The organism is Cryobacterium sp. M96 (assembly GCF_002929845.1).
Taxonomy (GTDB): domain Bacteria; phylum Actinomycetota; class Actinomycetes; order Actinomycetales; family Microbacteriaceae; genus Cryobacterium; species Cryobacterium sandaracinum.
This window is the reverse complement of record NZ_PJJS01000031.1, coordinates 1-47,888: the sequence shown is the minus strand read 5'-3', so window position 1 is coordinate 47,888 and position 47,888 is coordinate 1. Positions and strand designations below refer to the sequence as shown.

At 68.7% G+C, this 47,888-nt stretch carries 41 protein-coding genes and 1 tRNA gene; 25 read left to right on the top strand and 17 right to left on the bottom strand.

Features of this window, described 5'->3' with window-relative positions:
* Positions 1-1,447, top strand: a 1,447-nt coding sequence (locus CXY79_RS02505) for a Pls/PosA family non-ribosomal peptide synthetase (RefSeq protein WP_369827923.1), incomplete at its 5' end; no start/stop codon positions are given.
* Positions 1,448-1,455: 8 nt separating this feature from the next.
* Complete coding sequence (locus tag CXY79_RS02500; protein ID WP_104099583.1) at positions 1,456-2,874, top strand: M1 family metallopeptidase; 1,419 nt, start codon at positions 1,456-1,458, stop codon at positions 2,872-2,874.
* Between the two features lie 169 nt (positions 2,875-3,043).
* Here the strand turns inward: CXY79_RS02500 and CXY79_RS02495 are convergent, their stop codons facing one another.
* The gene (locus CXY79_RS02495) at positions 3,044-3,841 is read right to left on the bottom strand and encodes a 4'-phosphopantetheinyl transferase superfamily protein (RefSeq protein WP_158250206.1); all 798 of its coding nucleotides are present in this window, start codon (positions 3,839-3,841) and stop codon (positions 3,044-3,046) included.
* A gap of 123 nt (positions 3,842-3,964) precedes the next feature.
* On the opposite strand from CXY79_RS02495, the gene CXY79_RS02490 reads away from it, so the two are divergent.
* Positions 3,965-4,981 carry a magnesium and cobalt transport protein CorA gene (locus CXY79_RS02490; protein WP_104099581.1) on the top strand — a complete coding sequence of 339 codons (1,017 nt, stop codon included), beginning with the start codon at positions 3,965-3,967 and terminating at the stop codon, positions 4,979-4,981.
* On the opposite strand, the gene CXY79_RS02485 is transcribed toward CXY79_RS02490, so the two are convergent.
* A complete protein-coding gene (locus tag CXY79_RS02485; protein WP_104099580.1) occupies positions 4,959-5,978 on the bottom strand; it encodes an adenosine deaminase in 1,020 nt (339 codons plus the stop codon). The two genes, CXY79_RS02490 and CXY79_RS02485, sit on opposite strands and share 23 nt — an antisense overlap.
* A 133-nt stretch (positions 5,979-6,111) precedes the next feature.
* Between CXY79_RS02485 and CXY79_RS02480 the strand changes: the two genes are divergently transcribed.
* Positions 6,112-9,978, top strand: a complete 3,867-nt coding sequence (locus CXY79_RS02480) for an AAA family ATPase (protein WP_233191166.1) — start codon at positions 6,112-6,114, stop codon at positions 9,976-9,978.
* Complete coding sequence (locus CXY79_RS02475) at positions 9,971-10,252, top strand: hypothetical protein (protein WP_104099579.1); 282 nt, start codon at positions 9,971-9,973, stop codon at positions 10,250-10,252. The genes CXY79_RS02480 and CXY79_RS02475 overlap by 8 nt, the downstream gene beginning before the upstream one ends.
* A 452-nt stretch (positions 10,253-10,704) precedes the next feature.
* Here the strand turns inward: CXY79_RS02475 and mscL are convergent, their stop codons facing one another.
* From mscL to CXY79_RS02460, 3 genes are all read right to left on the bottom strand, one after another.
* Positions 10,705-11,142 carry a large conductance mechanosensitive channel protein MscL gene (mscL, locus tag CXY79_RS02470; RefSeq protein WP_104099578.1) on the bottom strand — a complete coding sequence of 146 codons (438 nt, stop codon included), beginning with the start codon at positions 11,140-11,142 and terminating at the stop codon, positions 10,705-10,707.
* Between the two features lie 86 nt (positions 11,143-11,228).
* Complete coding sequence (locus CXY79_RS02465; RefSeq protein WP_104099577.1) at positions 11,229-11,618, bottom strand: FmdB family zinc ribbon protein; 390 nt, start codon at positions 11,616-11,618, stop codon at positions 11,229-11,231.
* An 87-nt stretch (positions 11,619-11,705) separates the two neighbouring features.
* Positions 11,706-12,284 carry a 5-formyltetrahydrofolate cyclo-ligase gene (locus CXY79_RS02460; protein WP_104099576.1) on the bottom strand — a complete coding sequence of 193 codons (579 nt, stop codon included), beginning with the start codon at positions 12,282-12,284 and terminating at the stop codon, positions 11,706-11,708.
* 34 nt (positions 12,285-12,318) lie between these two features.
* Between CXY79_RS02460 and galU the strand changes: the two genes are divergently transcribed.
* From galU to CXY79_RS02440, 4 genes are all read left to right on the top strand, one after another.
* Positions 12,319-13,212 (top strand): UTP--glucose-1-phosphate uridylyltransferase GalU, encoded by an 894-nt coding sequence (gene galU / locus CXY79_RS02455; RefSeq protein ID WP_104099575.1) that lies wholly within the window; start codon positions 12,319-12,321, stop codon positions 13,210-13,212.
* A gap of 56 nt (positions 13,213-13,268) precedes the next feature.
* Positions 13,269-13,928, top strand: coding sequence for a GNAT family N-acetyltransferase (locus CXY79_RS02450; RefSeq protein ID WP_104099574.1), 660 nt, complete (start codon positions 13,269-13,271; stop codon positions 13,926-13,928).
* 72 nt (positions 13,929-14,000) lie between these two features.
* On the top strand, positions 14,001-15,023 hold the full coding sequence (locus CXY79_RS02445; protein ID WP_104099573.1) for a hypothetical protein: 1,023 nt from the start codon (positions 14,001-14,003) through the stop codon (positions 15,021-15,023).
* Between the two features lie 81 nt (positions 15,024-15,104).
* Positions 15,105-15,177: transfer RNA gene (locus tag CXY79_RS02440), tRNA-Ala, on the top strand.
* Positions 15,178-15,368: 191 nt separating this feature from the next.
* On the opposite strand, the gene CXY79_RS02435 is transcribed toward CXY79_RS02440, so the two are convergent.
* Both CXY79_RS02435 and CXY79_RS16685 read right to left on the bottom strand, forming a co-directional pair.
* Positions 15,369-16,286, bottom strand: coding sequence for a metal-dependent hydrolase (locus CXY79_RS02435; RefSeq protein ID WP_104099572.1), 918 nt, complete (start codon positions 16,284-16,286; stop codon positions 15,369-15,371).
* Positions 16,287-16,365: 79 nt separating this feature from the next.
* Positions 16,366-16,488, bottom strand: a complete 123-nt coding sequence (locus tag CXY79_RS16685) for a hypothetical protein (RefSeq protein ID WP_255408599.1) — start codon at positions 16,486-16,488, stop codon at positions 16,366-16,368.
* A 186-nt stretch (positions 16,489-16,674) separates the two neighbouring features.
* On the opposite strand from CXY79_RS16685, the gene CXY79_RS02430 reads away from it, so the two are divergent.
* A complete protein-coding gene (locus tag CXY79_RS02430) occupies positions 16,675-16,920 on the top strand; it encodes a hypothetical protein (protein WP_104099571.1) in 246 nt (81 codons plus the stop codon).
* Positions 16,921-16,947: 27 nt separating this feature from the next.
* Here CXY79_RS02430 and CXY79_RS02425 read toward each other — a convergent pair whose 3' ends face one another.
* Genes CXY79_RS02425 through CXY79_RS02415 form a run of 3 tightly spaced genes read right to left on the bottom strand, consistent with a single transcriptional unit; the run spans position 16,948 to position 20,359 of the window.
* Positions 16,948-18,294: a threonine/serine exporter ThrE family protein gene (locus CXY79_RS02425; RefSeq protein WP_104099570.1), complete on the bottom strand. Its 1,347-nt coding sequence runs from the start codon at positions 18,292-18,294 to the stop codon at positions 16,948-16,950.
* Complete coding sequence (locus tag CXY79_RS02420) at positions 18,287-19,453, bottom strand: acyl-CoA dehydrogenase family protein (RefSeq protein ID WP_233191164.1); 1,167 nt, start codon at positions 19,451-19,453, stop codon at positions 18,287-18,289. The genes CXY79_RS02425 and CXY79_RS02420 overlap by 8 nt, the downstream gene beginning before the upstream one ends.
* Before the next feature lie 9 nt (positions 19,454-19,462).
* Positions 19,463-20,359, bottom strand: a complete 897-nt coding sequence (locus tag CXY79_RS02415; RefSeq protein WP_104099568.1) for a DUF4349 domain-containing protein — start codon at positions 20,357-20,359, stop codon at positions 19,463-19,465.
* 137 nt (positions 20,360-20,496) lie between these two features.
* Here CXY79_RS02415 and CXY79_RS02410 point away from each other — a divergent pair, with 137 nt between their 5' ends.
* Together CXY79_RS02410 and CXY79_RS02405 are read left to right on the top strand one after the other, a co-directional pair.
* The gene (locus CXY79_RS02410) at positions 20,497-21,444 is read left to right on the top strand and encodes an alpha/beta fold hydrolase (protein WP_104099567.1); all 948 of its coding nucleotides are present in this window, start codon (positions 20,497-20,499) and stop codon (positions 21,442-21,444) included.
* The gene (locus CXY79_RS02405; RefSeq protein WP_104099566.1) at positions 21,399-22,394 is read left to right on the top strand and encodes an aldo/keto reductase; all 996 of its coding nucleotides are present in this window, start codon (positions 21,399-21,401) and stop codon (positions 22,392-22,394) included. The genes CXY79_RS02410 and CXY79_RS02405 overlap by 46 nt, the downstream gene beginning before the upstream one ends.
* Positions 22,395-22,669: 275 nt before the next feature.
* Here the strand turns inward: CXY79_RS02405 and CXY79_RS02400 are convergent, their stop codons facing one another.
* Together CXY79_RS02400 and CXY79_RS02395 are read right to left on the bottom strand one after the other, a co-directional pair.
* Positions 22,670-23,494 carry an aldo/keto reductase gene (locus CXY79_RS02400; protein WP_104099565.1) on the bottom strand — a complete coding sequence of 275 codons (825 nt, stop codon included), beginning with the start codon at positions 23,492-23,494 and terminating at the stop codon, positions 22,670-22,672.
* A 114-nt stretch (positions 23,495-23,608) separates the two neighbouring features.
* Positions 23,609-24,817 carry an MFS transporter gene (locus CXY79_RS02395; protein WP_104099564.1) on the bottom strand — a complete coding sequence of 403 codons (1,209 nt, stop codon included), beginning with the start codon at positions 24,815-24,817 and terminating at the stop codon, positions 23,609-23,611.
* 37 nt (positions 24,818-24,854) lie between these two features.
* On the opposite strand from CXY79_RS02395, the gene CXY79_RS02390 reads away from it, so the two are divergent.
* The 4 genes from CXY79_RS02390 (at position 24,855) to CXY79_RS02375 (ending at position 28,648) form a co-directional block, all read left to right on the top strand.
* Entirely contained in the window at positions 24,855-25,718 is an 864-nt protein-coding gene (locus CXY79_RS02390) for a sulfurtransferase (protein ID WP_104099563.1), read from the top strand.
* Between the two features lie 195 nt (positions 25,719-25,913).
* Entirely contained in the window at positions 25,914-26,813 is a 900-nt protein-coding gene (locus CXY79_RS02385; RefSeq protein ID WP_104099562.1) for an ABC transporter substrate-binding protein, read from the top strand.
* Between the two features lie 3 nt (positions 26,814-26,816).
* On the top strand, positions 26,817-27,851 hold the full coding sequence (locus CXY79_RS02380) for an amino acid ABC transporter permease (protein WP_104099561.1): 1,035 nt from the start codon (positions 26,817-26,819) through the stop codon (positions 27,849-27,851).
* On the top strand, positions 27,848-28,648 hold the full coding sequence (locus CXY79_RS02375; RefSeq protein WP_369827922.1) for an amino acid ABC transporter ATP-binding protein: 801 nt from the start codon (positions 27,848-27,850) through the stop codon (positions 28,646-28,648). The genes CXY79_RS02380 and CXY79_RS02375 overlap by 4 nt, the downstream gene beginning before the upstream one ends.
* Positions 28,649-28,787: 139 nt before the next feature.
* Here the strand turns inward: CXY79_RS02375 and CXY79_RS02370 are convergent, their stop codons facing one another.
* From CXY79_RS02370 to hrpA, 4 genes are all read right to left on the bottom strand, one after another.
* On the bottom strand, positions 28,788-29,798 hold the full coding sequence (locus CXY79_RS02370) for an aldo/keto reductase family protein (protein ID WP_104099560.1): 1,011 nt from the start codon (positions 29,796-29,798) through the stop codon (positions 28,788-28,790).
* A 248-nt stretch (positions 29,799-30,046) separates the two neighbouring features.
* On the bottom strand, positions 30,047-30,556 hold the full coding sequence (locus tag CXY79_RS02365; protein ID WP_104099559.1) for an HNH endonuclease signature motif containing protein: 510 nt from the start codon (positions 30,554-30,556) through the stop codon (positions 30,047-30,049).
* On the bottom strand, positions 30,553-31,149 hold the full coding sequence (locus tag CXY79_RS16335; protein WP_233191162.1) for a hypothetical protein: 597 nt from the start codon (positions 31,147-31,149) through the stop codon (positions 30,553-30,555). The genes CXY79_RS02365 and CXY79_RS16335 overlap by 4 nt, the downstream gene beginning before the upstream one ends.
* Positions 31,150-31,397: 248 nt before the next feature.
* On the bottom strand, positions 31,398-35,309 hold the full coding sequence (gene hrpA, locus CXY79_RS02355; RefSeq protein ID WP_104099557.1) for an ATP-dependent RNA helicase HrpA: 3,912 nt from the start codon (positions 35,307-35,309) through the stop codon (positions 31,398-31,400).
* Between the two features lie 120 nt (positions 35,310-35,429).
* On the opposite strand from hrpA, the gene CXY79_RS02350 reads away from it, so the two are divergent.
* The 6 genes from CXY79_RS02350 to CXY79_RS02325 all read left to right on the top strand — a co-directional run bounded on the left by CXY79_RS02350 (position 35,430) and on the right by CXY79_RS02325 (position 41,756).
* Positions 35,430-36,197 carry a metalloregulator ArsR/SmtB family transcription factor gene (locus tag CXY79_RS02350; protein ID WP_104099556.1) on the top strand — a complete coding sequence of 256 codons (768 nt, stop codon included), beginning with the start codon at positions 35,430-35,432 and terminating at the stop codon, positions 36,195-36,197.
* Between the two features lie 136 nt (positions 36,198-36,333).
* A complete protein-coding gene (pnuC, locus tag CXY79_RS02345; RefSeq protein WP_104099555.1) occupies positions 36,334-37,017 on the top strand; it encodes a nicotinamide riboside transporter PnuC in 684 nt (227 codons plus the stop codon).
* A gap of 81 nt (positions 37,018-37,098) precedes the next feature.
* Positions 37,099-39,102: a thioredoxin domain-containing protein gene (locus CXY79_RS02340; RefSeq protein WP_104099554.1), complete on the top strand. Its 2,004-nt coding sequence runs from the start codon at positions 37,099-37,101 to the stop codon at positions 39,100-39,102.
* A 52-nt stretch (positions 39,103-39,154) separates the two neighbouring features.
* The gene (locus CXY79_RS02335; RefSeq protein ID WP_104099553.1) at positions 39,155-39,529 is read left to right on the top strand and encodes a DUF488 domain-containing protein; all 375 of its coding nucleotides are present in this window, start codon (positions 39,155-39,157) and stop codon (positions 39,527-39,529) included.
* Positions 39,530-39,672: 143 nt separating this feature from the next.
* The gene (locus CXY79_RS16330; RefSeq protein WP_233191160.1) at positions 39,673-39,876 is read left to right on the top strand and encodes a DUF1761 domain-containing protein; all 204 of its coding nucleotides are present in this window, start codon (positions 39,673-39,675) and stop codon (positions 39,874-39,876) included.
* A 149-nt stretch (positions 39,877-40,025) separates the two neighbouring features.
* Positions 40,026-41,756: a stealth family protein gene (locus CXY79_RS02325; RefSeq protein ID WP_104099552.1), complete on the top strand. Its 1,731-nt coding sequence runs from the start codon at positions 40,026-40,028 to the stop codon at positions 41,754-41,756.
* Here the strand turns inward: CXY79_RS02325 and CXY79_RS02320 are convergent.
* Positions 41,686-42,624: a phosphodiesterase gene (locus CXY79_RS02320; protein WP_174720204.1), complete on the bottom strand. Its 939-nt coding sequence runs from the start codon at positions 42,622-42,624 to the stop codon at positions 41,686-41,688. The two genes, CXY79_RS02325 and CXY79_RS02320, sit on opposite strands and share 71 nt — an antisense overlap.
* Positions 42,625-42,907: 283 nt before the next feature.
* Here CXY79_RS02320 and CXY79_RS02315 point away from each other — a divergent pair, with 283 nt between their 5' ends.
* The 3 genes from CXY79_RS02315 to CXY79_RS02300 are packed head-to-tail and all read left to right on the top strand — an operon-like array spanning position 42,908 to position 47,308.
* On the top strand, positions 42,908-43,759 hold the full coding sequence (locus tag CXY79_RS02315; RefSeq protein WP_104099551.1) for a phosphatase PAP2 family protein: 852 nt from the start codon (positions 42,908-42,910) through the stop codon (positions 43,757-43,759).
* A gap of 55 nt (positions 43,760-43,814) precedes the next feature.
* Positions 43,815-45,068, top strand: a complete 1,254-nt coding sequence (locus CXY79_RS02310) for a type III polyketide synthase (protein WP_233191158.1) — start codon at positions 43,815-43,817, stop codon at positions 45,066-45,068.
* A gap of 20 nt (positions 45,069-45,088) precedes the next feature.
* Complete coding sequence (locus CXY79_RS02300) at positions 45,089-47,308, top strand: FAD-dependent monooxygenase (protein ID WP_369827921.1); 2,220 nt, start codon at positions 45,089-45,091, stop codon at positions 47,306-47,308.
* The last annotated feature ends 580 nt before the right edge of the window (positions 47,309-47,888 follow it).

Sequence of the window (47,888 nt, the reverse complement as noted above, 5' to 3'; positions counted from 1 at the left end):
GGGCGCCGCCCGCGGCTCGTGGCCGGCCGAGCGCCCGCCGCGCGGGACCCGCTGGCTGACCGCCTTCGCGACCGGGGCCATCGCCATGACGGCCCTGCCCGCGATCGCGGTGCTCGTCGGCGCGCTCATCGTCGGGGCGTCCATCGGCGACGCTGCGACTCTGGCCGACGCGGCCGGGCGGGCCGCCCTGGCCACCCCGCTCGCGGTCGTGGCAGCCGGGCTGGTCTACGCGCTGCTGGTGCTCGGCTCCGTTCGGCTGCTCGGTGTGGGCCTGCGGGAGGGGTACTACCCCGTGCGCAGCCGGATCGGCTGGCAGGTCTGGATGACCGAGCGAATCCTCGACGGCGCCCGAACGCTCCTGTTCCCGATCTACGCGAGCCTGCTCACCCCGATCTGGCTGCGCCTGCTCGGCGCTAAGGTGGGCGCCGGCGTGGAAGCCTCCACCGTGCTTCTCATCCCCGCCCTGACGACCATCGCCCCGGCCGCGTTTCTCGCCGACGACACCATGGTCGCCTGCTATGAACTCGGCGGCGGCTGGCTGCACATCGGGCCGGCCAAGATCGGCCGCCGGGCGTTCCTCGGCAACAGCGGCATGGCGGGCGCGGGCCGCACGGTGCCGCGCAACGGGCTCGTCGCGGTGCTCTCCTCCACGCCGCGCAAGGCGAAACGCGGGTCGTCCTGGCTGGGCAACCCGCCCGAACGGCTGCGCCGCACAGTGACGGATGTTGACGAGGCCCGCACCTTCCACCCACCGGCCCGGCTCGTCACCTGGCGGGCGCTGTGGGAGATGCTCCGGATCATCCCGGTCATCGTCACGGTCCTGATCGCCCTCGGCGTGCTCGTCGCCCTTGATGCGCTCTGGCTCACGATCGGCCTGGGGTGGACGATCGCGCTCTCGGGTCTGGTGCTGCTGGCCGCGGGAGCCGTCGCCGCCCTGGTGACCACGGCCGCGAAGTGGTTGCTGGTGGGCCGGATCGACGCTACGGAACATCCGCTCTGGTCGTCGTTCATCTGGCGCAACGAGGTGTCGGACAGCTTCGTCGAGATGGTCGCCCGACCCTGGTTCGCGGCGAAGGCGGCCGGCACGCCGGCGCTCGCCGTGTGGCTTCGCACTCTCGGCGCGCACATCGGGTACGGCGTGTGGTGCGAGACCTACTGGCTGCCGGAGGCGGACCTGGTGAGCATCAAAGACGGTGCGACCGTGAACCGGGGCTGCGTGGTGCAGACGCACCTGTTCCACGACCGCATCATGCAATTGGACCGGGTCACCCTGGCGGCGGGCGCCACGCTCGGGCCGCACAGCGTGATTCTGCCGGCGGCCGACATCGAGGAGGGCGCCACTGTGGGGCCTGCCTCGCTGGTGATGCGCGGGGAACGCGTGCCGGCCGGGTCGGTGTGGTCGGGCAACCCCATTTCGCCGTGGCGCAGTCTGCCATGGCAGACTTGACGCCCACCATGCCTCGCACCCCACCGCCCTCAGGCCCCGCTCAGAGCCCGGCCAAGCGCCTCACCCCGCTGCCGCCCAGATCCGCGCTCGGCCCGGCCGGCGTTCGAGGGGCCGCTCCCACCCACGGCGCCACCACCGCGGGCGACCCGTACCTGCCGGGCAACGGAAACGGCGGTTACCTCGCCCTGCACTACGACCTGAACCTCGACTACCGGGTGACCACCAACCAGTTGCGGGCCACAGCCACCGTGCAGGCCCGGGCATCGATGAGGCTGGACCGGTTCAGCCTCGACTTCGATGGTCTCACTGTGGACCGGGTCACCGTCGACGGGGTGCGGGCGTTGAAGGTGAGCCAGAGCGCGCGCAAGCTCACCATCACGGTGGTGGCGACGATCGAGGCTGGGGCTCTGTTCGAGGTGATCGTGCGGTATCGCGGCGCGCCGCATCCGTTGAAGAGCATCTGGGGCGAGGTCGGCTGGGAGGAACTCGACGACGGCGTGCTCGTGGCCGGCCAGCCGACCGGGTCGGCGTCGTGGTTCCCCTGCAACGACCACCCCAGCAACAAGGCCTCGTTCCGCATCCGGGTCAGCTGCGAGGACCCCTACACGGTCGTGGCGAACGGTACGCTGATCGCGCGCACGACGCGGTCTGGCCGCACCAGCTGGACCTACGAGGTGAAGGAGCCGATGGCTACTTACCTGGCCACGGTGCTGATCGGCCGTTACCGGCGCACCGACGCCACCGCCGCCCCGGTGGCCCAACGCATCTTCTTCCCGGCAAACCTCGCCCGCGAGGTGGCGGTGGACTTCGCCCGACTTCCGGAGATGATCTCCCTCTTCGCCGACCGCTTCGGTCCCTACCCGTTCGACGCCTACTCGGTCGTTGTCACCGACGACGAGCTGGAGATCCCGCTCGAGGCCCACGGCCTCGCCATTTTCGGTCGCAACCACGTCGACGGTGCGCACGGCAGCGACCGGCTGATCGCCCACGAACTGGCCCACCAGTGGTTCGGCAACAGCCTGACCGTCGTGCGGTGGCAGGACATCTGGCTGCACGAGGGGTTCGCCTGCTACGCCGAGTGGCTGTGGGCGGAGGCCGGCGGTGGACCAACGGCCGATGCGAGTGCCGCCGTGCACCGGACCGAGATCGAGGCCCTGCCGCGGGACATCGTCGTCGGCGAACCGGGGCCGCACGACATGTTCGACGACCGGGTCTACAAGCGCGGCGCCCTGGCCCTGCACGCGGTGCGCCGGTCGCTCGGCGACGACGCCTTCTTCGGCGCCGTGCGCGCCTACACGCGGGCGCGCCGTCACGGTTCCATCACTACCGAGGACCTTGTGGAGTTCCTTTCCGTGCACACCGATAGCGGTGAAATTCGCCGGATCGTCGACCGCTGGATCTATCGGAGCGCCCTGCCCAAGCTCTAGGCGAGGTTGGCTGGTCCAGCCGACCGACCCTCCCGCCTGGCGTCGAACCGATACGACGGAGATTCTCTCGAATGAGAGTCATTTTCCGGTTTTTGAGCCCCTTTCGGCCAGAATCTCCGTCGAATTCGTTCGGGGCGGAGTGCTGTACGGCGGTCTCGGACTCAACCGGCTAGGCCGGACCATTCAGGTGGTGACGGATGTCCGCATTCGACACGATATGCACGGTCGGTCCGTCCGCGGCGCGCCTGCCCTCGCCGAGAACGGCCACCGTGCCGACGAGCGCCGTGCCGACGAGCGCCGTGCCGACGAACGCCGTGCCCACGTACTCTGCACCCATGAGCGCCGCGCCCGGGTCGAAGTCGCGAAGCCCAATCGCGTCGACGTCAACGTCGACGTCGGCTCCGCGCCAGGCGTCGAGGCGCGGCGAGCCCCGGCCGCCGCCGCCCGGCAACGAGACGGTCAGGTTGCGCGGGTCCACTCGGAGCCCGTCGCCCGTGCACTTCAGCACCGCCTCCTTCGCGGTCCACAACCGGGCCCGCGCGCGCGCGGTTTCGGCGGCGCCCGCGGCGGCGCCCGCGGTGGGGGCCGACAGCCTGGCCAGGGCGGTGAGCTCCGCCTGCCCGAGCGCGACCGCATCGAACCCGGCCCGGGAGACGTCCGCGACGCTCTCGATGTCCACCCCGACCGGGCCGAGGAAGGTCAGGGCGAACGCGACGCACCCGACGGCGCGACTGAGGCTGACGTGCAGCGGGCGGGTCCCCGTCCCGGCCCCGGGCGACACCGCCACCAGCGGCCGGCCGTGGTCCCGGCCGCCGCAGTGCGGACAGTCTCGCTCGATGCGCACGAGGCGCGAATCAACGCCGAGCGCCCAGGCAGCCGCGGCCGCCAGGAACCGCCGGTCGTCGGCATCCGTGGACCCGCGGGGAGCGACGACGATGAAGACGTCGCCGGCTCGCTCAGGGTTCACGACCCCCAACCTATCTTCCCCGCGCGTGCCCGGTCAGTGCGTGTGCCCGGTCAGTGCGCGAGCCCGCTCAGCGGGCGGCCCGTCCGGTGCGACACTGGTAGCTGTTAGCTAAGGAGAGTGCGCGTGGCACTGATCGACAACGCTGTATATGTGAAGGGCCGCCGGGCCGCGAACCCGACGACGCTCGACGAGACCTATGAGGTGATGAAGGCCCACCAGGGCTTCGCCTGGATCGGGATGTACCGGCCCTCACCCGACGAGGTGCGCTCGGTCGCGGCCGAATTCAGCCTGCACCACCTCTCGGTCGAAGACGCGCTGAAGGGCCACCAGCGGGCGAAGCTGGAACGCTTCGACGACATCCTCTTCGTCGTGCTGCGTCCGGCCCGCTATCTCGACCAGGAAGAACGCGTCGAGTTCGGCGAGCTGCACGTTTTCGTGGGCCCGGACTTCGTGGCCACCATTCGCCACGCCGAGTCGCCCGACCTCGCGCAGGTGCGCGAGCGCATGGAGAAGACGCCGGAGCTGCTGGCCCTCGGGCCGGAGGCCGTGCTCTACGCCATCCTCGACCAGATCGTCGACGAGTATGGGCCGGTCGTCGCCGGGTTGGAGAACGACATCGACGAGATCGAGGACCAGCTCTTCGACGGCGATCAGGCCGTCGCCCGGCGCATCTACGACCTCTCCCGCGAGGTCATCGAGTTCCAGCGTGCGACGCAGCCGCTCGTGGGCATGCTGGAGTCGTTGCAGAAGGGCTTCACCACCTACAACGTCCCCGCGGAGCTCAGCCACCACCTGCGTGACGTGCTCGACCACACCCTTCGGGTTGTCGAGCGCGGCGATGCGTTCCGCCAACTCCTCGACAATGCCCTCACTGTGCACAGCACCCTTGTGACCCAGCGCCAGAACGAGGAGACCCGGCGGTTGTCCGAGACCAGCCTCGTCCAGAGCGAAGAGGTCAAGAAGATCTCGAGCTGGGCGGCCATCCTCTTCGCGCCCACGCTCGTGGGCACCATCTACGGCATGAACTTCACCCACATGCCCGAGCTCACCTGGGTGTTCGGCTACCCGTTCGCACTCGCCCTCATGCTCGCGATGGGCGTCGGCCTCTACGGCGTCTTCAAGAAGAACGGATGGCTGTAGCCGGCGCCGGCTGGGCAGCACGCCAGGCATCGACCTCGGCAGTCAGGGCCGCCTTCTCCCCGTTCGTCAGGAACGACGCCTCGATCCCGTTCCGGGCGAGCAGGGCCAGCCGGTCCGGTCCCAGGCCGAACTCCGCATCGACCGCGGCCAGGTTGTCGTCGATGTAGCCGCCGAAGTAGGCCGGGTCGTCGGAGTTGATGCAGGCGAGCAGCCCGCGGTCGAGCATCCGCACGATGGGGTGGTCGGCGAGGGTGTCGATCACGCGCAGTCGCACATTCGAGAACGGGCAGACCGTGAGCGGGATGCGGTCCCGCACAAGCCGGTCAAGCAGCACCTCGTCTTCCAGGCTGCGGATGCCGTGGTCGACGCGTTCCACCCCGAGCAGGTCGAGGGCCTGCCAGACGTAGTCGGGCGGTCCTTCCTCGCCCGCATGCGCCACCAGGCGCAAACCGTTCTCGCGGGCCAGAGCGAAGACCTCGGTGAAGAGCTCCGGGGGATAGCCGACCTCGGCCGAGTCCAGCCCGATGCCATCGATCGGCACCTCACCGGCGAGAATCTCTTGCAGGATCTGCAGGGCCTCGGCGGGTGGACGGTCCCGGAGGAACGTCACGATCAGCTTCGTGCTGATGCTCCACTCGTCGACCGACCGGTCCAGGGCGTCGCGCACCCCCGCCAGGGCGGTGACCAGCGGGACGCCCCGGCTCGTGTGCGCCTGCGGGTCGAAGAAGAGCTCCGCGTGCCGCACCCCGGCCGTGCGGGCGCGTGCCAGGTAGGCGCGGGTCAGGTCGGTGAAGTCGATCCGTTCGCGCAGCACGTCCAGGGCCCGGTAGTAGAGGTTCAGGAACGACTGCAGGTCGGCGAAGTCGTACTGGGCGCGCAGCTCCGCCAACGACGCCCACGGCAGAGTCACCGCGTTCCGCGCGGCCAGCTCGAAGAGCAGCTCCGGTTCGAGGGTTCCCTCGATGTGCAGGTGGAGTTCGACGAGGGGGAGTTTCATTGCACCATTCTCGCCGAGGCGAGCCGAATCGCTGACGGCCGCACGCGCATCCGGAAGCCCCGTTTTGAGACAATTCGGGGCTGAATCCGCGCAATTCCGGGCCGCCTGCCGCGGAATCGGAGGGATTTGGCTTATGGTGTCGAGTGTGTGGCGCCTCGATAAGAAACTAGATGACGACGGCATCCTGACGGAGATTCAGGATGCTCCGCCCACCGACCCGCACGATTCCGCGGCTCCGCACGCGGTCAGCTTGGGCGATCCGTCCCTCACCGTGGGCAATGTGGCCGACCCGGTCTGGCAGCGCTGGCGCGACGAACTCGCCGAAGTGGGCGGGCGTTCCCCGCTGCTGCACTTCAGCGACGGACCCCGCACGCGGATCGAACTGAGCGCCACCCATCCGGGCGGTCTGCCCCAGTTCATCACCGGCAAGACGGCTCTGCTCTCCAACCTGATCCGCGACGAGCTGGCCCTGCGCAACGCGCGGCTGGCGGCCGGCGAGATCACCCAGAAGGGCATCGAACTGCGCTCCATGCGCGGCATCGAATCGGTGCACCTGGCCATCGGCCTCGCCGAGTGGCGCCACAACGATGTGGACTACAGCGCTCCCGTGCTGCTGCGCCCCCTCGCCATCCGCCGCTACGGCCGCGATTTCGAACTCAAGCTCAAGGGCCAGCCGTTCCTCAACCCGGAACTGGCCCGCGCGCTGAAGGACCAGTTCGAGATCGTTCTGGATGCGGATGCGTTCGTGGCGTTGGCCGTCACCAACGGCGCCTTCAAACCGCAGCCCGTGATCGACCGGTTGCGCGGCCTCACCTCGCACCTGCCCTGGTTCAACGTGGTACCGCGCCTCGTGGCCTCTGTGTTCGCCGACGTCGGCCGCGCTCTCGCCGCCGATGCGGCCAACCTGGACCATCCGCTGCTCGACGCGATCGGTGGCAACACCAACGCCCGGCGCGCCATCGAGACCGCGTACAACCCGGTCGTCCCGCTCGGCCAGGATTCCCGGCCACCGGCCACCGACATCCTTCTGCTTGACGCGGACTCCGAGCAGGAGAACGTCGTCGCGCAGATCGCGGCCGGCAACTCGCTCGTCGTGAAAACCCTTCCCGGCACCGGCGGCACGCAGACGATTGTGAACGCGATCGGCTCGCTTATCGCTCAGCACAAGCGCGTGCTCGTCGTCAGCGCCCGCCGTTCCAGCCTCGACGGTATCGCGCACCGCTTGGTGCAGGTCGGGCTGCCCGGGGTCGCCGTGACCCCGCGCACCCTGCGCCGGGACCTGATCCAGGCGATCACCCGCAACGAGAAGGCCACCCAGCCCATGGTCGGCGACGTCGACGACGCGCTTGTGCGCCTGCGCAAGGTGCTACTCGACTACCGGTCGGCGCTCACCCGCCGCGACCCGGCGCTCGGGGTGTCCGTTCTCGACGCCCTCGGAGAGTTGGCACGCCTCGCGCAGCTGCCCTCACCTCCTTCGACCACGGCCAGGCTCGACCGGCGCGCGCTCGAACGCCTGGCGCAGGGTCGGCCGGCCGCCGCCGCCACCCTGATCAAGGCGGCTGCACTCGGTGAATTCCGCTACGGACCGGGCGACTCGCCATGGTACGGAGCCTCCTTCTCCTCCACCGCGGACGCCTCGGCGGCGCACCAGTTGGCCAAACGGGTCAACCAGATCGAACTCCCACGCCTGCTCGAGCGTGCCGCCGGACTCGTCGGCCAGACCCGACTGCGACCGTTCGAGACCATCGCCGAGCTCGGCGTCTACCTGCGGCTGCTGCTCGACATCCGGGAGACGCTCGACAAGTTCCAGCCGGCCGTCTTCGACCGGTCCCTGACCGAACTGATCTCCGCGACCGCGTCCCGCCGGGAGTCACCCGAGATGACCGGCGCGAACCGTCGCCGTCTGCGCAAGCTCGCTGTGGAATACTTGCGCCCCGGCGTGCACGTGAGCGACATGAACGAGAGCCTGCGCCGCATCCAGCAGCAGCGCACCCTGTGGCAGCGCTTCGTAGTCGCCGGCGTCACCCCCGAGGTGCCCGTGGGCATCTCGGATGTGCACGTGGCCTACCAGCGCGTCTCGGAAGACCTCGCGAGCCTCGACGTTCCGCTCGGAGCGGCCGGAACCACGCGTCAGCTGTCGAACCGCCCGGTGAAGGAGCTCATCTACACGATCTCCGGCCTGGCCGCCGAGAGCGAGGTGCTGGCGAACCTACATGAGCGCACCGCGCTGCTCGCTACCCTGCGCGAACACAATCTCGACCCGCTGATGACCGACCTGGCCCAGCGCCACGTGTCCGAGAGAGACGTCGCCGACGAGCTCGAACTCGCCTGGTGGCAGTCCGTGCTCGAGACCATGCTCAGCGGCGACAAGGCCCTCCTGAACGCCAACACGCAGGTTCTCGACCGGCTCGAGGCCGACTTCCGTCTGGTCGACGAGGCGCACGCCTCGACCACCGGGCAGCTCCTCGCCTGGCTGCTCGCCGAGACCTGGAAGATCGGCGTCGTCGACTGGCCCGAGGAGGCCGACAACCTCAGGCGCCTGCTGCGCGCCGACCGGGCCACCCCCACCCGCCTGCACAAGGCCGCCCCGCACCTGGGCCGCGTGCTCGCCCCGGTCTGGCTGGCCTCGCCCTACGAGGTGGCGGCACTCGCCGACCAGATGAGCTTCGACACCGTCCTGCTCGTCGACGCCGGCGCCACCACTCTGGCCGAGAACGTCGGCGCCATCCGTCGCGGCCGGCAGATCGTCGCGTTCGGCGACCCGGTCACGCAGACACCGTCGTCGTTCGAGACCGGCATCACGGCCGCCGCCGACGACCGCGTCGAGCAAGAGACCAACGTCGACGCCCTGCACGCCGACTCGGCCCTGGCCCGCCTCGGCGAGCTGCTGCCGACCCTCACCCTGACCCGCAGCTACCGCGCTGGCGGCGAAGACCTCGCGGAACTCGTCAACCACCGCTTCTACGGCGGGCGCATCGACTCCCTGCCCTGGGCGGGCAGCTACCTCGGGCACGGCAGCCTCACCATCAACTACGTGGCCGGCGGGCACGGCATGCCCGACGCCGACTCCGGGGCCGTGGAAAGCGTCGACGCCGAGGTGGCCAAGGTGGTCGAACTCGTCATGGACCACGCCGTCAAGCGCCCGAAGGAATCACTCATGGTCATCACGGCCAGCGCGCGGCACTCCGTGCGTGTGCACCAGGCCGTGCTGTCCGCCTTCTCCAAGCGTACCGACCTCTCCGACTTCATCCTGAAAGACCGGGCCGAGCCATTCACTGTGCTCACCCTCGAGCAGGCCGTGGCGCAGAGCCGCGACCGGGTGATCTTCTCCATCGGCTACGGCCGCACCCCGCACGGCCGTCTCCTGACGAACTTCGGTTCGCTCGGTGAACCGGGCGGCGAGCGGCTGCTGGCCATCGGCATGACCCGGGCCCGTCGGGCCATGGACATCGTTTCCTGCTTCCGCCCCTCCGACATCGACGAGGATCGCCAGCGCCACGGCATCCTCGCGCTCTCCCAGGTGCTCAGCGAGACCGAGGCGCGCCGCAACGAGGCCCAAGTTCCCGACGCGAGCGAGGCGATGCTGGTCGACCTGGCCCGCCGGCTGGAACGCCTTGGCCTCACCGTGTCGCTCGGCCACCGCGGCAAGCTGGCCCTCGCCGGCTCGCACGCGGGCCGTGCCGTCGTCGTCGAAACGGATGCCGTCGTCGGCCGGTCGAGCTTGCGCGAGTCCCTGAGGCTCCGCCCCGAAGTGCTGCGCCGCCTCGGCTGGCACTACCTGCGGGTGCACAGCTTCGAACTCTTCAGCAACCCGGACGCGGTGGCCGCCCGCGTGGCGGCACTCGTCGGCCTGTCGGTGCCGCCGGCGGCTGCCGGATCCTCCGCGCATGGCTCGGCCGCGCCTGGTACGACGGGGCGTGGTTCGACGGCGCCCGGTTCGTCGGGGCGTGGTTCGACGGGGCCTGGTTCGTCCGGTCCGGTGCGCCGACCTGGTGCCTGAGCGCGACGTACCCGAGCGGGATGGTCTCGACAAGCTCGACCACCGGGATAAGGTCGGCCACCGGGACGCATCCGTCGTTCCCCGGCAGTCCGTCGTCAAATCGGCCGGCACGTCCCGGCGTGCTCGGCTGACGCCCGCGCCCGACACCGACCCCGATCCGCACCCACCGGTTCTGCGCGAGGAGGGCGGCATCGTGCCCGCCGATCCCGCCGGACCGGGCACCCGCGGCGTCAACGACGAACGGCTCCGTCAGGACCGCCCGCCGCACTGGTAGCCGAAGGGACGGAGTCGGTGACTGCCGTGGATGAGTGAGGCCGCATCGTCGTGGGCGATGGGCCCGCCGAGCCCGTGTGTGTGTGTGTGTGTGGCTAACTCAGGACATCCGCCGGCCGCATTCACCAGCCGCCGCAGAGCAGTGCGGAACCGGCGCGGATGCCCGACCCGGCCGGACGGATCTCCTGAGTTGGCCACAACGCCTGCCCGCTGTGCAGCAGCGCTTGTGCCGCTCGGTATCCACCACGCGCTCCGCCCGCGGCCCGAACGAATTCGACGGAGATTCTGCCCGTATCGTCCGGAAACAGGCCGAAATCCCGCTCAAACGTCAGAATCTCCGTCGAATTGGTTCGACCCCGGACACGGCCTTCCGCCTGTACTGAGCAGCGTCAACGGGGGCCGGTCAGAATTGGCTTGCCGGGAGCGATAACCAATCGATGAGGCCTCACTCATCTAGAGCGTGTGCTTCGGACCCTGGTCGAGTGTCGCGCCGGCGGCCAGCAGGTCCCGGATCTCGGTCAGGAGGTCGAGTTCCGTTGTGGGGGCGGCGGCATCGGCGGTGGAGGGAATTCCGGCTGCACGGCGACGCTCCTGCGTGTGCTTGAGGTGGTTGAGCGGCATCACGAAGACGAAATAGACGACGGCCGCGACCAGCAGGAAGTTGATGGCCGCGGCGAGGACGAGACCGAACGACAGGCCGCCCCCGCCGGGAAGGCCGATGACCATTGCCTCCGTCAGGCTCTCCGAGTCGAAGATCGCCGCGATCAGCGGGTTGAAGATGCCCGTGACGATCGCGCTGACCACCCCGGTGAACGCCGCGCCGATGACCACGGCGACAGCAAGCTCAATGACGTTGCCGCGCATGATGAATTCTTTGAAGCCCTGGATCATGGTGATACTCCGGTGAGGTCTCGGCGCCGGGACAGGCGAGTGGTGTGCTGAGGTGCTGAGGTGCTGAGGCGGTGAGGTGCTGGGGGCTAGGAGGCCTTCGCGGCGGACGCGGGCGTGTTGCTGGTGCTGGTGCTTGCGACTTTCGTCGGGCCGGAGCTGTCTTTCGCGGGGGCCGCGGACTTCTCGCTGGAGGAGCCGGAACCGGTGCCGGAGCCGGAATCGCCCGACTTCGCGTCTGAGCTCTTATCTGACTTTTTGTCTGGGGTCTTCGACGAGCGCTCGAGCGAGCGCTTCGCATCCGATCGGGCGTCGTTGCTGTAAAAGCCGGAACCGCTGAAGGTCACGCCGATCGACGAGAAGACCTTGCGCAGCTTGCCGCCACAGGTCGGGCACGTGGTGAGCGAGCTGTCGGTGAATGCTTGCTGGATGTCGAACGCGGTGTCGCACTCGGTGCAGCGGTAGGAATAGGTAGGCACTGGAACTCCGATGGGGGACCGGCCCGTGGGCCGGAATCTCCGATTATGAAATGGCTTTCGTTGAACAGGAAGTAGGGGGAGTGCCGATCAGAACGCGATGATGCGCGTGGGGGTGACCAGGCCGTCGACCGGCTGGTCGTGAACCTCACGGGGCACCTCGTCGACGAATTCGTTGTCGAAGACGACGGCATACACCGGCGGGCACTTCTCCATCGAGCCTAGGGTCTTGTCGTAGTAGCCGCGACCCCAGCCCATGCGCAGGCCGGTCGCATCGACGGCGGCGGCCGGCACGATGATGAGGTCAACGTCGTTGATCGCGATCGGGCCCAGCAGGCTGCCGCCTGCCTCGGGCGCGCCCGAGAGACCCTCGAATTCGGTCTGGTCCTCGCCGACGGTCCAGTCGAGGAGTCCGTCATCGCGGGACACCGGAAACAGCACCCGGATGCCCTGGGCCTCCGCCCAGTTCACGAACGGGCGGGTGTCCGGTTCGTTGCGGGAGGACAGGTAGCAGGAGATGGACCGGGCCGACAGATCCAGAGTGATGCTCTGCAGATTCTGAGTGAATCCGGCCGTCGCGGCCTCCCGCTCGACCGAGGTCAGGTTCTGGCGGCGCTCCCGCAGCTCGGCGCGAAGCGCGCGCTTTCGGTGACCGATAACGGAATCCATATATCTCATCCTAGATGCCGATATCGTAGGGACCATGGGGACACCAATTACCAAAGCCGTCATTCCTGCTGCAGGACTGGGCACTCGTTTTCTTCCGGCCACCAAGGCCATGCCGAAGGAGATGCTGCCGGTCGTCGACAAACCGGCGATCCAGTACGTGGTGGAGGAGGCCGTGGCCGCGGGCCTGACCGACGTGCTGATGGTCACCGGGCGCAACAAGAACGCGCTGGAAAACCACTTCGACCGCATGACCGAACTCGAGGCGATCCTGAAGAAAAAGGGCGACCACAGCCGACTGGAGAAGGTCAACCACGCCACCGACCTGGCCGACATCCACTACGTCCGCCAGGGTGACCCGCTGGGCCTCGGCCACGCGGTGCTGCGAGCCAAGATGCATGTTGGCAACGAACCGTTCGCGGTGCTGCTCGGTGACGACATCATCGACGCGCGCGACCCGCTGTTGTCGAAGATGCTCGCCGAGCAGAGCACGCGCAATACCAGCATCATTGCCCTGATGGAGGTGGAGCCCTCACAGATCCACCTCTACGGGGCGGCCGCGGTCGAGGCCACCGACGATCCCGACGTGGTGCGGGTCACCGGGCTGGTCGAGAAGCCCAGCACCGAGGATGCCCCGTCGAACCTGGCCATCATCGGCCGCTACGTGCTACGCCCCGAGGTCTTCGAGGTGCTCGAGCGCACCCAGCCGGGCAAGGGTAACGAGATCCAGCTCACCGACGCGCTGCAGGAGATGGCGCTGAACCCGGTCACCAGCGGCGGCGTGTACGGGGTCATTTTCCGTGGCCGCCGCTACGACACCGGCGACCGCCTCGACTACATCAAGGCCATTGTGCAGCTTGCCGTCGACCGCGAGGACCTCGGACCGGACCTGCGGCCCTGGCTGCACGAGTTCGTCGCCACTCTCGACTAAAACACGCGCGGTAGATTAAGGGAACACCATTTCGGCATTGAGTAGACGGGCACACTGTGGCGATCGCAATACCGACGCTTCATGAGGGTCCCGTCACACTGCGACCGATCCGATTGCGCGACGACCGCAACCTCGACCGTTCCCTGATGGAGAACCGGGGCTGGCTGCGCACCTGGGAGGCCACCAGCCCCTATGCGCCGATGTCCTTCGACACCCGCGCCAGCATCCGCAGCCTGCTTGCGCACTCTCGTGCCGGCAGCGGGCTGCCGTTCCTGGTCGAATACCAGGGCGAGCTGGCCGGCCAGCTCAACGTGTCGTCGATCACCTGGGGCTCCCTGTCGTCGGCCACCATCGGCTACTGGGTTGGCGAGGAATTCGCAGGGAAGGCGATCACGCCCACAGCCGTAGCCCTGGCCACCGACTACTGCTTCGGCCAGCTCGGGCTGCACCGCATGGAGATCTGCATCCGACCCGAGAACGTGCCCTCGCTGCGGGTCGTGGAGAAACTCGGCTTCCGCTACGAGGGTCTGCGTCGCCGGTACATTCACATTAACGGCGACTGGCGCGACCATTTTTGCTTCGGGCTGGTGGCCGAAGAGGTGCGCCAGGGCGTGCTGCACCGCTGGCAGTTCGGCCAGGCGCCGGCCGACGCCGCCCGGGTGACGGACGTCGATCGGGCCGCGGCCGCGCATCCGTTGACGGTGAGTGACCGATGAGTGCAAGAATTGCCCGTGACACACCCTCGATAATCATCACCGCATGGCTATGGCCCTCTTACCTTAGAGATTATGAGTAGCGAGATCCTGGGCGGGGGAGTGATGATTGCGGTCGCGGCTGCCCTGTGGGTGACCTACCTCATGCCGACCTGGGCGCGCCGACGCCAGTACCTCACCACCGAGCGCAACGCTGTTCGCTTGCAGCAGACCATGCGCATTCTGGCGGAGACGTCCGAGGTGCCCCAGCAGGTGCGGCTCGAAGCGAATGCCCGAACCGTCCTGACCCAACGCAAGCTGCTGGCCCAGGCCGAAGACGATGCCCGAGCCGAGGCGAAGGCGGTGACGGATGCCGCCGCGTCCGCTCGGCGCTCCGCCGCGGCCCTGGCCGCCACAAACCGCGCCGCTGCCGCCCGAGAGGTCGCTGCCCAGGCTTCCGCAGTGCGTGCCGGCGCAGTGGGCGCCGGGGTCGTGGCCAGATTGCCGGGTCGCGCTCGCGCTCTGCGTCTGCGCCGGGTGCGAGCGCTGACCTCCCTGATCCTGCTCGGGGGCATCCTCTTCTTCGTCTCCGGGGTTCTCGCGGTGGCAGCGGGCGGAGCCTGGACCGCAGTCCTCGCCGGCCTGGCTACGGTCGCGCTCGCTGTCGGGGCGCTGTCGCGCCTCGCCCGCACATCTCGCCGCGCCCACCAGCACGCTGCCGCCGCGAATGGCTCAGAGGTCAGCTACCCCTCCGCCCGTGTCGGGCAGGCCTTCGAGTCCGTGCACCTCGAGGAGACGCCGGTCGTCGCTCCGAGCTGGACGCCGTTGCCGCTGCCTCGGCCGATGCACCTGTCGCGCGGATCCGTCGCCCAGGCGGCGATGGCATCCGTGGATGCCGCCGCCGAGCTGCGGAAGGTAGCCGCAGAGGCGGAACTCGCCCGCCGGGCCGCGGCCCTCGAGGTGGCCGTCACCCCGCTCACGCGTGCGGCGCCCGGTCGCGAGAATGCTCCGGCCGTGCCCGCAGCGAGCCGGTTCGCGTCGATGGGGGTCGTCGGAGACACCGCTCCCGGCATGAGCGACCTCGACGACGTGCTGCGCCGTCGCCGCGCCGTCGGCTGACCGAACCCGGGCACATTCGGGCTCTAGCGGGCGGTTCGGCGAAACTCGGTCGCCGCGCGTGATATTCTGCATAAGCGGTTAGGGGCTATGGCGCAGTTGGTAGCGCGTCTCGTTCGCAATGAGAAGGTCAGGAGTTCGAATCTCCTTAGCTCCACCGAGATAGTGACAATCGTCAGTCGCAGGCCCCTGGGAAACCGGGGGCCTGCTTCTTTCTGTCTTCGTCTTCAGGCCGACGAGCCATTCCGTCGCCGAACTCGGAGATTTCGGTTCATGCGGCGTGGTGCGCCGGGGTGAACAGCGTGTCGCAAAAATCTCCGAAATGGGAGTTTCTGATCCAAGCCGAGTTCACGTGCCGACCTGCGCCGGCCTCAGCCGCCGAGCGCCGAGCGCCGATCGGCCGACGAACGTCTCCATGGTGAGCACGGTCGTGCCCTCCACGTCGGTTGTGGACAGCGCCACGCGCACAGCACCGAGCTCGGCCAGGGAGGAAACGTGGGTGCCGCCGCAGGGGATGCGCACGTCGTGTGCCGGCAGCTCACAGACCCAGTACCGGCGGTCGGTCAGCAGTGGGCCGTCCCGGTCGATGCGCACGCTCGCGTCCGTAGCCACCCACCCGGCGAGAGAGGTGTTCAGCATCGATTCGATCTCGGCCAGTTGGTCGGCCAGTTCCTCCGTGACGAAGCCCTTGCGGCGCAGGGATTTGCCGAGCCGGTAGGTGTCCACGGATTCGTTCTCGCCGATGAGGGACACGTCGATCGCGGTGCCGTCGAAGTCGGGGCTGCCGAGAGCGTCGGTGCGCACGTCCTTCTTCCACCGGTTTGCGAGAGCCAGGTTGAGGGCGAGGGAGGCGAGGTGGCACGCGGTGTGGCCCGCGGACATCCGTCGCCGGTAGCCGGTGTCAACGACGGCGTCGACCGGCTGCCCCTCGATCAGGGCGGCATGGGGCTGCACGATGTGGGCCACGACGAACGCCCAGCCGGGCGTTCCCTTCGGCACCGGGATGTCCCGGCCGAGATGCAGCGCCGACCCGTCCGTTGCTCCGACGACGCAGTCCAGCACCGGCAGCTCGATTCCCTGGGCGCGCAGCACGGCCCGGTCGGGACCCTGGTCGGGCCAACCCGCGTCAACCGGGTGCACGGGGGTGGTGTCGAGGAGCACGGCGAGCAGTCCGGTCGGGAGCGGCTCGACGTGCAGCACCGTCGCGGTGCTCTCGGTCTGCCCGGCCGGGTAGCTCACTTGGGTGTCCATGGTGGGAAGGGTCATCGGCAGGTCCTTTCGGAACATAAAAGGGTGTTGCCGCGGCTAGCGCGGCAACACCCTGAGTTTAATCGTGGAGCAGGCGCTAGGCCTTGCGCGCCTTCTCGGTCGTCTCGTTCGCCTTGGCATGCTTGTCGGCACGCTTCTCCTTCAAGGACTTGCCGGCAACCTTTTTGGATGCGTCCTTCTTGGGTGATTTGTCAGCCATGTGTACTCCTTCGAACCGAGCCCCAGCGGCACCGTGACTTCGACCCTACGCGGGTTGCCGCGAAACGGCACCTTCCCGCTCGCACCGGCACCCGGGCCTGTGCAACTTGCGCGCCCGGCCGTAGGCTGAGACCGACGCGCCCCGCCAGAGAGGCAGACGTCTCCACCCGGAGAAAGGGATCCAAATATGAGCGACACGACCACCTACGAGGCCATTTTCTACGGACCCAACGTGATCGCCGCCGGCACGCCCCGGAAACTCGAGTACGTGAACGGCGAGTACCAGCAGGAGGTCGTGCTCGAGGAGACGGAAGACGGCTCAACCGTGCGCCGCAGTTTCCGGATCGGCCACGAAACCGAGGAACCGATCCCTTACCGCTTCGTTGAGGAGGATACCGAAGACCCGCAGGGCGAAGCGGATATTCCCAACTAGCCGGAACCGCTTGATTCGTCCACCGGGTCAGATCCGGGTGCCGGGGCCGCGGCCGAGCCGAACGGGCAAAGCCATCAGCGGCCCCACGAAGCGGCGCTGCAGCCTGCGCGCCGGACCCCAGACGAACTGCACCACGTACTGGGCGAGGATGGCGCCCGCCGCCAGCGCGGCGGCCACGGCACCTGCGGTCAGCATGCTGAGCAGGCCGTCGATGTTGCCGTCGGACAGCTGCAGCAGGCCGCGGAACAGGATCAGCCCCGGAACGAGGGGGACGAGCGCGGAAACGACGATCACCAGCGGGGGAGTGCGCACGATCCGGGCCGCGATCGCGGCCAGCAGACCGACACCCATTGCGCTGAGAGCCGACGACCAGACCAGGCCGAAGCCGGCGCTCGCCCCACCCAGATAGAGCAGCTCGGCGACGGCGCCGAGCAGGCAGACCACCCAGAACGCCCGCCACGGCACCTGCACGGCGAGGCCGAAACCGGCGACGATGACCATGGCGGCGGCGAGCATCACGGGCAAGTCGGCCAGAGTCGGCGTGAGGTTGGCATCGACGCGCAATTGGAACCCGAAGCGGGCCACCAGCAGTGACGCCCCGGCCACGCCGGTGACCAGGCCGCCCGTGATCAACAGGGCCTCCATCATTCGTGCCGTGCCGGTCAGGTAGAAGCCCGACAGTGTGTCGTGGACCGCGCCGAAGGTGGTGACGCCGGCCAGGAGCATGATGATGGTCGCGATGACGACCAGGGACGGATTCGCCGAGGTGTCGATGAGTGCGACGATCGCGGCGACAATCGGCCCGATCGCCCCGCCCACCACGTTTTGGTAGAAGACGGGAACCTGCCGGCGGTCGAGCGAGGTCGTGATCAGGTCGATGAAGAAGGTGGCGACGAAGGCGGCGACGCAGACGACCAGGCCGCCGCCGATGAGCACGGCGGCCCCGGCTCCGACGAGGCTCCAGCCCAGCCGGCGGTACAGGGCCGGTACCTGCGGCTTGGCGCTGACAATGGTGGCCAGACGTTTGCGGGCATCGGCGACATCCGGCGGCGAGTCGAGGATCTCGGCGATCAGCTCGGAGGTGGCCGCGAGCTTGCTGTAGTTGAGCGAACGGTACTTGACGTTGCGGCTCCGGGTGATGGACTCGTGCGTGGCCGGGTCCTCGTGGGTGAGCGCGATGATCGTGTGCGTGACGTTGGCCTCGGTTCCCCTCAGCCCGTAGGCGCGGGTGATGGCTTCCATGGCGGCCGTGGCGTCTTCGGCTCCGGCGCCAGCCGCGAAGATGACCTCCGCGAGCCGCATGGTGAGGTCGAGGACCGAGCGGGTGTAGGCGGCGCTGTCGAAGACGTTGATCGCGCGGGTGACATCAGACATCGAGCGGACCCAGCCAGGCGGCAGCCACGGTGGCGTGCGCCGATTCGGCGTCGGACGGGTGGAAGAGCCCGGCAAGAACGTCGCGGTACAGTCGCCCGAGCTCGTTCCCGGCAAAGTACGACGAGCCGCCGCTGACCCGCAGCGCCTGGTCGACGACCAGGCGCGCGGTCTCGGTGGCGCGATACTTCAGGCCCGACAGGAGCGGGAACCACCGCGGGCCGTGGTCGGCCTGAGTGGCGAGATCGTGGGCGAGGGCGTCGAGCTGGGGGTACAGGCCATCCATCATCATCGCGGCCTCCGCGACGCGCCAACGGATGTCCGGGTCCTGCGCCAGGGTTCGGCCGTCGTGCTTGAGCGACGTGCGCCGCTTCGCCGCCAGCACGGCCAGCTCGACCGCGCGCCGGCCGATGCCGGTGTACACGGCCGCCAGCAGGATCTCGAAATTGGCGAAGATCGCAAAGATCAGCGGGTCAGGGTTCGGCCCGGGATCCAGCCGCCGGAAGACCTGCTCCGGGCGGGCGGATGCGCCGGTGAGCACCGTGCTGCGGCTCTGGCTGGCTCGCATGCCCAGGGTGTCCCAGTCATTCTTCTGACTGACGCCCGGGTCGCCCCGATCGATGAACGCCCAGACGATTTTCGGGCCGTCAACGGAGTCCCGGTCGATCCCCATGGTGCCGAGCCGGGTCCAGGCCGGGGAGAGCGTGGTGAAAATCTTGGTGCCGGTGAATCGGTAGCCGCCGTCTGGCTGTGGGGTGGCCGTCGTGATCGAATCGGAGAGCACGAGGTCGTTGCCCGGCTCGCTCACGCCGAAGCCGAAGATCTCGCCCGCGGCGGCGCCGTGCAGCACGCAAGCGAGGCTGTCGTCGCCGCGCTGATGCAGGGTGAGAGCCACGCCCGTCCAGACGAGGTGCATGTTGACGGCGAGGGCCGTGGCCGGGGCGTGGGCGGCGAGCCGGATCTGGTCGTCGGCGACCTGCTGCACGCTGCGCCCGAGGCCACCATGGGAGACAGGCACGAGCGAGCGGAGGTAACCGCAGGCGATCAGGTCGGCCAGATCGTCGGCGGGGAACGTATTGTCCCGGTCATGCTTCGCGGCACGAGAACGGATGCGTTCGAGCAGCTCGTCACCGAGCGGGGAGAGTTCGGTAGACGTGTACACCAAATAAGTTTACGCAGGCGTGCGCCGCTTGCGTGCCAACCGGATCACCAGGTAGACGATTGCTGCGACCAGGCCGAGAGCGAGCAGCCAGGGCAGCGCGAAGCCGATGGCCACGATCGCGGTACCGAGGGCTGTCAGGAGGGCGTTCCAGCCGGCCGCGATGGCATCCCAGAAGTCGTCCGGGGTGCCGGGATCCACTGTGCCGGTCGAGTACAGGTCGAGCGTGATGGTCGAGAAATCAACCTGGTCGGACAGGTAGTCCCGCTGCGCCTGCAACCCCTCGAGCTCGCTCTGCCGCTCGGCCAGCGCGTTCTCGACGGCGATCAGGTCGGTCGTGTTCGTGGCGCTCGTCATCAGGGCGAGTAACCGGTCGACCGAGGTCTGCAGCGAGGTGATCCGGGCATCGAGGTCCTGGGTCTGCTGGGTGATGTCCGAGGCATTGAGTGACACGAAGTTGACGGTGCCGAGCTGCTTCAGCTCCGCCAGCGTGCGGTCGAGCTCATCCGAGGGGATGCGCAGGGTGAGGTTCGCGCTCGCCGGCTGGTTGCCGGTGGCGGGGTTCTCGGTGCGGCTGTCGATCCGACCGCCGGCCTGCTCGGTGATGGTGACGGCATCCTGCACGGATGCGATCGGGTCCTTCACGGTGATCGACACCATCCCGGTGGTGATCACGTCGCGCTGGCTGGAGGCGATCTCGCCCGTGCTGCCGTCCGGGAAGGTGCGCGAGTCGAGAGACTCGCCGGGTTCGGCGCCGGGTGTGACGGTCCCCGGATTGACGACGCCCGGTTCGGCGAGGCCCGGGGACGTGGCGGGGCCGCCGGAGTCGGTGGAAGCGCCGGGCACGGAGCATCCGGCCAGCAGCAGTGCACTCAGGAGTACCGCGGCGATCGCGGGCAAACGCTTCATGGCCCCACTGTACGACCGCTGTCGCCGGCTCTGGATCACAATCGAGTCTCGGCATGCGGCGCGCGCTTCGCGTGCATGCGCCGCCTACACCGGTCGCTGAATGGATCGGGGACGCCGTTCACGGCGATACTGGAACCATGACCTGGTGGGCGACCCTCTGCGAACGGCTCGGCTGGACACGCCCGCCGCTGCTGCACATCGCAATCGATGAGGGAACCGGTCCGGTCGTGATTCTCGTGCACGGCATCGCCTCCTCCTCGGAAACGTTCCGGGAACTGGTGCCACTGCTTGTGCCCAGGCACCGGGTCATCGCCGTCGACATCCTGGGTTTCGGCGAATCGCCGATCCCCGAAGGGTGCGAGTATCGGCTCGAGGACCACGTCGAGGCCCTGGCCACCACGATCCGGTCGCTGAAGCTCCGCGAGCCGTTCATCCTGGTGGGCCACTCCCTCGGCAGCCTGATCGCGGCCCGGCTGGCGGCGATGCCCCGCACCCGCGCGTCCCGTCGAACCCAGGTGTCCCGGGTGGTGCTCGTGGGGCCGCCGGTCTATCTGTCGCCGACCGACATCGGTGAACGCTGGGTGCGGGCCCGGGTGAACGCCTACCTGCGCGCCTACGATTTCCTGCGGCTGAACAAGGAGTTCACTCTCGCGAACGCGGCCATCATCGCACGGCTGCTGCCGAAGGGCATCTTCGAGCTGACGGAGCGCAACTGGACCCCGTTCGTGAAATCGCTGGAGCACTGCATCGAATCGCAGACCGTGGTCAGCGACATCGCGGCCGTGCGAGTGCCGGTCGACGTGGTCTACGGTGTGCTGGACGCCTTCATCGCGGCCGGCTCCATGACGGTGATCGAACGGATGCGCCACGTCACCATGCACCGCGTCGAAGCGAACGACCATCTCATCCGGCCGCGGCTCGCCCGGGCACTGGCCCGGGTCATCGACGCGGACGACAGGGCCGGGGCCGGGGCCTTGTCCGCGGCTGCTGCCTCGTCGGTCACTGCTTCCACTTTGACTTCCGTGGCTAGGCTGGAGACATGGACACACGAACCCTCGGAAAAACCGGCCGAATCGTCTCCGTGATCGGGTTGGGCACCTGGCAGCTGGGAGCGGACTGGGGTGACGTGTCGGAGGCCGACGCGACCGCGGTGCTCGCGGCATCCGTCGACGCCGGCGTCACCTTCTTCGACACCGCCGACGTCTACGGTGACGGCCGCAGCGAGCAGATCATCGGTCGATTCCTGGCCGGCAGCGCCGCCGCAGCCGGCATCACCGTGGCCACCAAGATGGGCCGACGGGTCGACCAGCTGGCCGAGAACTATACGCTCGCCAACTTCCGGGCCTGGACCGACCGGTCCCGCACGAACCTCGGCATGGACACCCTGCACCTCGTGCAGCTGCACTGCCCGCCGAGCGACGTGATCGAATCCGACGAGGTCTACGACGCGCTCGACACACTCGTCGCCGAGGGAGCCATCGCCGGCTACGGGGTGAGCGTCGAGACCTGCGACCAGGCTCTCGCAGCCATCGAACGGCCCGGCCTGGCCAGCGTGCAGATCATCCTGAATGCGTTCAGGCTGAAGCCGCTCGAGGCCGTCGTGCCGGCCGCGCGCGCCGCCGGTGTGGGCATCATCGCCCGCGTTCCGTTGGCGAGCGGCCTGCTGACCGGAAAGTACACCCGGGAGACAACCTTCGCGGCGAACGACCACCGCAACTACAACCGCGACGGCAGCGCCTTCGACGTCGGCGAGACCTTCTCCGGTGTGGACTATGAGACCGGCCTGGCAGCCGCCGCGGAGTTCGCGGCGCTCGTGGGCTCCCTGACCGAGGAGCTCACGCCCGCGCAGGCCGCGCTGGCCTGGGTGGCCCAGATTGACGGCATCAGCTCGGTCATCCCCGGGGCCCGATCGGTGCAGCAGGCTCGCGGCAACGCCGCTGCCGGTTCGGTCGCCCCGCTCAGCCTCGGGCTCAACGAGGGCGTGCAGGATATCTACGACCGGATGCTGCGCGAGCAGATCCACCGCCGCTGGTAGCACCTGTCCGGTCGGGAGTGCCCGCTCCGCGGGTCGCTCTCGACCGGAACGGGGACTCTCGCGTGGACCTGTGGGGGCGGCATTGTCGCAAGGCACTGCGGCTCCGGCGAACCAATTCGACGGAGATTTTTGGGTTGAAGCCGGTTTCCGGCTTGTTTGGGCGGGATTCGGTCGAAATCTCCGTCGAATTCGTCAGGCGTGCGGAGAGGGGCGCGGGAGAGTGGCGCGGGGCCCTCAGCGCGACCCGCGGGCACCGATCCGGGTCGAGCCGAGATTCAGTCCAGGTCGTCGGGATCTCTGCCGGTGCGCTGGCCGGCGTCGATGGCGGCGATGGCGGCATGGTCGCCGGCGTTGAGTGTGAAGTCGAAGACGTCGAAGTTTTCCCGGATGCGCACCGGTGTCACCGACTTCGGAATCACCACATTGCCCAGCTCGAGGTGCCAGCGGATGACCACCTGTGCGGCCGTCTTGCCGTGCCGGGCGCCGATGGCGTCGAGGGTCTCGTTGCCGATCGCGCGGCCGCGGGCCAACGGCGACCAGGCCTCGGTGAGGATGCCGTGGGCCGCGTCGTACTCGCGCACGGTGGACTGCTGCAGCCACGGGTGCAGCTCCACCTGGTTGAGGACCGGAACGACATCCGTTTCGGCCAGCAGACGGTCCAGGTGGTGCGGCTGGAAATTGGACACCCCGATCGACCGGGCGCGACCTGAGGCGCGCAGCGTCTCGAGGGCGCGCCAGGTATCGACGAAGAGGTCCTGGCGGGGTGCGGGCCAGTGGATCAGAAAGAGGTCGACGTAGTCGAAGCCGAGTTTGCCGAGGCTCACGTCGAAGGCGCGCAGGGTCTTGTCGTAGCCGTGCTGGTCGTTCCAGACCTTCGTGGTGACGAACACGTCCTCACGGGGCAGGCCGGAGCGGGCGATACCCTGGCCGACGCCGGTCTCGTTGTCGTAGAGCGCCGCGGTGTCGATGTGGCGGTAACCGGCCTCCAGGGCGACCCGCACAGCGTCGGCCGCCGAGGCATCCGCGATCTTGTACACGCCGAGCCCGAGCTGGGGGATACCGTGTCCGTCATGCAGGGGAAGTAACGGTGAGAGCGTCATTCCCCCATCTAACCTCGTCCTACTGCGCCGAGGCGTGAAACGACACGATTGAGGGGTGCGCGGGACGCTCAACCCCGCAATTGTGTCGGTTCACCGCGCGATGAGCGGAGGCGGCTAGGAGACCTGCACCTGGATCGGTGCGGTGTCGGGGAGCGGGCTCGCATCGCGACCGCGCAGGTCGGGGTGCCAGCGCCGGCCGAGCGCGGGGATGATCGTGCCGAGCCCCGCGAAGCCGGCCGCGACCAGGATGGCCGCCGTGGCGCCGCTCTGGTCGATCATGAAACCGGCGATGGCGGAACCCAGGGCGGCGCCCATCAGCTGGCCGGTGCCCACCCAGCCGTAGGCCTCCGCGGTGTCACTGAACTTGACGCTCGCGGACACGATGCCGAACAGAACGGCAAAGGCCGGCGCGATTCCGATTCCCGCCAGCAGCAGGGTGGCGGCCAGCCACCAGAAGCTGAGCCCGAGGGTGGCGAGCCCGAGGCCGACGGTGACGATGAGCATCCGTGCGGCCAACGCCCAAGGGCCGATCGGGGCGTGGCCGAGGGCGAGCCCGCCGATCAGCGAGCCGAGAGCGAAGATGCCGAGCACCCAGCCCGAGTCCGCGCTGCCGTGCCCGAACGCGGCCACCACACCCGCCTCGACCGAGGCGCAGGCGGCTACCAGCATGAAGCCGACGATGGTGCTGAGCATGACCGCCGGGCGTTTGAGAACGACGCCGAGTTTGCGGCGGCTACGGGGGATGCGCACCCGGCCGACCTCGGGCAGCACCAGAAACCAGACGCCGCCGCCGATGAGGAAGATGGCGGCGAGCAGGATGCCGGCGACCGGGCTGACCTGGATGGCCACGAACGTGGCAATCACCGGGCCCAGCACCCAGATGATCTCCTGGGCCGACGCGTCGAGCGAGAACAGCGGCGTGAGCTGGCGGGAGTTGACGATCTTCGGGTAGATGGTGCGCACGGCCGGCTGAATCGGCGGTGTGGACAACCCGGCGATGAGCCCCACGGCCATCAGAACATAAATGGGCATGCTGACCAGAGCCATTGTCACGATGGAGGTCGCGCAGACGACGAGGGTGGCCGTGATCACCGGACGCATGCCCCAGCGGCCCATCAGTCGGCTGGTGAGCGGCCCGGCGACGGCCTGGCCGATGCTCATGGCACCCAGCACGAGGCCGGCGGCGCCATAGGAGTCGAAGACCTGCTCGATGTGGATCAGGAACGCGAGCGACAGCATCCCAAAGGGGAACCGAGCTGTCAGTTGTGCGGCGATGACGCGAGCAACGCCCGGAGTCTTCAAAAGGGTCCAGTAGCTGCTCACCTACTCAAGTCTACGTCCGCCGAGGTAGCGTGAGCGCGTGCGAATACTGATCACGGCCGACGAATTGGCAGCCATGCTTGAGTCCCAAAGCGACGTTCGGGTGCTGGACGTGCGCTGGAAGCTGGGTGGCCCTCCCGGGCCGGACGAATACCGGGCCGGCCACATCCCCGGCGCCGTGTACGTCGACCTGGAGACCGAGTTGGCCCGGCCCGGCGAACCGGCCGACGGGCGGCATCCGTTGCCCACCCGTGCGACGCTGCAGGCAGCCGCGCGCCGCTGGGGGCTTCGTGACGGCGACACGGTCGTGGTCTACGACGACCTGGGCGGGGTGTCGGCAGCCCGTGCCTGGTGGCTGCTGCGTCACGCCGGGGTGCGCGACGTGCTGCTTCTCGACGGGGCGCTCGCCGCCTGGCGCGCCGCCGGCTTGCCGCTCGCGGTCGGCGAGCTGGCCACAACAGAGCTGAGCGCGGAAACGGTCCGTCCGGGCACGATCACCCTCTCCGACGGGGTGCTCCCTGTGCTCGACACGGATGCCGCCGCCGCGCTCGCGCAGACCGGCGCGCTCCTCGACGCCCGCGCTGCGGAGCGCTACCGCGGTGACACGGAGCCGATCGATCCTCGTGCCGGCCACATCCCCGGCGCGATCAGCGCGCCCACGGCCGACAACCTCACCCTCGACGGGCGCTTCCTCCCGGCCGCCGAACTGCGCGCCCGGTTCGAGGCGCTCGGAGTCACGGCGGGCGGCACGGTGGGCGTCTACTGCGGCTCCGGCGTCACCGCCGCGCACGAGGCGGCCGCTCTGGCCATCGCCGGGTTCTCACCGGCGCTCTACCCCGGCTCGTGGTCGCAGTGGTCCAACCTGCCGGGCCGCCCGGTCGCGACGGGCGACCCGCGGGCGTGAAATCCGCGCGAAACACGCTTCCGGTCATACTGAGACACGGGGAAGCCCGTCCACGCTCAGTAGGGCTGGCCCAAAACGTTATCTGCGCACGGAATCCGCGTGAGCGTGCTGTTATATGCTCGCTTTTGTCGAATTCCGTTAACGGACCTCAAAGACGAACCAGACACATCCGACAACCACGAAAAAGGTTACGCAATGCGCGCTCAATACCTGCTCCCGGCTCTCGCCGCCGTCACGGCACTCCTACTCACCGGCTGCGTGGACAACTCCACGGACACCACGGGCGGAGCGACGGCCGCCTCCTCCGCCAGTGAGATCGCCGTGGACGACGCCGCCGCCGCGATGCTTCCCGCCGAGGTCGCCGACTCCGGCACGCTCGTCATCGGGACCGACCCGACCTACGCTCCCAACGAGTTCAAGAACGAAGCCGGTGAGCCGATCGGCTGGGGCATCGTGATCGCTGAGGCCGTCGCAGCCAAGCTCGGCTTGGAGCCGGAATTCCAGGTCGCGAAATTCGACAACATCATTCCGAGCGTGACGGGCGGCAAGGCCGATATCGGCGTGTCCTCCTTCACCGACAACGTCGAGCGGGAGAAGCAGGTCGACTTCGTCAACTATTTCGTCGCCGGCATCCAGTGGGCCTCGGCCGTCGGCAACGACGTCGATCCGGACAACGCCTGCGGGCTGAAGGTCGCCGTGCAGGCCACCACGTATGAGGACACCGACGAAGTGCCGGCCAAGAGTGACGCCTGCGTCGCGGCCGGCAAGCCGGCGATCGACAAGCTGAAGTACGACACCCAGGACCAGGCCACCAACGCGGTCGTGCTGGGCCAGGCCGACGCGCTCAGCGCCGACTCGCCCGTCACTCTCTACGCGATCGCCCAGACCGAGGGCAAGCTGCAGCCGGCCGGAGAGACCTTCGATGTGGCGCCGTATGGCATCGTGGTCGCCAAGGACTCCGAGCTGACCAAGGCCGTGCAGGCTGCGCTGCAGTCCATGGTCGACGACGGCACCTACGGTGACATCCTCGACGAGTGGGGCGTCGCGGATGGTGCGATCGAGACGATCACGATCAACGCCGCGTCGAACGGATAACGTATGAGCATCACAACTCCACCGAAGGCGGGCGGGGCAACCCGCCCGCCCGGGGAACCGGCCCCATCGGTGCCGATCAAGGCCATCAAGCTGCGGCATCCGTGGAGGATGGTGTTCGCCATTCTGCTCGTGGTGGTCTTCGTCTCCATCGTCGTCGACGCCGCGCTCCGGCCGGCCTACGACTGGCCCGCCGTCGGCAAGTACCTCTTCGACCGCCGCATCTCGCAGGCGGCCGTCGTGACCCTGCAGCTGACCGTGTACTCCATGGTCATCGCGATCGTCCTCGGGGTGATCCTGGCCGTCATGCGGCTCTCGCCCAACCCCGTGGTGAAGAGCCTGGCCTGGTTCTACCTGTGGATCTTCCGTGGCACCCCGGTCTACGTGCAGCTGACGATCTGGGGTCTGATCTCGCTGATCTACTCGAGCATCGACATCGGCATCCCGTTCATGGACCCGTGGGTGTCCTTCTCGACCAACGCGGCACTGAGCACGTTCACCATCGCCATCATCGGGCTGGCCCTGAACGAAGCGGCCTACATGGCTGAAATCGTGCGCGCCGGCCTCCTGGCCGTGGACAGCGGCCAGGAGGAGGCTGCGACGGCGCTCGGAATGAGCTGGTCGCAGACCATGACGCGGGTGATCCTGCCGCAATCGATGCGCGTGATCATCCCGCCGACGGGCAACGAGGTCATTTCGATGCTGAAGACCACGTCGCTCGTCACCGCCGTGCCGTTCAGCTTCGAGCTGTTCACCCGGTCGCGGGATATTTCCGCGGAGACGTTCAACCCGATCCCGCTTTTGATCGTGGCCTCGATCTGGTACCTGTTCTTCACGTCCATCCTGATGGTCGGCCAGTACTTCCTCGAAAAGCGGTTCGCCCGCGGCGTGGGCGACCGGCAGCCGGATCGCAAGGATGCCGTCGGCACCGGAACGGGAACCCTCACCGGGGTCGTCCCCGTCATCGGTTCCGGGCAGCCGTCGGTGATCGCACCGCCGCGCGAGAACGATCCACCAGCCAACCCCGGAGGCGTGAAATGACCGACGTGAACACGCAGGCCGGGGCATCCGTCACGATTCCTCCCATGGTTCTGGCCGAGCAGGTATCGAAGAGCTTCGGCTCGAACGAGGTGCTCAAGAGCATCTCCCTCGAGGTGAAGCGTGGCGAGGTGATGTGCCTGGTCGGGCCCAGTGGGTCGGGTAAGTCCACGTTCCTGCGCTGCATCAACCACCTCGAGGTGCTTTCCGCCGGTCGGCTCAGCGTCGACGGCGAGCTGATCGGCTACCGGGAGACCAACGGCAAGCTCTACGAGATGGCACCCAAGGAAGCGTCCCGTCAGCGACGGGACATCGGCATGGTGTTCCAGCGGTTCAACCTGTTTCCGCACATGACGGCGCTAGAGAACGTGATGGAGGCGCCGATCCGGGTGAAGGGGCTGCCGAAGGCCCAGGTGGAGCGGAGCGCTCTCGATCTGCTGGCCAGGGTGGGTCTGGCCGAACGTGCCGACTACTACCCGGCGCACCTGTCGGGTGGGCAGCAGCAGCGGGTGGCGATCGCCCGCGCACTCGCGATGGAACCCAAGCTCATGCTCTTCGACGAGCCGACCAGCGCGCTCGACCCTGAGCTCGTCGGCGAGGTACTCGACGTGATGAAGGGTCTGGCCAAATCGGGCATGACCATGATCGTGGTCACCCACGAGATGGGCTTCGCCAAGGAGGTCGCCGACTCGCTCGTCTTCATGGACGGCGGTGTGGTCGTCGAAGCGGGCGACCCGGACGAGATCCTGACGAACCCGCAGCACCGCCGCACGCAGGCGTTCCTGTCGAAGGTGCTTTAGAAATGGTGCTCTAGAAATGTTGCTCTAGGAAAACCGCAGCCACCGTTGCCGTTTGTGCCGAGAGTACCCGCCGTTGCGGCGACTCTCGGCACAAACGGCGACTCTCGTTCGGGCCGAGCAGTGTGACGCCGAGCCTGCCCTACGCCGGGCGGCTCTGCGGTGCGGTAGCCGCGGTCATCGCGGAATCGTGCTCCACGACGTCGCCGAGTACCTCGTCGATCTGCCTCATGCTCTCGGCCGGGATCTTCACTCCCGCGGCCTCGACGTTCTCGCGCACCTGCTCGGGGCGGGAAGCTCCGACGAGGGCTGCTGAGACGTTGTCGTTCTGCAACACCCAGGCCACGGCCAGTTGCGCCATCGACAGGTTGAGGTCGGCGGCGATCGGCTCAAGCTTCTGCACCCGGGTGAGCACGTCGTCGTTCATGAAGCGGCTGATCATGTCGGCGCCGCCCTTGAGGTCGGTGGCGCGCGAGCCGGCCGGCGGGGCCTGGCCTGCCTTGTACTTGCCGGTGAGCACACCCTGGGCCACGGGGGACCAGACGATCTGGCCGACGCCGAGCTCGCGCGAAGTCGGCACGACCTCGTCTTCGATGACGCGCCACAGCATCGAGTACTGCGGCTGGCTCGAGATCAGGCTGAAGCCCAACTCCTGGGAGAGGGCGTGGCCGGCTCGCAGCTGCGCGGCGGTCCACTCGCTGACGCCGATGTAGAGCGCCTTGCCCTGCCGAACGATGTCGGCGAAGGCCTGCATCGTCTCCTCCAGTGGGGTCTCGGTGTCGAAGCGGTGGGCCTGGTAAAGGTCGACGTAATCGGTCTGCAGTCGGGTCAGAGAACCGTTGATCGACTCCATGATGTGCTTGCGGGACAGCCCGACGTCGTTGTGGCCGCGCGGGCCGGTCGGCCAATAGACCTTGGTGAAGATCTCGAGGCTTTCGCGGCGGTGGCCCTTGAGGGCGTCGCCGAGAACGGACTCCGCCTTCGTGTTGGCGTAGACGTCGGCGGTGTCGAAGCTGGTGATCCCCACGTCGAGCGCGGCATGCACGCACTGCGTGGCGATGTCGTTCTCGACCTGCGAACCGTGGGTGAGCCAGTTGCCGTAGGTGATTTCGGAGATTTTCAGGCCTGATGAACCGAGATAGCGGAATTCCATGCCTACAGCCTAAGCGGAGCGGTCCCACTGTCGCTGGGTGAAAAAGCGAACGCATGTCGAGCCTGTCGAGCATGTCGAGACCAGGGGCCAGGGACCCCCTATCCGTTTTCCCGTTCGGCCGCGTCCGTCATTCGGGGGCGGGACTTGGTCTCGTTCCGCCATTTGCGGGCCCCGGTCTCCAGCCAGGGTGGTGCCATGATCTGCACGGCGCCGCGGACCATCCGGATTGCCCAGCCGGAGGCGGCGAGTTAGCGGTGATGCCACCAGCACAGACAGACGCTGTTGTCGGTGTGCGTCGGTCCGCCCTCGGAGTGCGGGATCACGTGGTGGATCTCGGTCATCCCGGCCGGGATTTTGCAGCCTGGGATGATGCAGGTGCCGTCGCGGAGCTGAATCGCCCGGCGTTGCGCGGCGGTGAAGCACCGTTCGGGTGAGCCGAGGGCGATGATGCGTCCCTCGTCGGTGATGACGACTTTCTGCTGACCGCCGTTGCTGATCAGGTCCGTGACGGCGCTGATCGAGATCGGGGTTTCGACGCCGTCGATCCAGCCGACGCCGCGGCCCTGACCGAAGTCCGCGTTCAGGTCCTGTTCCCGCACACTGACCAGAACCGTGGCCGGGGCGCCGCCGATGGTCGGGGCCTCCCCGGCCCGGGAGACGACGTCGAGGATCACGGCGAGCACGTCGTGGCGCCGCTGGTCGGGACCCGTCGGGCGCGAGCACGGCCCTCCAGACCGCACCCTGCAACCGGATCTCATCCGCCGACGCCGGCACCGGGGTCTCGGAGCTGGTGCCGGTGGCCGAGGCGACCAGCTCGCTCTCGGCTGCCTGCACCAAGTCCAGGTCGGTGCACCGCAGCGTCGGCGTCAACGCGGTGAGAATCGCGTCGGCCGTGTCGACGCCGATCGCCCCGGCGGCCAGGCCGATGGCCGTGGCGGGGAAGGTGGGCGGCAGCGGTTCGCCACCCCGGGGAGCGGCCGGTGCGCAGCTGCGTGCCCAACCGCGTCCGTCGCCCCGCGGTCGGCCCGGAGACGAGCGTCAGGCGCTCGAGTAGTTCTCCGGCGGTGCGGCAGCCCAGCTTCGCCGAGAGCTGCCCGGTGCCGAGCTCGGGCCGGGACCGGTCGGCGACCTCCGCCGCGGCCGCCACCCGCAGCGCGTCGACCCGCCGGCCGAGGACCTCGACCGCCGTGGTCACCTGCAGGAGGCCGTCGTCGTCCAGACCGCGCACCGCCAAGCACCGCAGGGATTCCCCGAGCCCCGCCGCGAGAGCATGCAGCCCCGCGACCGCCCGAGCCGCCGCGGACAGGCCGTGCGCGGCATTCGCTTCGGGCTGTTCCAGGAGGTTGATCACCAACCCGAGTTTATCTCATTGTGAACAAATAAACCATGTTAGCCTAGAAAAAACTAAGGATTTATCGTAGTTATATACGCCTTCCAAGGGAGCCCCGCCAGGAGCCCCGCCAGGAGCCCCGCCAGGAGCCCAGCCCGGACCCGTATCGATGAGGGATCGTTTGGAGGACCACCTCAACGCTGACTTCAAGCAGGTGGGCTACCGATGATCCAGCGCAGCGGTGCCGGATACCGAGAACGACGGAGACCTCAGCCGGTCAGGGCCTTGTGGATCCGCTGGAGGGAAACGGGCTCCGCGGCCTTCAGTTCCTGGGCGAAGAGGCTGATCCGAAGTTCCTCGATCAGCCAGCGCGCACGCACCAGGTTGGCGGCCGCGTTCGCCTGCAGGGGGATCGTGCCGCCGGCATCCTCGAACCGGCCCGTGGCTGCCTGGCTCTCATTCATCCAGACCCGGTCGCGGCTCGGATTGTCGCTGAGCTTCACGATGCGCGCGGTGATGCCGCCGAGGTATCGCGGCAAGTGCCGCAGCTGCACGAGTCCCGTGGCGCTCACGAAACCGGGGTAGACGAGCCCGGTCAGCTGCGCGCGGGCATCCGTCAGGGCCGGGAGCAGGGCCATGCTGGTGGACGCCTTGAGCGCCCTGTCGGCGGCGCGCGCGGCGGCGAGGATGCGGGCGACGAGGCCCACCGTATCGAACATGGAATCCATCACGACGCCGGATACCCGGTCCCGGATGGTGTCGAACTCGGCGTGCATGAACACCTGGCCGCCGGGCTTCACCCGGAAAAGCACGTCGTCGACGCTCGCCGCGAGGCAGTCGTCGAACAGCGCCTGGGTGGTGCGATACGGGCTGGTGGCCAGGCTGAGCTTCTCTGCCCCGGTGAGGTGCTGCTGCACGTAGGCCACCGGGGAGGGCGTGGCGAGCAGCAGCAGGCGACGCACGCCATCGGGCAGGGTGCGGGCCTGCTCGGCCTCCGTGCTCATCATGCGGATCGCCACCGACGCACCCTCGTCGACGAGGGTCGGGTAGCCGCGGATGGTGTTGTCACCCTGCCTGGTGTCGAGGAACCGGGGCAGCTCCGGGAAATCCCAGGTGGTGAGTCCGGTGCGCTCGATCGCATTGGTGGGGGTGGCAGCGGATGCCGCGGCCACGCTCTCGCGGGCCTGGGTGCCGAGCCGGCGCTGCAGTTCCAGGAGGTCCTTGCCGGAGGCGCTCGGGCGACCGCGTTCGTCCACGACACGGAACGTCATGCGAAGGTGGGCCGGAACCCGGACCAGCTCGAAGTCGTTCGCCTTCACGGACACGTAGGTGAGCTTCTGGATCAGGGCGGCGAGCGTCTCGGTGAAGGGGACATCGTCGCGGTCGAACATGGAGCCGCGGGTGGCTTCGCCCAGGCCCGACACCCCGACCGAGACCTCGCCCGGCGCCGGCGGCAACTCGTTCAGCAGTCGCTTGGCCCAGTCCCCCGCCGGCACCACGTTGCGACGGATGCTCTTGGGCAGCGACTTGATCAGTGCGGTCACCAGGTCGGCGCGGAGGCCCGGTACCTGCCAGTCGAAGCCGGTGGGAGAGAGCCTCGCGAGCAGGGCCAGCGGGATCTGCACGGTCACGCCGTCGTCGTCCGCGCCGGGCTCGAACCGGTAGCTGACCGCGAACTTCTGGTCGCCCTGGCGCCAGATCGGCGGGAACACGGCCTCGTCGATCTCCGGCGCGTCCTCGGGCACCAGTGCCTCGGCGGTCATCGTGAGCAGATCGGGCGTCTGAGTGCGCGCCTGGCGCCACCAGGTTTCGAACGTGCGCGATGAGCATACGTCGGCGGGAATGCGTTTCTGGTAGAACTCGAACACGGCCTCGTCGTCGAACAGGATGTCACGGCGCCGCGTGCGCTCCTCGAGTTCGGCGAGTTCCTTGCGCAGGCTCGTGTTCGCCCGGTCGAAGGCCGTGACGCGCTGGTCGATTCGGTCAAGGTCCCATTCACCCTCGACGAGCGCGTGCCGGATGAATAGGTCGCGAGCGTAGGCCGGGTCGACCCGGGAAAACTGGATCCGGCGGCGCGGCACGATCGGCACCCCGTACAGGGTGACCCGCTCGTAGGCGACGACCGCGCCCTGCTTCTTCTCCCAGTGCGGCTCGGAGTAGCTGCGCTTGCAGAGGTCGCCGGCGAGCGGCTCGGCCCACGCGGGGTCGACGACCGCGTTCATCCGGGCGAACAGGCGGCTGGTCTCGACCAGTTCCGCGCTCATCACGGCGCTCGGTTGCTTCTTCGCGAGCGCCGAGCCCGGGAAGATCACGAAACGCTGCTGGCGCGCGCCGATGTAGTCCTTCTTGGCGGTGTCCTTGAGACCGATGTGGGAAAGCAGACCGGCGAGGAGCGAACGGTGGATCCCATCGGGATTCACGCTGGGATCCCCGATGTGGAGACCGAGCGGCTTGGCCATCTGGCGCAACTGCTTGTACACGTCCTGCCATTCGCGCACGCGCAGATAGTTGAGGAACTCGTTCTTGCAGAGGCGTCGGAAGGCGCTGGAACCGAGCTCCTTCTGCTGCGTCTCGAGGTAGTTCCAGAGGTTCAGCAGGCTCAGGAAGTCACTCGTCGGGTCGGTGAACCGGGCGTGCTGCTGGTCGGCCTGCGCGCGGCGCTCGAGGGGCCGTTCGCGCGGGTCCTGGATGGTGAGCCCGGAGACGATCACCATCACCTCGCGGCTCACCGCCTGCGTCTTCGACTCGATCACCATTCGTCCGAACCGAGGATCGATGGGCAGCTTTGCGAGCTGCTGGCCGATGCGGGTCAGTGTGGAGATGCCGGGCTTGGAGATGCCGGGCTTGGAGATGCCGGATTTGTGGCCGGCGGTGAGCGCAGCCACCGCGCCGAGCTCGGCGAGCAGGTCGAGGCCGTCCTTGATGCCGCGCGAGTCGGGCGGGGTGAGGAACGGGAACGCGGCGATGTCGCCGAGGCCCAGCGAGATCATCTGCAGGATGACCGCGGCCAGGTTCGTGCGCAGCACCTCCGGCTCGGTGTACTCAGGCCGGCGGGTGAAGTCCTCCTCCGAATAGAGGCGGATGGCGATACCGTCGCTGGTGCGGCCGCTTCGGCCCGAGCGCTGGTTCGCGGAGGCCTGCGAGATGGCCTCGATCGGCAGCCGCTGCACCTTCGAGCGCACGCTGTACCGGCTGATCCGGGCGGTCCCGGCGTCGATGACGTAGCGGATGCCCGGCACGGTCAGGCTGGTCTCCGCCACGTTCGTCGCCAGCACGATGCGGCGTCGCACGCCGGCGACCTTAGACGGCTGGAACACCTTGTGCTGGTCGGCGGAGGAGAGCCGCCCGTACAGCGGCAGGATCTCGGTGGGGCTGGTGCGCCCCGAGGAGGCGTACTTGCCCTGCAGGGCGTCCGCGGCGTCCCGAATCTCGGTCTCACCGCTGAGGAAGACCAGAACATCGCCGTTGGACTCCCGTTCGAGCTCATCGAGCGCGGCGGAGATTCCCTCGATGTAGTCCCTGTCCACCGTGGGCGCGGCATCCGTCGTGTCGTCGTCGTCGCCGTCCATCGCCTCGACGACCAGCGGCCGGTAGCGGATCTCCACCGGGTAGGTGCGCCCGGAGACCTCGATGATCGGGGCCGGCGTGCCGTCGGGCGTGGCGAAATGCTCGGCGAAGCTCTGCGGGTCGATCGTCGCGGAGGTGATGATGAGCTTGAGGTCGGGGCGCTGCGGCAGCAGCTGACGCAGGTAGCCGAGCAGGAAGTCGATGTTGAGGCTGCGCTCGTGCGCCTCGTCGATGATGATCGTGTCGTACTTCCGCAGCAGACGGTCGCGGTGCATCTCGTTGAGCAGGATGCCGTCGGTCATCAGCTTGATGCGGGTGTCCGGGCCGACCTGGTCGGTGAACCGCACCTGGTAGCCGACCGTCTGGCCGACTTCCTGTCCGAGTTCCTCGGCGATGCGTTCAGCGATCGTGCGCGCGGCGAGACGGCGGGGTTGCGTGTGGCCGATGTTCTCCCGGCCCAGCTCGAGGCAGATCTTCGGCAGTTGGGTGGTCTTGCCGGAACCCGTCGCGCCGGCGACGATGACCACCTGGTTGTCACGGATGGCGCGCGCGATATCCTCCCGGCGCTGGCTGACCGGAAGCTCGGGTGGGAAGGTGACTTCGACGGGGATCATGAGCCTTCCATCGTATGACCTCGCGGTGAACGACGGATGCTGCCCGGGTTCGCCTGTGATCGGCCCGACGGCTGTGGCTGTATCGGCGCGTTTTTAACCGCACGATGTTAGCATCAAAGAATGATCAACGACGAAGGGACGGGGGACCGGCACGCCGCCCTTGCCTCCGACGCGCGCCGCCAGGTGCTCGACCTCCTGATGGGATCGGCCACCCCGCTCGACGCCGCCGCGGTCGCGGCGCGCATCGGACTGCACGTGACGACCGCCCGGTTCCATCTCGATCAGCTCGAGAACGCCGACCTGATCCGGCGCGCCGTCGGGCGCGCGGGGACGCGTGGCCGCCCGCGAATCCTCTTCACCGCTGGACCCGCCGCCCGGGAAGGCGGCGCCCAGCACGATCTGAGCCGGGTGCTGGCCACCGCGCTCGCCGAGGACGCCGACAGCGGGCGGGCCCGGGCAATCCGCGCCGGTGAGACCTGGGCCGAGAGCTACGCCGACGAGCTGCGGGGGAGCGCCGCGGAGGGCATCGCGCCGCTGCTGAGTATCCTCGACCGGCTCGGCTTCGATCCGGAGCTGGTTTCGGCGGTGGAGCCGGCTCCGGCTTCGGAAGCCGAGTCCGCGGCGGACGACGGTGCCTCCGACGGTGCCTCCGACGGTGTCGCCGACGCTGCCGCCCCGCTGATCACCCTGCTGGCCTGCCCGTTTCGCGCCGATGCGCGGGACGCCCCCGACGTCATCTGCTCGGTGCACCTGGGCCTCGTGCGCGGGGTCGCCCGCGAGCTCGGCCACGACCCGGACCAGGTCGGGCTGCGCCCGTTCGTGGGTCCCGAGCTGTGCCATTTGCACCTCGGAAGCGAGTGGGCCGAGCCGAGCCCGCCGGCCGGGTGAGCGCGCAGCCCGACGACGTGAACTGACGCGCTCCGCCTCGCGCGGTCTCGTTCCGCCCTGCCGCCACCGGGAATAACAGCCCGGGAGGAGGGTTAGGTTGGGGAGGGCGGGAACCGCCCGGCGAGGAAGATGACGGATGAACCCGATCGAGTGGCTTTTCGACGCACAGCTGCAGATCGGAACCCAGACCATTCTTTGGCGCGAGATCATCGGCAACGCCTTCGGCATCCTGAGCGCCGTCGGCGGGATGCGCCGTAAGGTGTGGGCCTGGCCGATCGGAATCGCGGGCAACGTGCTGCTGTTCACGGTGTTCCTCGGCGCCGTGTTCGGCACGCCCAACCCGGTCAATCTGCTCGGCCAGGCCGGACGGCAGATCATGTTCATCGTCGTGTCGATCTTCGGCTGGGTCCAGTGGTCCACCCATCGTCGGGGGAGCGCGCAGGCTGCCGTGGCCCCGCACTGGGCCGGTGCTCGCGCGCGCATCCTGCTCGGATTCGGGCTCGTCGCGGGCACTCTGGTGCTCACGCCGGTCTTCCGTGCGCTCGGCTCGTTCGAGCCCGTCTGGGCCGATGCCTGGATCTTCACCGGCTCGTTGCTGGCCACGTACGGCATGGCGAAGGGCTGGACCGAGTTCTGGCTGATCTGGGTGGCGGTCGACATCGTCGGGGTGCCGTTGCTGCTCAGCGCCGGCTACTACGCCTCGGCCATCCTCTACATCTTCTACGGCGCGTTCACCCTCGCCGGCTTCTTCGTCTGGATGCGCGTGCAGCGCCGCGCCCGCAGGGCCCTCGCGGTCGACCTGGTGGCCGCCCGGCTCTAACCGGCCCTGACCTGCTCCACTCAGGTTCGTTGAGGAAATACGCAGGGAGCGTTGGGCCGGGGACAGCGGCACAATGGAGGCATGTCCAATCACCTCGCCGACGCAATCAGCCCCTATCTGCGCTCGCACGCCGACAATCCCGTTGCCTGGTTCGGCTGGGGTTCGGAGGCTTTCGTGGAGGCTCGGCTGCGGGATCTGCCCGTGCTCGTCTCGATCGGCTACTCGACCTGCCACTGGTGCCACGTCATGGCCCGGGAGAGCTTTAGCGACCCGGAGCTCGCCGATTACCTGAACCGGCACTTCGTGAGCATCAAGGTCGACCGGGAGGAGCATCCCGAGGTCGACGCCAGCTACCTCGCCGCGGCCAGCGCCTTCGTGGGCGGGCTCGGCTGGCCGCTCAACGTGTTCGTCACCCCCGACGGGCAGGCTTTCTACGCCGGCACCTACTTTCCGCCGCTGCCGTTGCCGGGGCATCCGTCGTTCCGGCAGGTGCTTGAAGCGGTGACGGATGCCTGGACGAACCGCCGCGCCGAGGTCACCGCGAGCGCGTCCCTCGTCGCCGAGACGCTCGCGGCCGCCGCCGCACGACAGGGTGCCGGCGGAGCGCTGCCCGGCCCCGCCGCGCTCGACCGGGTCCAGGCCGAACTCGTGGGCCTGGAAGACCCCCGCTTCGGCGGATTCGGCGGCGCGCCCAAGTTTCCCGTAGCGCCGGTGCTGGGGTTTCTGCTCGGCCGGCCGGGTGTCGTGGGACAGGTCCCGGAAGCGCAGGCCCTCGCCCTGCGCACCCTGAAGCGCATGGGTGCCTCGCCCCTGCGCGACCCGGTGGAGGGCGGTTTCTTCCGCTACGCCGTGAACCGGGACTGGAGCGACCCGCACTACGAGCGGATGCTCTACGACAACGCGCAGCTGCTCGACCTCTACACCCAGGCCTGGCAGCTCACCGGCGAGAAATGGGCGCAGACGGTCGCGGAGGGTGTCGCCGGGTTCCTCACGACCGTGCTGCGCCTGCCCGGCGGCGGGTTCGCCAGCGCCCAGGACTCCGAGAGCACCGTTGCCGGTCGCCGCGTCGAGGGCTTGTACTACACCCTGGACGAGGACGCCCGGCGGCAGGAGGAGCCGCCCGCGCTCGATGAAAAGGTGCTCACCGGCTGGAACGGCCTTGCCATCAGAGCCCTGGCCCGCGCCGGGTTCGCCCTCGCCGATCCCGACCTCACGACGGCGGCCGCGAGGGCCGCCGACCACCTGCTCACGCGTCACCTGCGCCCGGACGGCAGCCTCGTGCGGGCCTCCATCGCGGGGCGCACGTCTGCCGCACAGGCCACCCTGGAGGACTTCGGGATGTGTGCACAGGGTCTCCTCGAGCTTGCTCTGGCCACGGGCGAGGTGCGCTATGCCACGGCCGCGCGCCGGCTCATCGACGGCACGCTGGGGGGAACGGATGCCAAAACGGTACCGTCCGCCACCGACATCCCCGGCTCCGGCACTCCCGGTACCAATGCCCCCACCGACGCCGCCGGCACGGCCGGCACTGTCGCCGGCGGGATGCCGTTTCGCGCTCCCGACGGGCCCGACCCGGTGCTTGCCGCGCAGGGACTCGCCCTGGACGTCGACCCGTCGGAGGGGGCCTACCCGTCCGGGATCACGGCGACCGCAGAGGCGGCGAACCTGCTCTACCTGCTGACCGCCGACGACCGCTATCGCGCGGCCGCCGTTGCCGCGATGGCGGCCCTCGCCGAGCGCGCACTCGAACGCCCGCTCGCCTTCGGGGCGGCCCTGCGACTGTCCGGCATTCTGACCGGCCCCGTGGAACAACTCGTGGTGGTCGGGGCGGACGTGGTCGGGCCGGGGGCAGGGCCGGACGCGGCCGCCCCCGAGCAACCCGCCGCACTGCTCGACGCGGTGCGCCGACGCGGGAGCGGGCTCGTCGCATCCGTCACCGAGGTTCAGGCGCAGGCCTTCGCCGACGCCGGCTTCGAACTGTTCCGCGGCCGGGTCGCACACCAGGGTCTGCCGACGGCCTACCTCTGCCGTGACTTCGTCTGCCGCCTGCCCGTCACCGATCCCGCCGACCTGCCGATGGCCTGACCCGGACGGAGGCTGGTCGGCCCGGTGGCCGCGCCGGGAACAGAATGGACAGATGGGCATACAGATCAAGCGGGTCTACGACGAACTTTCCGCGAGCGACGGGACCCGGGTGCTGGTCGACCGGCTGTGGCCGCGCGGAGTCTCGAAGGAGGAAGCCCGGCTCGACGCCTGGCTGAAGCAGATCGCGCCCAGCCCGGAGCTGCGCCGGTGGTGGAACCACGACCGGGCACTTCTGGATGAGTTCGCGGTGCGCTACCGGGCCGAACTCGACACCGCACCCGAGACGACGGCGGCCGTGCAGGAACTCCGCACGCTCATCGCCCGCGACGAGGAGAAGCAGACGACAACCACGCTGGTCTACGGCGCTCGGGACCCGATGGTGAACCACGCCAGGATCCTGGCCGAGTATGTGATTGACAGGGCCTGACCCGTTCGCCTGACCCGATACCTGAGCGGAAATCGCGCCGGCCGTCGGGCCTCCGAAGTAACTACAAGCCGGTAACCTCAAGCCGGCAACCTCACGCCAGCCGACCTCATCGGTCTGCGCCGACGACCGAACGGACTCCGGCGATGGTTCCCGAAATCACCATCGGGGCCGTACTCCTGGCCACCGCGTCCAGCATGGTCGTCGGCGCGATCGGGTACTCGCAGCTGGCGTTCGGTATCTCCTGGATGACAGCCGTCGGCCACGACGAGGAAAGCCTGCGCACGGGTTCGACCGCGATCACCGGGCGGTCCCGTCACCGCGGCGAGCGGGGGACGCAGAAGACGTAGAATAACAACGGCGCCACCGCGTTCCGCCGGCTGCTTCGCTCCGGTCTCTGAACCGGTCGTTGCTGTCCGGCATCAACGGACGCACTCTCCCCGGCACTGCGTGTGGTTGCCTCGTGAATGAGTGTTCCCAATTCTTCTCGAGGAGGACCATGGCCACGTTCGATCGCCCGGAAACCGAGCGTCGCTCCTCGAACGAACCGGCAGACAACCTGCCCGTGCTGACGCTGAGCCAGGAACCCGAGCTCGTGCTGCTCTCACCCGACCCGCGCACCCGCCGTTTCGACCGTGATGACGTGGTCGTGCGCAAGGGCGAGATCAACTTGATCAACGGTCACTTCACCCCCCACGAGTCGATGGTCAAGGACCTCCTCGCGGTCCGCGACGCGCTCGAACGGGCCGGCATCGACTTCCTGCTCGTGCGCGGCGACGGGGACCGCCCGGTGATCGCGGTCGACCGCAAACGCCGCAAGAACCTCACCCGCATCCTTGCGGAGGCTTTCGCGAACGAGCCCTTCTACGCCAAGCCCCTCGACGGGAATCTGACCCCGGCCCTACTCCTGGCGGACGGCGCCCTGACGACGCTGCGCAAGTCATCCGTCTTCCGGGTCTACCGACCGCGCATCGAGCCGATCGGCCGCCTGCGCTACGGCGCCGAGACGGCCTTCCAGTTCGAGCTCTGGCACTTCGGCGACGATGAGATCGTCGCGCCCGTCGAGAACTCGCTGATGCGGGCACGTCTGCCGCGTTCGGAGGCCCGCGAGACCACGATCGACCTCTTCGGGCGCACCTGGCGCACCCTGCAACACATGTTCGACGACCTGGCCAGCGACGTCAGTTTCGATATCGACATGGTCTTCTCCTGGGTCGACGGCTCGTCCAGTGATTTCCAGCGTGAACGGGCCAAGCGCATGCAGGCCTATGTCGTCGGAGACGGCGACGATTCGGATGCCCGTTTCCGCCAGATCGACGAGCTCAAGTACGCCCTCCGCAGCGTCTACATGTTCGCGCCCTGGGTGCGCCGCATCTTCATCGCCACGGATTCGCCGGCCCCGGTGTGGCTGGCCGAGCACCCGCGCGTCACCATCATGCGCAGCGAGGATTTCTTCCCCGACCTGAGTGTTCTGCCCACGCACAACTCGCACGCCGTGGAGAGTCAGCTGCACCGCATCCCCGGACTGGCCGAGCATTTCCTCTATTCCAACGACGACATGTTCTTCGGCCGCCCTGTCGGACCGGAGCTGTTCTTCTCTCCGGGCGGCGTGACCAAGTTCATCGAGGCATCCACCCGGATCGGCCTCGGCGAGAACAACACCAGCCGCAGCGGGTTCGAGAACGGCGCCCGGGTCAACCGCGCCCTGCTGCGCGATCGGTTCGGCAAGGTCACCACGCGGCACCTCGAGCACACGGCGGCGCCGCTCCGCAGGAGTGTGATGCAGGAACTCGAAGCGGAGTTCCCCGGCGATTTCGCCCGCACTGCGGCCAGCCAGTTCCGCTCAGCGACCGATATCTCGGTCACGAACTCGCTGTACCACTACTACGCGCTGATGACCGGGCGGGCGGTCGAGCAGACCCAGGCGCGCTCACTGTACATCGAAACCACGCTGAAGCTGGCACTGCGTCAGATGAACGCCCTGCGCAAGCGCCGCGACCAGGACATGTTCTGCCTGAACGACGGAAGCAACCCGGAGATCTCCGACGAGGTTCGCCGCGCGGCCGTGACCGACTTCCTCGAACGTTACTTCCCGATCGTCGCCCCGTGGGAACGCGAGAACCAGCTCGTTCCCGGCCAGGCCGGGCACACGCCGCCGTCTAGTGCAGAACCGGGATCGGTGTGGTCATCGGGGGTTCGCGGAACGTTGGCAGAGTACCCGCGGGCATGATCCGGATGTTGTCGCCGGCGAGCCGTCGCGCACTTTCCGTCGCGTCGACGTAGTCCAGCGCCGGGTAGTCACCCAGCGGAACGACCGAGTGCAGTATCGTGTCAGCGAACACATGCACGAGGTTGAAGGTGCGTGCCCCGTCGCGGCCCCGCGTGCCGCCGACCGGAACATTCAGGTCCTGGGTGTAGCAGGTGGCCGACGCCACCGACACCGGAATGCCCGCGAACGTCGCGGTCGAGGAGTAGTGCAGGTGCCCGGCGAGGATGCTGCGCACATCCGAGCCGCGCAACACCTGTGCAAGACGGGCCTGGCCGCGCAACTCGACCGACACGGCCAGGTCGAGCACGCTCGGCACGGGCGGGTGGTGCATGGCCAGAATGGTGCCGTCCGGCGCCGGAACGCTCAGCTGGCCGGCCAGCCAGCGCAATTGGTCGTCGGTCACGGCGCCGTGGTGGTGGCCGGGAACGGAGGTGTCGAGCGTGATCAGGCGCAGGCCGCCGATGTAGTCGACGTGGTCGATCGGCTCGGTGGTCGCCGGCTCGTTCAGCAGCGTGCTGCGGAACGCCGCCCGATCGTCGTGGTTGCCCATCACCCAGAAGACGCGGGCACCGAGCCGCGCCGCGGCCGGCTCGACGATTAGTTGAGCGGCCCGGTAGGCATCCGGTTCGCCCTTGTCGGCCAGGTCACCCGTGATGATGATGGCGTCGGGTCGGCCGGAGGAGGCTTCGACCTCCGCGAACAGCTGCGCGAGATGGGCGGTGCTGTCGACCTGGTCGTACAGGCGCCCGCCGTTCGCAAGCAGGTGGGTGTCGCTGAGGTGGAGTAGAAAATGATCCGGCTTGGGGTATTCGGCCGTTCGAATGTTCACGGAGCATCCATTCGTTGGGGCTAAGAGCTCTTCGAAGAGTTGGCTGACTCTACTCTGATTATTTGAGCAGCATGAGCTGAACCTTAGGTGAATGCCAGGCGAACACGGTGAAGAACCCGGGTGTTTCGCCTCCGGGCCCGTCGTCACCGCGAGATCAGGACGTGGTCTCCTTCGTACCCTCTTGCGCCTGCAACGGCTGCTCGGCCGAGGTGGCTCACCGAGGGATGGGTCAGGCCCGAGGTTCGAACGGAGTCAACCGCGCCGCCGCGTGCGAAGCTAGAGCGTGCGCACCTCTTCGTCGATCAGCCCCGTTCGCTACCTGGTGGGGGCGTTCGTCGCAATCATCCTGTTCGCCGGGCTCTACCTCTACTTCGTGCGCACCCTCTCCGGCCAGACCATGGACCAGCTCGCCTTCGACGGCGCGGAGTTCGGACGCCGCAGCGTCACCCCGCTCGCGCAGGAGCTGCTGGATGCCGTTCCGCTGGTCTCCGTCATCGCCGGACTGCTGCTCACCGGGGCCGTGACCGTCGTTCGGCGCAACGGCAGGACCCTGATCGTGGCCTGCGGGGTAGCGCTGGCCGCCGTGTTGAGCACTCAGCTGCTGAAGATCATGCTCCTGACCCGGCCGGACCTCGGGGTGGAGGGCTACGACGGCAACTCGTTCCCCTCGGGACATACAACGGTGGCGGCGGCATCCGCTCTCGCCGTTTTCCTGGTCGCGAGTCCCCGCACGCGCGGCCTCGCCGCCCTCGGCGGTTCCGGCTTCGCCATCCTGGCCGGGGTCGCCACGCTGGCGAACGGCTGGCATCGGCCCAGCGATGTCATCGCGGCTCTGCTCGTCGTGGCGGTCTGGGGTTGCGTGGCCGGCCTGGTGCTGACCCGCGGCCCGTGGTCGATGGGCGGTGCACCGCGCGGCGGGACGAACGCCCGCCCGCCCAGAGTCGACCGCCTGCAGCTGCGCATCCTGATCCCGTTCGCCGCGGTCGCGGTCGCCGCGTTTCTGGTCACGTACTTCCGTGCGTTCGGCGATACCCCGGGAACCCTCATCGCGTACATCGGCGGCGTCACCGCGATCGTTGCCGCGGGGCTCGGGATCGGGTTCACGGGCATCCGTTTGTTCGCCCCGCTGCCCTGATCTGAGCGCATTTACGGGGGTGTGCCGGGCCGTGCCCACGTGTAACACTTGGGCTATGCCCGTCACTCTTAGAGCGCTCCAGACCGTGGTCCCCCCGACAGTACTGATCCAGGATCAGGTGCGCGACATCTTCGCCGCCCAGCCGGGACTCAGCCGCCTGGCTCAGCGCCTGGTGACCGCGTCGTTCAACCTGTCCGGGATCGACACCCGGCACACCGTCATTGACGAGCTCACTCTCGACAAGGCGTCGTCCGATCCCCAGTTCTTCGACGCCGCCACGCAGGAGCTGCTCAAGCCGAGCACCCGGGTGCGCAACGAGCTCTACATCGTGGAGGCGACGAAGCTGTTCGTCGAGGCCGGGCGGCGGGCCCTCGAGGCGTGCCCCGGCATCGAGGCCTCGGACATCACGCATGTGGTTACCGTGTCGTGCACCGGGTTCTACGCTCCGGGACCCGACTACATGCTCGTGCGCGAGCTGGGCCTGAACCCCGCGACCCAGCGCTACCACCTCGGCTTCATGGGCTGCTACGCGTCGATGCCCGCCCTGCGCACGGCGAAGCAGTTCGTCGACGCCGACCCGAACGCCGTCGTGCTCGTCGTCAGCGCCGAGCTGTGTTCGCTGCACCTGCGCACCTCGGACGACCCGGACACGATCGTCGCCTCCTCGCTGTTCTCGGATGGAGCTGCGGCTGGGATCGTCAGCTCCCGCGCCCCCGCGGCGGGCGAGAACGCCCTCAACCTCGACCTGTTCGAGACCGTGATCACGCCCATCGGCGAGGGGGACATGGCCTGGAAGATCGGCGACGAAGGGTTCGAGATGATCCTCAGCACCTACGTGCCGCACATCATCGACCAGCACATCGAGGGGGCGCTGGCACCCCTCTTCGCGCGGGACGTCGCGCTCAGCGCAGTGTTGGCGCCGGCGCTTGTGCCTTCCAGGGTGCCGTCGCTCCTGCCTGCCGGGGTGCCGGAGGGTGTCTCGGCCGGGTCGGTCGCAACCCTGGTCGCACCGGTTGACGTCGCGCCGGTCACCACACCGGCCACCGCGATCGCGCACTGGGCGATCCATCCGGGCGGGCGCAGCATCCTGGACAAGACCGAGGCGAAGCTCGGGCTGAGCGAGGCGCAGCTCGTGCCCTCGCGGGAGACTCTCCGCACCTACGGCAACATGAGCAGCGCGACGATCCTGTTCGTGCTCAAGGCCATCCTCGACTCCCCGGCCACGGATGACGGCGAGCGGGTCTGCGCGATGGCGTTCGGCCCGGGGCTCACGGTCGAATCCGGGCTGATGACCGTCACCGCCGGGTAGCGGAAGTGGGCATCCCGTCGATGCATTTCCCTTCGGCGCGCCGATCGTCGCGGAGTCGTCCCTTCCTGGGCGTCTCGTCGCAGGGCGTTCCGTCACTGGGCGTTCCGTCGCTGCGCCGGCGCGCGAGTGACGCCGTCGAGCTCATGGACGACCCCGACTGCGACCCCGTCAAACTCGCCAGCACCTACGCGAACTTCCGGTTTGTGAACGGCGTGGTGTCGGGGTGGCGCGGGATGTACCGCCGCGATATCCGGCCATTGCTGTCGAGCACTCGGGAGAGCACCCTGCTCGACGTCGGCTGCGGCGGCGGCGACGTGGCGCGGGCGCTGGCCCGCTGGGCCGCCCGGGACGGCCTGCGCCTGCGCATCACGGCCGTTGACCCGGATGCCCGCGCGCACGCCTACGCGATGAGTCTGCCCCCACTGCCCGGACTGACGTTTCGGCGGGCGCTCAGTTCCGATTTCGTCGCAGAAAGGCGCCGGTTCGACGTCGTCGTCTCCAACCATGTGCTGCACCACCTCACCGGCGAACAGCTCGGCGGACTGCTCGCCGACTCGGAACGGCTCGCCGCGCACCGGGTGCTGCACGCCGACATCGAACGCAGCCGGTTCGCGTACCTCGGCTTCGGGCTCGGCACCTGGCCGCTCTTTCGCCGGTCGTTCATCCGCGACGACGGGCTCACCTCCATTCGCCGCAGTTTTACGGCGGCCGAGCTGCGCGAGGTGGTGCCGCCCGGGTGGCAGGTGACGCGGGAACATCCGTCGCGCCTCGTGCTGCGTCGGGTGGTGCCGACCGGACCGGCGTCTGCCGGGCTCGCGCCGGCTGTGTCGGCGTCTGTGTCGGCGTCGGCTGTGTCGGTTCTTGCTGGCACGGCGTCGGCTGGGTCGGTTCTCGCTGACACGGTGCCGGCGAGCGTGTCCTTTCCGGTCAAAAGTGACCGGCGCAACGGGCACTCTCGACCGGAAAGGGAACCTGAACGCGTGCACGTGCACGAGCGGGGCCAGGCGAACGACAGCGGGGCACGGGTTCGGGACGTGATCGTGGTTGGCGGGGGACCGGTGGGCATCCTGCTCGCTGGACTGCTGGCGGTGCGCGGTGTCGACGTGGAGGTGGTCGAGCAGCGAGCCAAGCCGTCGCTGCGATCCCGGGCCATCGGCATCCACCCGCCGTCGTTGCGGGCTCTGGAGCAACTGGGCGTGGCAGAAGAGGTGCTCGCCCGGGCGGTGCGCATCCGCGGCGGTGTGGTGCGCTCGGACGGGCGCACGCTGGGCCGACTGGCGTTCACCGAAACCGTCGACCGGATGCAGAGCGTGATCTCTCTGCCGCAGTTCGAGACCGAGGCAGTGCTGCGCGCGCGCTTCGCCGAACTCGCGCCCGGCCGGCTGCGCGGCGGCGTAACGGTGACCGGGGTGTCCGAGCGCGGTGGTCGGGTCGCGGTCGAGACGGCTAAGACAGTCGAGACGGCGAAGCCAGGCGGGACGCACGGGACGGTCGAGGGGATCGGGACGGGCGGGACGGGCGAGGGGGGCGTGTCTGCCGGCGAAACTCTCGAGGCTCGCTACGTGGTCGCCGCCGACGGCGCCCGCAGTCTCGTGCGCGACCTACTCGGCATCCGCTGCACCGCGCGCACCGGCGGCGAGACGTATCTGATGAGCGACTACCCCGACACGGGGGAGCATCTCGGGGAGGCCGTGCTCTTCTTCGAGCGGGGTGGTGTGGTCGAGTCGTTCCCGTTGCCGGGAGGCCGACGCCGCTGGGTGGCCATGACCCCGACCCTGCAGACCGATGCGACGTCCGACGACCTGGCTGCGCTCATCCGTGCCCGCACCGGCACGCAGCTGCCTCCGACGACCGCGGAGGCCAGCGCCTTCTCGGTGCAGCAGCGCCTCGCCACGAGACTTGTAGCGGGACGGGTCGTGCTCATCGGCGACGCGGCGCACCAGATCAGCCCGATCGGCGGGCAGGGCATGAACCTCGGGTGGCTCGACGCGCTGCAACTGGCCCCGGCGCTGGAGCGGGCGCTGCGGGATCCGGAGGCCGCTTCAGGCGTGCTCGGGGATTACGACCGCCGCCGCCGGCGCAGCGCTCGGATGGCCGCCCGGCAGGCCGACTTCAACATGGCGATGGGCGGACCCGTGCAGGGGCTTCGCCTGCGCGCGCGGAACGGCCTCGTGCGCGCCCTCGCGGCGCCGCCCGCCAGCGCCGTGCTCGCCCGCGCCTTCACCATGCGCTGGCTGTAGCTCGCCGCCGCCGGCGCGCCCGCTCGACTCGATCGGCCCGGTGCGCTGGGGCTAACTCAGGAGAAACGTGCGGATGGTGTGGCCGAATCGCAGAACTCCGCGTAAACATGCGGAAATTTGCGGGGGCTCGGCCGCCGCTCGCCGGAATCTCCTGAGTTGGCCACGACGTGTGCGCGGCGGCTGCTGCTGCTGCCCGATTCGGGGTGCAGGTCGGTCCGTGCGCACAACTCCTCCAATTCGGCGGAGCTGCGGCACGGATGCCCGGGACGCCTGGGCGGTTCCGGGCACTCACCGGAATTGGCAGGAGTTATGCGCCGGGGCGACGGATGACCCGGGCCGGCCGGGTGGTGCGGGCTGGGCGGGGCTGGCCCGGTCGGGCAGGTCGTTGGGGCTAACTCAGGAGAAACGAGCGCACGGTGCGGTCGGCCCGCAGAATCATGCGAAACTTCGCGGGGCTGGGACCGCTGCTCGTGGAATCTCCTGAATTAGCCACGGAATGGAAGGCGCAGCTGGGTGTGCACGGCGAGATGGGCCGGCCGACGGGCCGAGCCGGGCCGGCCGACGGGCCGGGCCGCGACTA

What these genes read in the sequence shown, in the direction of transcription:
- CXY79_RS02310 (WP_233191158.1), top strand. Translation starts at nt 43,815, where the DNA reads ATGCCCGTCACTCTTAGAGCGCTCCAGACCGTGGTCCCCCCGACAGTA.
- CXY79_RS02380 (WP_104099561.1), top strand. Translation starts at nt 26,817, where the DNA reads ATGAGCATCACAACTCCACCGAAGGCGGGCGGGGCAACCCGCCCGCCC.
- CXY79_RS02350 (WP_104099556.1), top strand. Translation starts at nt 35,430, where the DNA reads ATGATCAACGACGAAGGGACGGGGGACCGGCACGCCGCCCTTGCCTCC.
- CXY79_RS02430 (WP_104099571.1), top strand. Translation starts at nt 16,675, where the DNA reads ATGAGCGACACGACCACCTACGAGGCCATTTTCTACGGACCCAACGTG.
- CXY79_RS02370 (WP_104099560.1), bottom strand. Translation starts at nt 29,798, where the DNA reads ATGGAATTCCGCTATCTCGGTTCATCAGGCCTGAAAATCTCCGAAATC.
- hrpA (WP_104099557.1), bottom strand. Translation starts at nt 35,309, where the DNA reads ATGATCCCCGTCGAAGTCACCTTCCCACCCGAGCTTCCGGTCAGCCAG.
- CXY79_RS02340 (WP_104099554.1), top strand. Translation starts at nt 37,099, where the DNA reads ATGTCCAATCACCTCGCCGACGCAATCAGCCCCTATCTGCGCTCGCAC.
- CXY79_RS16685 (WP_255408599.1), bottom strand. Translation starts at nt 16,488, where the DNA reads ATGGCTGACAAATCACCCAAGAAGGACGCATCCAAAAAGGTTGCCGGC.
- CXY79_RS16330 (WP_233191160.1), top strand. Translation starts at nt 39,673, where the DNA reads ATGGTTCCCGAAATCACCATCGGGGCCGTACTCCTGGCCACCGCGTCC.
- galU (WP_104099575.1), top strand. Translation starts at nt 12,319, where the DNA reads ATGGGGACACCAATTACCAAAGCCGTCATTCCTGCTGCAGGACTGGGC.
- CXY79_RS02445 (WP_104099573.1), top strand. Translation starts at nt 14,001, where the DNA reads ATGAGTAGCGAGATCCTGGGCGGGGGAGTGATGATTGCGGTCGCGGCT.
- CXY79_RS02400 (WP_104099565.1), bottom strand. Translation starts at nt 23,494, where the DNA reads ATGACGCTCTCACCGTTACTTCCCCTGCATGACGGACACGGTATCCCC.
- CXY79_RS02500 (WP_104099583.1), top strand. Translation starts at nt 1,456, where the DNA reads ATGCCTCGCACCCCACCGCCCTCAGGCCCCGCTCAGAGCCCGGCCAAG.
- CXY79_RS02365 (WP_104099559.1), bottom strand. Translation starts at nt 30,556, where the DNA reads ATGAGATCCGGTTGCAGGGTGCGGTCTGGAGGGCCGTGCTCGCGCCCG.
- CXY79_RS02300 (WP_369827921.1), top strand. Translation starts at nt 45,089, where the DNA reads ATGCATTTCCCTTCGGCGCGCCGATCGTCGCGGAGTCGTCCCTTCCTG.
- CXY79_RS02435 (WP_104099572.1), bottom strand. Translation starts at nt 16,286, where the DNA reads ATGACCCTTCCCACCATGGACACCCAAGTGAGCTACCCGGCCGGGCAG.
- CXY79_RS02405 (WP_104099566.1), top strand. Translation starts at nt 21,399, where the DNA reads ATGGACACACGAACCCTCGGAAAAACCGGCCGAATCGTCTCCGTGATC.
- CXY79_RS02410 (WP_104099567.1), top strand. Translation starts at nt 20,497, where the DNA reads ATGACCTGGTGGGCGACCCTCTGCGAACGGCTCGGCTGGACACGCCCG.
- CXY79_RS02375 (WP_369827922.1), top strand. Translation starts at nt 27,848, where the DNA reads ATGACCGACGTGAACACGCAGGCCGGGGCATCCGTCACGATTCCTCCC.
- CXY79_RS02325 (WP_104099552.1), top strand. Translation starts at nt 40,026, where the DNA reads ATGGCCACGTTCGATCGCCCGGAAACCGAGCGTCGCTCCTCGAACGAA.
- CXY79_RS02460 (WP_104099576.1), bottom strand. Translation starts at nt 12,284, where the DNA reads ATGGATTCCGTTATCGGTCACCGAAAGCGCGCGCTTCGCGCCGAGCTG.
- CXY79_RS02485 (WP_104099580.1), bottom strand. Translation starts at nt 5,978, where the DNA reads ATGAAACTCCCCCTCGTCGAACTCCACCTGCACATCGAGGGAACCCTC.
- CXY79_RS02480 (WP_233191166.1), top strand. Translation starts at nt 6,112, where the DNA reads ATGGTGTCGAGTGTGTGGCGCCTCGATAAGAAACTAGATGACGACGGC.
- CXY79_RS02415 (WP_104099568.1), bottom strand. Translation starts at nt 20,359, where the DNA reads ATGAAGCGTTTGCCCGCGATCGCCGCGGTACTCCTGAGTGCACTGCTG.
- CXY79_RS02385 (WP_104099562.1), top strand. Translation starts at nt 25,914, where the DNA reads ATGCGCGCTCAATACCTGCTCCCGGCTCTCGCCGCCGTCACGGCACTC.
- mscL (WP_104099578.1), bottom strand. Translation starts at nt 11,142, where the DNA reads ATGATCCAGGGCTTCAAAGAATTCATCATGCGCGGCAACGTCATTGAG.
- CXY79_RS02425 (WP_104099570.1), bottom strand. Translation starts at nt 18,294, where the DNA reads ATGTCTGATGTCACCCGCGCGATCAACGTCTTCGACAGCGCCGCCTAC.
- pnuC (WP_104099555.1), top strand. Translation starts at nt 36,334, where the DNA reads ATGAACCCGATCGAGTGGCTTTTCGACGCACAGCTGCAGATCGGAACC.
- CXY79_RS02335 (WP_104099553.1), top strand. Translation starts at nt 39,155, where the DNA reads ATGGGCATACAGATCAAGCGGGTCTACGACGAACTTTCCGCGAGCGAC.